This is a genomic window from Chryseobacterium lactis (assembly GCF_003815875.1).
GTDB lineage: Bacteria > Bacteroidota > Bacteroidia > Flavobacteriales > Weeksellaceae > Chryseobacterium > Chryseobacterium lactis.
This window is the reverse complement of record NZ_CP033924.1, coordinates 576,486-634,156: the sequence shown is the minus strand read 5'-3', so window position 1 is coordinate 634,156 and position 57,671 is coordinate 576,486. Positions and strand designations below refer to the sequence as shown.

Annotated in this window: 40 protein-coding genes (1 of these 40 only partly in view); 25 read left to right on the top strand and 15 right to left on the bottom strand. The window is 36.8% G+C overall.

Annotation, left to right across the window (positions count from 1 at the left end):
* Window positions 1–181 precede the first annotated feature (181 nt).
* On the top strand, window positions 182–616 hold the full coding sequence (locus tag EG342_RS02725) for a hypothetical protein (RefSeq protein WP_103291819.1): 435 nt from the start codon (window positions 182–184) through the stop codon (window positions 614–616).
* A gap of 26 nt (window positions 617–642) precedes the next feature.
* The gene (locus EG342_RS02720) at window positions 643–5,688 is read left to right on the top strand and encodes a DUF4132 domain-containing protein (protein WP_103291820.1); all 5,046 of its coding nucleotides are present in this window, start codon (window positions 643–645) and stop codon (window positions 5,686–5,688) included.
* Between the two features lie 141 nt (window positions 5,689–5,829).
* Here the strand turns inward: EG342_RS02720 and EG342_RS02715 are convergent, their stop codons facing one another.
* Window positions 5,830–6,165: a DUF3276 family protein gene (locus tag EG342_RS02715; protein ID WP_103291821.1), complete on the bottom strand. Its 336-nt coding sequence runs from the start codon at window positions 6,163–6,165 to the stop codon at window positions 5,830–5,832.
* 99 nt (window positions 6,166–6,264) lie between these two features.
* On the bottom strand, window positions 6,265–7,926 hold the full coding sequence (locus EG342_RS02710) for an ABC transporter ATP-binding protein (RefSeq protein WP_103291822.1): 1,662 nt from the start codon (window positions 7,924–7,926) through the stop codon (window positions 6,265–6,267).
* 91 nt (window positions 7,927–8,017) lie between these two features.
* Between EG342_RS02710 and EG342_RS02705 the strand changes: the two genes are divergently transcribed.
* The 5 genes from EG342_RS02705 to EG342_RS02685 all read left to right on the top strand — a co-directional run bounded on the left by EG342_RS02705 (window position 8,018) and on the right by EG342_RS02685 (window position 11,938).
* Window positions 8,018–8,923, top strand: a complete 906-nt coding sequence (locus tag EG342_RS02705; RefSeq protein ID WP_103291823.1) for a transcription antitermination protein NusB — start codon at window positions 8,018–8,020, stop codon at window positions 8,921–8,923.
* Between the two features lies 1 nt (window position 8,924).
* A complete protein-coding gene (locus EG342_RS02700) occupies window positions 8,925–9,434 on the top strand; it encodes a DUF1573 domain-containing protein (protein ID WP_103291824.1) in 510 nt (169 codons plus the stop codon).
* Between the two features lie 10 nt (window positions 9,435–9,444).
* Window positions 9,445–9,798, top strand: coding sequence for a preprotein translocase subunit YajC (gene yajC / locus EG342_RS02695; protein WP_103291825.1), 354 nt, complete (start codon window positions 9,445–9,447; stop codon window positions 9,796–9,798).
* 198 nt (window positions 9,799–9,996) lie between these two features.
* Complete coding sequence (locus tag EG342_RS02690) at window positions 9,997–10,731, top strand: SDR family NAD(P)-dependent oxidoreductase (protein ID WP_103291826.1); 735 nt, start codon at window positions 9,997–9,999, stop codon at window positions 10,729–10,731.
* A gap of 361 nt (window positions 10,732–11,092) precedes the next feature.
* Window positions 11,093–11,938 (top strand): mechanosensitive ion channel family protein, encoded by an 846-nt coding sequence (locus EG342_RS02685; protein ID WP_103292156.1) that lies wholly within the window; start codon window positions 11,093–11,095, stop codon window positions 11,936–11,938.
* Between the two features lie 95 nt (window positions 11,939–12,033).
* On the opposite strand, the gene EG342_RS02680 is transcribed toward EG342_RS02685, so the two are convergent.
* The 4 genes from EG342_RS02680 to ku all read right to left on the bottom strand — a co-directional run bounded on the left by EG342_RS02680 (window position 12,034) and on the right by ku (window position 15,957).
* Window positions 12,034–12,576: a hypothetical protein gene (locus tag EG342_RS02680; RefSeq protein ID WP_103291827.1), complete on the bottom strand. Its 543-nt coding sequence runs from the start codon at window positions 12,574–12,576 to the stop codon at window positions 12,034–12,036.
* Window positions 12,577–12,614: 38 nt separating this feature from the next.
* Entirely contained in the window at window positions 12,615–14,495 is a 1,881-nt protein-coding gene (gene ligD, locus EG342_RS02675) for a DNA ligase D (RefSeq protein ID WP_103291828.1), read from the bottom strand.
* A 71-nt stretch (window positions 14,496–14,566) separates the two neighbouring features.
* Window positions 14,567–15,172, bottom strand: a complete 606-nt coding sequence (locus tag EG342_RS02670) for a DNA polymerase ligase N-terminal domain-containing protein (RefSeq protein ID WP_103291829.1) — start codon at window positions 15,170–15,172, stop codon at window positions 14,567–14,569.
* Window positions 15,172–15,957, bottom strand: a complete 786-nt coding sequence (ku, locus tag EG342_RS02665; protein ID WP_103291830.1) for a non-homologous end joining protein Ku — start codon at window positions 15,955–15,957, stop codon at window positions 15,172–15,174. Before ku ends, EG342_RS02670 begins: the two co-directional genes overlap by 1 nt.
* Window positions 15,958–16,102: 145 nt before the next feature.
* On the opposite strand from ku, the gene EG342_RS02660 reads away from it, so the two are divergent.
* Entirely contained in the window at window positions 16,103–16,675 is a 573-nt protein-coding gene (locus tag EG342_RS02660) for a Crp/Fnr family transcriptional regulator (RefSeq protein WP_103291831.1), read from the top strand.
* Window positions 16,676–16,972: 297 nt separating this feature from the next.
* Window positions 16,973–18,241 carry an adenylosuccinate synthase gene (locus EG342_RS02655; protein ID WP_103291832.1) on the top strand — a complete coding sequence of 423 codons (1,269 nt, stop codon included), beginning with the start codon at window positions 16,973–16,975 and terminating at the stop codon, window positions 18,239–18,241.
* A gap of 12 nt (window positions 18,242–18,253) precedes the next feature.
* Here EG342_RS02655 and EG342_RS02650 read toward each other — a convergent pair whose 3' ends face one another.
* From EG342_RS02650 to EG342_RS02640, 3 genes are all read right to left on the bottom strand, one after another.
* Complete coding sequence (locus EG342_RS02650; protein WP_103291833.1) at window positions 18,254–18,790, bottom strand: hypothetical protein; 537 nt, start codon at window positions 18,788–18,790, stop codon at window positions 18,254–18,256.
* 39 nt (window positions 18,791–18,829) lie between these two features.
* Window positions 18,830–20,584, bottom strand: a complete 1,755-nt coding sequence (gene aspS, locus EG342_RS02645) for an aspartate--tRNA ligase (RefSeq protein ID WP_103291834.1) — start codon at window positions 20,582–20,584, stop codon at window positions 18,830–18,832.
* A gap of 137 nt (window positions 20,585–20,721) precedes the next feature.
* On the bottom strand, window positions 20,722–21,078 hold the full coding sequence (locus tag EG342_RS02640) for an ankyrin repeat domain-containing protein (RefSeq protein WP_103291835.1): 357 nt from the start codon (window positions 21,076–21,078) through the stop codon (window positions 20,722–20,724).
* A gap of 113 nt (window positions 21,079–21,191) precedes the next feature.
* Here EG342_RS02640 and EG342_RS02635 point away from each other — a divergent pair, with 113 nt between their 5' ends.
* A complete protein-coding gene (locus tag EG342_RS02635) occupies window positions 21,192–22,586 on the top strand; it encodes an MATE family efflux transporter (protein WP_103291836.1) in 1,395 nt (464 codons plus the stop codon).
* Between the two features lie 152 nt (window positions 22,587–22,738).
* A complete protein-coding gene (locus EG342_RS02630; RefSeq protein WP_103291837.1) occupies window positions 22,739–22,858 on the top strand; it encodes a 30S ribosomal protein THX in 120 nt (39 codons plus the stop codon).
* Between the two features lie 60 nt (window positions 22,859–22,918).
* Here EG342_RS02630 and EG342_RS02625 read toward each other — a convergent pair whose 3' ends face one another.
* Both EG342_RS02625 and EG342_RS02620 read right to left on the bottom strand, forming a co-directional pair.
* Window positions 22,919–23,587 (bottom strand): DUF937 domain-containing protein, encoded by a 669-nt coding sequence (locus EG342_RS02625; RefSeq protein ID WP_103291838.1) that lies wholly within the window; start codon window positions 23,585–23,587, stop codon window positions 22,919–22,921.
* A 108-nt stretch (window positions 23,588–23,695) separates the two neighbouring features.
* Window positions 23,696–24,205, bottom strand: a complete 510-nt coding sequence (locus EG342_RS02620; RefSeq protein ID WP_103291839.1) for a DUF2480 family protein — start codon at window positions 24,203–24,205, stop codon at window positions 23,696–23,698.
* A 78-nt stretch (window positions 24,206–24,283) separates the two neighbouring features.
* Between EG342_RS02620 and lpxB the strand changes: the two genes are divergently transcribed.
* The 14 genes from lpxB to EG342_RS02550 all read left to right on the top strand — a co-directional run bounded on the left by lpxB (window position 24,284) and on the right by EG342_RS02550 (window position 54,938).
* Window positions 24,284–25,387, top strand: coding sequence for a lipid-A-disaccharide synthase (gene lpxB, locus EG342_RS02615; protein ID WP_103292157.1), 1,104 nt, complete (start codon window positions 24,284–24,286; stop codon window positions 25,385–25,387).
* Window positions 25,388–26,002: 615 nt separating this feature from the next.
* Window positions 26,003–29,341 (top strand): SusC/RagA family TonB-linked outer membrane protein, encoded by a 3,339-nt coding sequence (locus EG342_RS02610; protein WP_103291840.1) that lies wholly within the window; start codon window positions 26,003–26,005, stop codon window positions 29,339–29,341.
* 7 nt (window positions 29,342–29,348) lie between these two features.
* Window positions 29,349–31,295, top strand: coding sequence for a RagB/SusD family nutrient uptake outer membrane protein (locus EG342_RS02605; RefSeq protein ID WP_246008724.1), 1,947 nt, complete (start codon window positions 29,349–29,351; stop codon window positions 31,293–31,295).
* Between the two features lie 123 nt (window positions 31,296–31,418).
* Window positions 31,419–33,188 (top strand): ComEC/Rec2 family competence protein, encoded by a 1,770-nt coding sequence (locus tag EG342_RS02600; RefSeq protein ID WP_103291842.1) that lies wholly within the window; start codon window positions 31,419–31,421, stop codon window positions 33,186–33,188.
* 144 nt (window positions 33,189–33,332) lie between these two features.
* On the top strand, window positions 33,333–33,995 hold the full coding sequence (locus EG342_RS02595) for a succinate dehydrogenase cytochrome b subunit (protein ID WP_103291843.1): 663 nt from the start codon (window positions 33,333–33,335) through the stop codon (window positions 33,993–33,995).
* 15 nt (window positions 33,996–34,010) lie between these two features.
* Window positions 34,011–36,023 (top strand): fumarate reductase/succinate dehydrogenase flavoprotein subunit, encoded by a 2,013-nt coding sequence (locus EG342_RS02590; RefSeq protein ID WP_103291844.1) that lies wholly within the window; start codon window positions 34,011–34,013, stop codon window positions 36,021–36,023.
* A gap of 24 nt (window positions 36,024–36,047) precedes the next feature.
* Window positions 36,048–36,815, top strand: a complete 768-nt coding sequence (locus tag EG342_RS02585; RefSeq protein ID WP_103291845.1) for a succinate dehydrogenase/fumarate reductase iron-sulfur subunit — start codon at window positions 36,048–36,050, stop codon at window positions 36,813–36,815.
* 309 nt (window positions 36,816–37,124) lie between these two features.
* On the top strand, window positions 37,125–38,666 hold the full coding sequence (locus EG342_RS02580; RefSeq protein WP_103291846.1) for a TlpA family protein disulfide reductase: 1,542 nt from the start codon (window positions 37,125–37,127) through the stop codon (window positions 38,664–38,666).
* A gap of 109 nt (window positions 38,667–38,775) precedes the next feature.
* Window positions 38,776–40,182 (top strand): 23S rRNA (uracil(1939)-C(5))-methyltransferase RlmD, encoded by a 1,407-nt coding sequence (gene rlmD / locus EG342_RS02575; protein ID WP_103292158.1) that lies wholly within the window; start codon window positions 38,776–38,778, stop codon window positions 40,180–40,182.
* Window positions 40,183–40,248: 66 nt separating this feature from the next.
* On the top strand, window positions 40,249–40,734 hold the full coding sequence (locus EG342_RS02570; protein ID WP_103291847.1) for a hypothetical protein: 486 nt from the start codon (window positions 40,249–40,251) through the stop codon (window positions 40,732–40,734).
* Entirely contained in the window at window positions 40,700–41,365 is a 666-nt protein-coding gene (locus tag EG342_RS02565) for a DUF6048 family protein (protein WP_103291848.1), read from the top strand. The genes EG342_RS02570 and EG342_RS02565 overlap by 35 nt, the downstream gene beginning before the upstream one ends.
* 179 nt (window positions 41,366–41,544) lie before the next feature.
* Window positions 41,545–44,577 (top strand): reprolysin-like metallopeptidase, encoded by a 3,033-nt coding sequence (locus EG342_RS02560; protein WP_103291849.1) that lies wholly within the window; start codon window positions 41,545–41,547, stop codon window positions 44,575–44,577.
* Window positions 44,578–44,864: 287 nt separating this feature from the next.
* Window positions 44,865–49,706 carry a fibronectin type III domain-containing protein gene (locus tag EG342_RS02555; RefSeq protein WP_103291850.1) on the top strand — a complete coding sequence of 1,614 codons (4,842 nt, stop codon included), beginning with the start codon at window positions 44,865–44,867 and terminating at the stop codon, window positions 49,704–49,706.
* 234 nt (window positions 49,707–49,940) lie between these two features.
* Window positions 49,941–54,938: a GEVED domain-containing protein gene (locus tag EG342_RS02550; RefSeq protein ID WP_103291851.1), complete on the top strand. Its 4,998-nt coding sequence runs from the start codon at window positions 49,941–49,943 to the stop codon at window positions 54,936–54,938.
* A gap of 68 nt (window positions 54,939–55,006) precedes the next feature.
* Here the strand turns inward: EG342_RS02550 and coaE are convergent, their stop codons facing one another.
* The 4 genes in view from coaE to ruvB are tightly spaced (at most 28 nt apart) and all read right to left on the bottom strand, a layout consistent with a single transcriptional unit that may run on beyond the window.
* Window positions 55,007–55,636, bottom strand: coding sequence for a dephospho-CoA kinase (gene coaE / locus EG342_RS02545; protein WP_103291852.1), 630 nt, complete (start codon window positions 55,634–55,636; stop codon window positions 55,007–55,009).
* A 9-nt stretch (window positions 55,637–55,645) separates the two neighbouring features.
* Window positions 55,646–56,512: an MBL fold metallo-hydrolase gene (locus EG342_RS02540; protein WP_103291853.1), complete on the bottom strand. Its 867-nt coding sequence runs from the start codon at window positions 56,510–56,512 to the stop codon at window positions 55,646–55,648.
* Between the two features lie 12 nt (window positions 56,513–56,524).
* On the bottom strand, window positions 56,525–57,136 hold the full coding sequence (locus EG342_RS02535; protein ID WP_103291854.1) for an FMN-binding negative transcriptional regulator: 612 nt from the start codon (window positions 57,134–57,136) through the stop codon (window positions 56,525–56,527).
* Window positions 57,137–57,164: 28 nt separating this feature from the next.
* Window positions 57,165–57,671 carry the final stretch of a Holliday junction branch migration DNA helicase RuvB gene (ruvB, locus tag EG342_RS02530; RefSeq protein ID WP_103291855.1) on the bottom strand. The gene runs 516 nt beyond the window's last position, so 507 of the gene's 1,023 nt are visible here — the last part of the coding sequence; the start codon falls outside the window, past its right edge — the gene reads right to left on this strand; it ends in the stop codon at window positions 57,165–57,167.

The window sequence follows — 57,671 nt, the reverse complement described above, 5'->3', positions numbered from 1 at the left end:
TAATTCCAATGGTTTTAGCCTAAATTCAAAAAGTTTTATCCATAACATTGTTCTTCTGAAGCAAATCTCAATAAGGATTCAGCTCATTACACTACACTCCTGTGATATTCATCATAAAAACTCAATTTGATTCAATAGACCTGCGAAATTTTATTATATTTAATGCACACTAACATCTAATATGGAAATAATTGTCACAGTAAAGCAATTGGGAAAGAAACACCCTGTTCTTTCGGAGCATAAAATTCAAATCGCATATGACAATGCGGGTATTTCACTGGAAAATCTATTGCAACTCATCGTTCAGCAGCAGGTAGCAGCTTTTAACGAAAAATCATTCGAACTGGAAGATGAAGATGAGACTAAAATTCCTCAACATAACTACCTCAACATTCTTACAGATACAGGGAAAGCAGGCTTTGGAAGCATTTATAATCTCAAAAAAGCTGATCTTCAAAAAGCGCAGGAAAATGCCATTCAAGCCTTTCAAGATGGAATGTTTGCCGTGTTTTACAATGATGAGCAATTAGAGGATCTTCATCAGACTATCGATCTGAGTGCACAACATACCTTTACGTTTATAAGACTTACATTTCTTGCGGGAAGCTATTGGTAATCAAAAAATACTAAGCAATACAATACATGGAAATCACAAAAAAATTAGAATCGAAAAAACTTGAAAAAAATTATTACGAAAAGTTGCGGAAAGATCTGTCGGAACATGCCGAACAGGGTACACCTTCTCTACTTTTCCCCGATCGGCCAATCATTAAAAAAGACGTTGCTGATTTAGGGCTTTTGCTGAAGGGCAAAGCCAACTATTACCAAGCGATGACACTGGGATCCAAAGAAGCTGAAAAATTCAAAGATCTTATTAAGCCCGATATTTGGGAAGATAAAGAGTATTATAACTTATTGATTTATTTCTTTGGTGAAAATGCTGACCTGGTAAAATATGCCTGGGACAGAATGCCTTATAAAATGTACCAGACAAGTTATTATCGCCGTTCTTTCCGTGCTCCTCATAATGAACGGTACATTCTGCTGAACCAGGTTAATCTGATGAGAGAACTGCTGGAACTTCCCAATGTGTATTCCTATGGAAGCAATAATCAATATTTTGATTTATCACTGGAAGAGCAGATTATATATGACAATGACCTCAGCAATAATGCCAGTCAGTTTTATATTTGGGCAGCAGCCATTGATACAGGAAATACAGCCATCTATCAATTGATTGAAGATATTATTTTCAATAAACATCCGGAAGGAAAAGTATCACGCAATATCATTAAAGCATTGCTCAACAGCGAACAACAGAAATGTTGGGAGTTGGTAGAAAAGCTTTTACTTGCAGCCCAGCGCCAGGAGGGTTTACGACAAACTATTCTGGAAGCTCTGGACGAAACAAGTATCGGTGCTTTGGAATATATGACGAATGTGATTGTAGAACATAAACTGACACGGTTCTCTTCAGTGGTTCGTGCTATTGATACTTGGACAGGTTTAGGCTGGGAGACAGAAAAAGAGTCTGTAGTAAAAGATATCGTATCGTTGGCCCATACTTATTTTAAAAACCCGGATCTCATTCCTGACGCTATAAAAAGTAAGAATAATAACGAAGTTTATATGGCTCTTTGGGTACAAGCTGTATGGGATGTAGAAAAAACAATCCCTTATTTACATCAGTTATTTGATAAAGGAAGTATAGAGAAGAAATGCCTGGCTATCAAGTTTGCAGGAGAAACCCAAGATCCCTATATTCAGATGCCATTGTATTATAAGGCTGTACTGGAAGGCGATCTGCAGGTTTTAGCATTTGCAGGAGAGCCTTTATCAACATTATTGAGTACTAATGTTACGTCAAAATTCTTTATCAACAATTCGGATTATCCTGATTTCTTCGAAAAACTGCATGAGCTTACCCAAAAGATAGAGGTGAAAGAAAAGAAATTTGAAGGTAAAATATTCTCATGGCTTAATGCCACTTTCAGTAAAAGCACATTATATTCTTCGATGTTCTATTTGGTAGGAGAGGATACTGAAAAACTGAATACAGTCCTTTCTTATTTTGAACAGTTTGAACTCTCTTTGCGTGAGCAGTTATCAAGAGCTATTTTGGGTGAGTTCTATTGTTATTCGTACTCCTATAATTTCGGAAAGAAAAAACTTGCTGTAACGCCATTCCAGAAAGAGTTTGCATTCAAAATCCTCAAAGATCGCAGTGAATCTTTGATAGCGTCAAGCATCAATGTATTACAGCAGCATCCTTTAAATAAGGAAGAAATAATGATCTTCTTTGATATGTTTAAAAGAAAAGGCGGTACACTTCGAAAGAAGCTTATAGAGCTTGTGATAGAGCAGGAGGATGGGGTAGTTGCTCCATTGATTGAGGAATTAATGACCAAAGGAGATATCGAACAGCGAACTGCCTCACTGGATATTATGCTTCAGCTTCAAAAAGAAAAAAGAGTGTCTACTCAAATCGGTAACTGGACCAGCCAGTTTGCTGAAAGATCAAAGGTATCCGAAAGAGAACAGGGTCTTTTAGATCAGCTTGATCCTTCCGGAGAGCAAAAAATACTCTCTGCAGAAAATGGTTTCGGATTCTATGATCCGTCTGTGATCTCAAGATATGAATTACCGACAGTAGAAACCGATTCTGTATATGCAAAGGCTGTTAAAAAGCATAAATATGGCTTCACTCAGTCTATAGATAATATCAAAGCGGAATTAAAAAAACTAAATGATTTATTTCTTAAAAATAAAGATTACGAATATGAAGCAGAAGAATGGAGTGGCTCCGTAGAAAAAGTATTAATAGGTAACAGTTTCCGTCAAATTAAAAATAAGACAGAAGGTTTTACTCCGGAACAGATGGCTGAAAACTTTCCCTTACACGAAGTCTGGGAACAATGGTATACAGATTCCGGTATGCAGCCCATAGACCTGTTTTTATTGACATTCATCGAAAATTGCGACAGAAAAGTATTCAGAGAATTCCTGGAGGGGTATGTATTTTACCACAAGAATATTATACCCAACCCTATAAAAGATGACTACTATTGGAATAATCCTATTTGCAGAATTCTCGAATCCCTAAAATATAAATTTGTATTTGAGGAAAAAACTGATTTTCTGATAGATGCCTGCAGTACACTCTTTGCTCATCTTCCGGATGATGTCATCAATTATAAAGGAAAAGATGATAAGGATTATTACTATACACAAAGAGGAAACGGATGGCAGCAACTGGGGTTTTTCGATGTGTTTTTGAGAGCAGTTCCTTTAAAGGATCTTACAAATGAACAATATATAAAGATTTGGAATTTATACCGATGGATGCAGTATAACGGTTTGCAGGATAATATAAAAGTTTCTGTGCCGCCATTGTATTTATTTTGTAAGGCTTATGAATTGGAAATCATTACCAAAGGTGAACTTTACGAAGGGGTTATCACCGCTGAATCAGCTATCAGAGAACTTACCAGAACCCAAACTTATCCCAACCAGGAAAATTATCCTGAAACATTTCCTTTTCTGAAACCGATGATTGATGAAGTACAGAATAAGTTTCTGGATATAGAGCTTATACGTGGTGATGCAGGAACTGCAGTTTCTCATTTTGTTCAGGAGTTTCAAAATATATATGGTGCCCATCGTCTCGTACAGCTTTTGAAAGGGTTGGGGAAAACTACACTGTACGCCAATTACATTTACAGTTACGGTGGCGAAAGTATGAACAAGCAGAAACTGTTTTCTTATCTGATCAAAAATTCTCATCCTTTAGCAGCTGATACTCAGGAATTGTTCAATGAAATGATGAAGAAAGAGAAGGTTTCAGAGCTTCGCTTAATACAGGCAGCTGTGTACGCCCCTCAATGGCAGAAGCTAATAAGTATTTATTTAGGCTGGAAAGGTTTGGATTCAGCGATATGGTGGATGCACGCTCATACCAAAACCAGCGCTTATCAGGCACAGAATTCAGAACTGGAAAGTGAAGTAGCCAGATATTCATCCGTAGATGTTCAGGATTTTCAGGACGGAGCAGTAGATAAGGATTGGTTTACGAAAGCCTTTAAAGAATTAGGTAAAGCCCGTTGGGAGATGCTATATGAATCTGCAAAATATATATCTGACGGAAATGGACACCGCAGGGCCAGACTTTATTCGGATACCCTTACAGGTGATTTGAAAATAAAAGAAGTAACAGCGAAAGTTAAAGATAAACGCGACCAGGACTATCTTCGTGTATATGGACTTGTTCCGTTGAGTAAAACGAATCCTGAGAAAGATGTCCTTAGCCGATACGAATATATTCAACAATTCAAAAAGGAAAGCAAGGAATTCGGTTCCATGAAGCAGTCTAGTGAAGCGCTGGCAATCCGTGTCGCTTTAGAAAATTTAGCAAGAAACGCCGGGTATCCTGATCCGATCCGACTGACCTGGGCAATGGAGACCAAACAAATTCAGGAGCTTTTATCAAAGGAAACTCAGGTAACAATTGACGGAGTTACGGTAGGTTTGATCATCGAAGACAGCGGAAAAGCAGAGCTTGCCGTATTTCGTGATGATAAACAGCTGAAGTCAATTCCGCCAAAGATTAAAAAAGATAAAGCAATTGTTGAATTGGGGAATTACCGTAAAATCATGCGTGAACAATGGACCCGTTCCCGAAAAGGTCTAGAGGAAGCAATGATCAGAGGGGATGAATTCCTTTTAAAAGAAATCAAAACCCTTTTTGAACATCCTGTGATCGTAAAACATCTGGAAAAACTTGTCTTTATCTCAAATGATCACAAAATAGGCTTTTTTCACGATGGAAACCTGGTCAATGCCCAGGGCGAGATTCTGGAATTGAAGGATGACCATTTGTTGCGAATTGCTCACTGTGTAGATCTCCATCAACATCATGTGTGGAGTGATTTTCAACACTATTGTTTCAAAGAAAAACTGGTTCAGCCGTTTAAGCAGATATTCAGGGAGCTGTATGTGCTTACTCCTGATGAGTTGAAGGAAAAATCTGTATCACGCCGCTACGCAGGACATCAGATTCAGCCGAAGCAGACCCTGGCACTCCTGAAAACAAGAGGCTGGAAAGTAGATTATGAAGAAGGCTTACAAAAGGTCTATCATAAAGAAGGGTTTCAGGTAAAATTGTATGCAATGGCTGATTGGTTTTCACCTGCCGATGTGGAAAGTCCAACCCTGGAAACGATAGAATTCCATTCATTAAAAGACTATAAAAACATTCCTTTTGAAGATATTAATCCCAGACTGTTTTCAGAAGTAATGAGGGATGTAGATCTGGTAGTGTCGGTAGCCCATGTAGGAGATGTAGATCCTGAAGCCAGTCATTCATCTATTGAGATGAGGGCTGTATTAATGAAAGAAACGGCTCGTTTATTCAAATTGGATAATGTAAGGATTGAAGGATCACATGCTTTTGTGAAAGGCCAGATGGCAGAATATAGTGTGCATTTGGGCAGTGCGGTAGTTCATCAGGTTCCGGGTAAATATTTGTCCATACTTCCTATTCATTCCCAGCATAGAGGCAGGCTGTTTTTACCTTTTGCCGATGATGATCCGAAGTCAGCAGAAGTGTTGTCTAAAGTATTGTTACTTGCGAAGGACAATGAAATACAGGATCCTACCATATTGTCGCAGATTAAACGGGAATATGTTTAAAATTAAAGAAGTACACTTTTCAAAAGTGTACTTTTTCTTTTATTAATTTTGCCATAAGCCATAAGCCATAAGCCATAAGCCACTCACAGGCATAAAAAAAAGCATCTTTTTCAGATGCTTGTGTTTTTAGATATTCTTTTTTTAAACTTCTTCGTCAGAATCAATCGTGAAAGATCTGCTTTTGAAGTCTTTGTCATGTTTTTCTGAAATTACATCCTCACCCTTTTCATTAATGATGAAATCTGTGGACTCATTAAACATCTCCTGAAAACTTTTAAAATCTTCCTTATAAAGGTAAATTTTATGCTTCTCGAATGTAGCTTCCCCATTCTCTCCGAAATTTTTCTTACTCTCTGTGATTGTAAGATAATAATCTCCTGCTTTCGTCTCGCGCACATCAAAGAAATAAGTTCTTCTCCCTGCTTTTAACACCTTCGTGAAAATCTCATTTTCATGGCGTTCCTTGTATTCACTCATTGTTAGATATTTTTTAATCTTGTTAAGAACAAATATAAAAGAATTCTTTTAATCACAAAATTTTTTTTATGATTTATTTAACAATTGGGAACGAAACGGCTAAGCGGTTACAGAATTGGCAATTTCCGTAAGGTTGATGATTTGGTCGGCTTTTTGAGCGCTAGACTCTCTGTGTGTGATAATTATGGATGTAGCGTTGCTGATTTTTTTATCAATATTTTCAAGAATATTCTGCTCTGTTTCGGTATCTAAAGCAGACAGCGAATCATCAAAAATAATGATATTTGGGTCTTTAATTAAGGCTCTGGCAATACAAATTCTTTGCTTCTGGCCTCCTGAAAGCATTACCCCCCGTTCACCAACAAGTGTTTTATATTGCTCTTTAAAGTCAACAATATTTTTGTGGACGTCTGCAATTTGTGCATATTCTACGACTCTTTCATGGGACGGATGATCGATGGCAAAACCGATGTTGTTTTCAATAGAATCAGAGAATAAATAGCTTTCCTGAGGAATATATCCGATGAAGTTTCTGTAATTGTATAAATTGTGTTCCTTCAGATTCTTACCATCAATCAAAATGTCTCCTTCCGTAGGATCGATGAGTCTGCATAAAAGCAGGGCTATAGTCGATTTTCCACTTCCTGTTTTACCCATTATGGCCAGCGATTCTCCTGCTTTAACCTTAAAGCTTAAATTCTCCAATGCTTTAATTCCGGTATTAGGATAAACGTAAGAAACATTTTTGAATTCAATTTCTCCTTTGATAGGATAATCTTCAAAGTTGGTATTCACGATCTCGGATTTCTTATCCATAAATTCATTAATCCTTTGCATGGAAGCTTCAGCTCTTTGATTAACAGAAGTTACCCAACCCACCATGGAAAATGGAAAAATCAATGTGTTGATGTACATAAAGAAATCTGCGATTTTACCAATGCTTAATTCTCCTGCAATATATTTTTGACCGCCAATTAAAATAACGGCGACATTTAATAATCCGATGACAAACAAAATAATAGTAAAGAAGTAGGCTTCTGTTTTTGCCAGATCCAGAGCTTTATTCTGATAATCAGTTACTTTTACTCCGTAATTCTTTTCGATATATTTTTCTCTTGCGAAAAATTTCACCACCCGGATTCCAGAGAAACTGTCCTGTACAAAAGTGGAAATAGCAGATTGACTTTTCTGCATGATTTTCGACTTTCTGTTAATGATCGAACTTACCTTATATATAGCATATGATAAAATAGGGAGTGGCAACAAGGTCCATAAGGTCATTGAAGCATCCGTTTTCACCATATAAATGGCCGTGATCACAACGAGAACAATAAGGTTGGCAACATACATTACCCCGGGACCAAGATACATTCTTACTGCAACCACATCCTCACTTAACCTGTTCATCAAATCACCAATGGTGGTCTGCTTATAATCGGTTAAAGATAAATCCTGATAATGTCTGTAGATTTTATTTTTCAGTTCATATTCAATTCTTCTGGAAGCTACAATGATCGTTTGTCGCATCATAAAAGTGAAGAATCCTGTCAATAGCGAGCATCCGACAATAATAGCGACATAAATAAGTACCTGGTGATTGAAGCCCAGATTTCCGCCTTTCGTAAGCTCATCAACGGATTTTCCTACAAACTGAACTTTATAAATATTAAAAAAGTTACTGGCAATGATAAATAGTACTCCCCAAAACAATAATATTTTGTGTTTCCAAAAATAAGGGTTTAAGGTTTTTAGCGCTTTCATAAAGTTTTGCAAAATTACAAAAATGTCATCACACTACGAATTTCATCAATTTTAAATTTTGTATCTTTGCAGGCATAAAAAAGCTCTTTGAATGTTAGGAAGACGACAAATCCGTGAAAAAGTAGTACAAACAGTGTATTCTTACTATCAGAATCCTGTAAAGTTTGATGTTTTAGAGAAAAACATGTTCTCTGGTATAGAGAAAATCTATTATCTATACATCTATCAGCTTAATTTTTTGGTAGGCCTGAAAGATCTGGCAGAAAACCAGATTGAAATCGGGAAAAATAAATACCTTAAAACCGATGCTGATATTAATCCTAACCAAAAATTCATCAATAACCAGGTATTACTTAAATTAGAGGAAAATCCGGAAAGATTGTTTTTCACAGGTCAGCATAAACAACTGAAATGGGATATGCATGATGACTTATTGGTGAAAACTTTCCAGAGAATCACTGCAGGAAAACGTTATCAGGATTTCATGAAAGAAGAAGGCTATTCTTTTGAAGAAGATCAGAAATTTATTGGTAAATTATTTTTAAGATATATTGCTGAAAACGAAGACTTCCATGATTACCTGGGTGATAAAGAACTTTCATGGTATGATGATATCCACATTGCCAACTCAATGGTACAAAAAACAATTGGTTTCCTGAGAGAAGATGAAGAAAGCAGAACTTTAATTAAAATGATTAAAGATGAAGAAGATAAAACTTTCGCGGGTAAATTATTGAGAGATACCTTAAACAATTGGGAAAACAACGAAAAGAAATTAGAAGAAAGACTGGAAAACTGGGATCTGGAAAGAATTTCTTTAATGGATAAAGTTATTTTGGCTACTGCGATTGCAGAACTGGATAATTTTGCCTTCACGCCTTCAAGAGTTATTATTAATGAATATATTGAAATTGCAAAAGTATTTGCTACAGACCGTTCAAATATCTTCATTAATGGTATTTTAGATAAATATTGTAAAGATCAAAATAGAATATAAAATGAAAAAGACGTTATCAATTATCGCCTTATCTATCATAGGCTTTGGTTTAGTTTCATGTAAAAAAGAAAACAAAGAAACTCAAAGCGCTGAAGTTGTAGCTACAGATTCTACAGCTGCAGGAGCTCCTGTAATGGCTGATTCTACAGCGACACCTGCTCCGGCTGAAACTGCTGCTGCACCAACTTCTAACGAACCATCTACTTCTATTGCTTTATCTGAAAGCAACTTCGATTTTGGAAAAATCAAAAAAGGAGATAAAGTACAACACGTTTATGAAGTAACGAACACCGGAAAAAATCCATTGGTGATTTCTGAAGTTAAGCCAGGATGCGGATGTACGGCTCCTGATTTTACAAAAGAGCCAATCATGCCGGGTAAAAAAGGAAAAATTACGCTACACTTTGACTCAAGCAACTTCGATGGAAACGTTCAGAAGTATGCTGATGTTTTTGCAAACGTAGAGAAAGCTCCAATTAAATTAACGTTCACGGCGAACATTCAACCATAATTTTAAAAATATGTTGACACTATTTTTACAGGCACAACCAGGAGGATCTTCATCCATGATGCTGATCATGATGGGAGTAATGTTTGTAGGTTTTTATTTCCTGATGATAAGACCTCAGATGAGAAAACAAAAGCAGGAAAAGAATTTCCAGGAAAACCTTAAAGTAGGAACCAGAGTAGTTCTTACATCAGGTCTTCACGGAAGAATTGCTCAGGTTCAGGATGACGGTTTTGTAATTGAAACATTATCAGGAAAACTGAAGTTCGAAAAAGCAGCGATTTCCAGAGAAATGACAGAATCGCGTTTTGGAGATAAAGCAAAAACTGCTGATAAAAAAGAAACAGAAACTGAAGAAAAAAAATAATTCAGTCTGAAAATATTGAGTTGCGGCGGGTGAACGAAGTTCACCCGCCGCAACTTTTTTATACCTTTTTTCTAAAAAGAATATTTTTAGAAAATGATTCCAGGCTTGAACTTTTGCATACTTTGCTTCAAGGCAAAAGTATAATGAACTCTGAAAATATTCAGGTAATGAGTCCTTAATAAAAATTATCTTTGTCCCATGAATCAAAACACAAGTAAAACTGTTCTCATTTTAGGAGCTAATTCTGATGTCGCAAAACAGTGCATAATCCAATACCTTGAAAAAGGCTTTTCTGTAATGGCTGCATCCAGAAATACAAAATCCCTACAAGATTTTATCACAGCTCAGCATTTAAATCCAGAAAAAGTAAACGTTTTGTATTTTGATGCTGCAGATTTTGGCTCTCATCAGAAATTTTACTATGATCTTCCCGTAAAACCTCATATTGTAGTCTACGCTGCCGGTTTTTTGGTGGATAATCAAAAAGCACTAACTGATTTCAAAGGAGCTAAACAAATGATGGAAGTGAATTATATGGGAGGTGTTTCCATTCTTAATATTATTGCAATGGATGAAAGCAATAAAAACCTGGAAAGAATTATTGGTCTTTCTTCCTTATCAGGTGTCAGAGGAAGGAAAAGTAATTTTGTCTATGGAAGTACCAAAGCTGCTTTTACCCAATATCTTGCAGGATTAAGACAAGAGTTATCGTCAAGAAAAATAATTGTAAATGCTCTGGTCATCGGATATATCAGAACAAAAATCAATGAAGGATTAGAACTTAATGAATCATTGATTATGGAACCGGACTACGTTGCGAAATATATCGTAAACGCCGGAAATTCTTTTACTATCGTTCCCGATTTTAAATGGAAAATAATTTACCATATTCTGAGACTTTTACCTGAAAGTCTGGCGGCGAAGCTTCCGTAATATTTTTCGTTGAATTAAGATTTTTTGCAAAATTATTTCTGTTTTAAATATCTAATTGTCCGTTTTATGGAAAGATAAATCCTATCGAAATTAAAGTTCGGTACCTTTTTTGTAATAAGAAGAACCGAATTTATTTCTTCCGGTAAGAGGTAATTCTGAAATGATCATTGAGTAAAGCAGAATCATTCCGTTCTGTTATCCATCTTTTTCATGTATAAAACATTTACTTTACCTCTACAATGGGTAAGGCTTTGTTTATTTTGTCTGCAGATCTTATTTCTACTCAATTTCAGTATTTCGCTTACCATTCATGAAGAACGATAAATATTTAATATATAAACATTTAAATAGTAGAAAAAAAATGGACAATCTGGAATTGAACAACATTCAACAACATTGGGATACTTTAATATCTTCAGCAATAGCATGGGCTCCGAGAATTTTTACGGCAGTTATTTCGGCGGTATTGATCTATCTGATAGGTTCATGGATGATAAGAATGATTAAAAAGCTTGTTGCAAAAGCCTTTAAGAAACGTAATATGGAAGCTTCGTTACAGCTTTTCCTTTTAAATATTATCAACTGGGGGCTTAATATTCTGCTTTTTATTGTGGTAGTTACTCAGTTGGGAGTGCAAACGTCAGCATTTGTTGCGATGATTGGTGCAGCAGGTCTTGCCGTAGGTTTGGCATTACAGGGGTCACTAACGAATTTTGCCGGTGGAATCCTTATTTTACTACTAAAACCATTTAAAATCGGAGACTTTATCTCTACCAATTCCGGAGTATCAGGAACAGTGCAGGCGATTGATATCTTTCATACCAAATTAATTACTCCTCAAAATCAATTAGTAGTTATTCCGAATGGAGTCGTTTCAAACAATAGTATTACGAATTTCACCCAATTAGGTACCAGAAGAACAGCGTTGGATATCGGAGTTGCTTACGATGCTGACCTTAGACAAACCAAAGATCTTTTGATGGATGTGATTAAAAATAATCAATATGCCCTTACAGTGCCGGCTCCACAAGTCGTCGTGACTGAGCTTGGGGACAGCGCTGTAAATCTGTCAATAAGAGTAAGCTCTTCTACAGAAAACTACTGGGCAATGAATGAAGAGTTGATCATCAGCTGTAAAGAAGCGTTGGATAAAGCAGGAATCGGAATTCCGTTTCCACAAAGAGATATTCATGTCTACAATCAATAATTGTATTTGAAAATGATAATAAAAAACCTCCTGCAACAGAATAATGCAGGAGGTTTTTCATTTTGAGATTCTACTGTACAACGAAAGAAATATCATTAATTTCCTTTTTTAGAATATTGTTGTAGAAAGTCAAGTAAAGTTTCATAATTACTCTCTTTAAACTCGGCTTTAGTAAAGATAAAATTTAAGTTGTTTGAAATTTCTAAAATGAGATACTTCTCAACTATTCTATAATTGGTTCTATCCCAAATAGAGCCAATGGTACTAAACGGAGTCTGAACTGTAATATCCTCTTTATTGAGAAATATTAGGTTATGAATTTCACTTTTCTGTTTAAAATCACTAATGAGATTTTCAATTAACTGATCGTTTTGTTTCTTAGATTTAATATATTGATTTATAAGTAAGTATACATATCCGAGATACAGAAATCCAATATATCTAAAGATATAGGGAATTGGGCTTTCATCAAATCCTTTAAGTGGTATAAATCCTATAATTAGTATTAATAGTCCAAAAAAAAGAGATTTTTTTAATTGAGTGAAATGCTTTTTCCAAACATAATGAAAGAAGAATTTTTGATTTTCCCGCTCTAAATTTTCATCAAAGAGTACTTCTAATTTGATTGTTTCATCCATGGGTTAATAGTGGTAGTTTTCCTGCTAAAATATAAAAATTAATCAATATTCTGCAGGAATTCCAGTGCCTTCATCATATCTATTCCCTTACCCAGAACCGGTTTAAACAAATCTCCTTTCTCTTTAATCCTTTCCAGACTGTTATGAATATTAAAATCTGTTGGTTTTATTCCCGGTTTAAGTTCATTCCAATCCAAAGGCATGGATACTGAAGCACCTTCTTTTGGTCTTAGACTATAAGCACTGGCTAAAGTCTGTCCCGTTCTGTTTTGAAGGTAGTCCAGGTAGATTTTATTAGAATCTCTCTTTTGTAAACTTCTTTCCAGTGTAGTAATCTTTGGAAGCTTTTCATTCACCTGTTTCATGAGGATATGTGCAAAATCTTTCACCTGGTCAAAATCATATTTTCCACCCATCGGAATGTAAATGTGGATTCCTGTACTTCCGGAAGTCTTGCAATATCCTTTTATTTTAATTGAGGTTAAAATCTCATTTACCTGAAGAGCCGTTTCAATAACGTCGTCAAAACTATTTTTTTTCGACGGATCCAGATCTAAAACCAAATAATCTGGATGATCCAGATCTGGTAACGAACTGTTCCAGGGATTAAGGTCAATACATCCCAGATTGTTCAGATATGCTAACGTTGCTTTATCATTGCAGTAAATATAGTCGATGTATTTATCATTAGATTCAGAATACACCTGTGTTGTTTTGATCCATTCCGGAATATGCTCTCCCGCATCTTTCTGGTAAAAACCTTGTTCTTCAATACCATTAGGGAAACGATTGAGAGATAGCGGCCGATTTTTCAGATAGGGTAGGATATAGGTTGCAACCGATTGATAGTAGTCTATCACATCACCCTTGCTAATACCGTCTTTCGGAAAATAGATTTTATCCTGATTGGTGAGTTTTACCTTATGTTGGTTTAATGTGATCTCATTTTCTTTTTCATGAGTTTCTGTTTTTTTTGATGAAGTTTTGGCTTTCATATCTTTAGATTTTTCGGTGAGTGTATTGTGGCCGGAATCCTTTATTTCATCAGGTTCTTTATCTTCCCGAATAGCAACAAAGACAGGGTGTCTGTAGATGCCATCTTTGGTAATCTCTGAATATTTGATTTCACAAACCAGTTCCGGTTTAATCCAGGTTACAGGCATATTGGTTTTGGGAATTGTTTCAAAAGGGGAAGTTTTCACAATGAGCTTATGAAATTTTTCATAAAGTTCCTTCAATGAGCTGTTATTGAATCCAGTTCCGGTATGTCCGCAATAAGTTAGTTGCCCATCAATATATTTCCCTAAAATTAAGGCTCCGAAACTTTGTCGTGAACCTCGTGGTTCGGTGAATCCACAGATAATGGCTTCGTCGGTGTTGTTGAATTTAATTTTAAGCCAGTCACTGGTTCTGTGGTTTTCTACATATACACTGTCGGCTCGCTTGGCAATCATTCCTTCCAGCTTCATTTTTTTCATTTGTTTAAAAAAATCAATGCCTTTTTCAGAAATATGGTCGCAATATTTGATAACATCAGTTTCAACCAATGCCTCTTTTAAAAGTTCTTTTCGTTGAATTAAAGGAAGTTCTTCCGTAGAATGGCCATTCAGCCATAAAATATCAAAAACCTGATAAACAAGAGCTGGATTGGGGTTATCCCCGATTTGTTGCAACTGCTGGAAATTAGGTCTTCCCTCGTGGTCGTACGCTACAACTTCACCGTCCAGGATCATTTGATACTTCTGCCGTTCAAAATCTGTTGCGATAGTATCAAATTTAGATAAGAATGAAATCCCGTTTCGGGAATAGAAGAGCGGATCATTATGACTCAGATCCGCAATGGCACGATATCCATCCCATTTTATTTCAAAAACCCAGTCTTTATCGTCAAATGCTTCCTCTGAAAGCTTTGCCAGCATAGGTTTGATAAATGTTTTTAATTTTTTTTCGTTGTTTAACGAGTTGAAATTTCTGAATCTTTTTTCAGACGTTATGATTTCTTTTTGGGGCTTATTTTTAGGCTTTTTTTTTCCTCTAAAAATTTCGTTACCAAAGATTTTGGAGATGTATTTTCTTCAGCATCATAAGGACTTTCTGCAAAATCATCTTTATGCTTAATAAGCAGCCAGGCGTTGTTTTCGCCGTTTTTCATTTTAACCAAAGCAAATTCACCTTTCAGTTTTTTACCGTGTAAAACAAATTTTAATGAACCGGCATGAAGTTCCTTTAATAATTCCTTTTCATCAGAAAGTTTAGAATTTTCATCTAAGGGTTCATAAGTGCCGCTGTCCCATACTTCTACCTGTCCCGCTCCATAGTTTCCTTCCGGGATATTTCCTTCGAAATCTTTGTAATCATAAGGATGATCTTCCACCATCATGGCGAGGCGCTTATCTTGCGGATCTAAAGACGGTCCTTTCGGAACAGCCCAACTTTTCAGCACTCCTTCCATTTCCAACCTGAAATCGTAGTGAAGCCGGCTTGCCGCATGTCGCTGAATAACAAAAATCAATTTGTTTTTGCTCTTTTTGGCTTTTCCTTTCGGTTCGGTAGTTTCATCGAACTTCCGTTTTTCCTGATAATCTTTCAGAGCCATTATGATGCGGATTTAGATTTGGTATTGCTTAAACTAGCCTTTAACTGAGCCATAAGGTCAATCACCTTACCCTCTTTTGCAGGTTCGGCTTTTTTGGCTTTTATATTTTTACCTTTTGCTTTCTGTTTAATGATTTTCATCAATTCATCAGAATAGGTGTCTTTATACATCGTCGGATCAAAATCCTGGGAAAGCTGCTTGATGAGGCTTACTGCCATCTTAAGCTCTGCCGGTTTAGGAGATTTTTTGGCAGGTATTTTTAAATCTGCATATTCTCTTATTTCCTGATCAAACCTCAAACGGTTCAGAACCAATATATCATCATTGTAGGGACGGATCATTCCAATCGTTTCACTTTCACGAAGAACGAAAGTTCCGATACCAACCATTTTTGTTTCTTCAAGAGCTTTAAGTAAAAGTCTGTAGGCATTTTCACCGTTTTTCTGGGGCTCGAGATAATAAGGGGTTTCAAAATAAACACTGTCTACTTCAACTTCTTTTACAAACTGGTTAATGGATAAAATTTTTGTCTTTTCGGGACTTGCTGCTGCATAATCGTCTTCATCCAGAACGATATATCGGTCGTCCATGAGATAACCCTTGACTATATTTTCCCATTTTACTTCCTTTCCCGTACTTTCATTGACTCTTTTAAATTTGATATTAGAAAAATCAGATTTATCAAGCATATCAAGATCCAGTTTACTTGTTTCTGTAGCGGAATAAATCTTAACGGGAATGTTTACTAAGCCGAAGCCAATGGCGCCGTTCCAAATTGCTTTCATTGTCTTACGTTTTTAAAAATCAAGCAATTAATATGCCGTGCAAACCTTTTGTGGTATCTTTAAAAACCTTTGTTGCCAAATGACAATTGTTTTTATCAACGAGTTTTATACCTTTATATTTCTGATTCATGGGTAAAAAAATAATATGGAAGAACTTTTTAACTACATCAAAAAATTCGGTACTTTGAATGAGCAGGATGAGCTTCTGATTGCAGAGGGTATCCGGAAAATCAATATAAAGAAAGGAAAAAGTTTTGTTGAGGCAGGAAAGGTGAGCCAGAGGATTGCTTTTGTAAAAGAAGGTGTTTTCCGGTCTTTGTATTATAATAAGCAGGGAGATGATTTTACCCGTTATTTTATCTATGAAGGAAGATTTATAGGAGACTTTCAGGGCTTTACCGAGCAGTTGCCAGCCCACGAAGATATTGAGGCCATTACTGATTCTGTATTACTGGTAATAGATCTTAATCACTTTAAAATACTGGAAGAGAAAATCACGATCTGGCCTGTTCTCTTTGCCAGAATTCATGGTTTTGTAGCAGAAAATAAACTTAAAGTAGCGAGCATCATGTTGAATCAGGACGCAAAATCAAGATATATTCACTTTCTAAATCATTATCCCGGATTGGCTAACAGAGTTCCACAGTCTATGCTGGCTTCTTATCTCGGCGTTACCCCTTCGTCACTGAGCCGTATCAGGAGGAATATCAATGAATAAATTTTAGAGGGAGAGCTTGAGAGTCATAGTGTTTGAGTATTGTTGGTGAAATTGTAATTTTATCTAAATTATGATTTCTGGCTTTTTGTTTTATTAAAGTAGAAAACGGTTAAAAGATTATACTCAATAGGGGACGGGCTTTAGCCCGTTCAATCATTTTTAAGAATCTTCCATTGGCTTTAGCCGAAACCTAATAAATTCATTCCTGTACTATATATTGTCAGGAAATACGTTTTTGCCAAATGGCAATGGCTTCTCTTTCAAACGGTCATAGCTTTGTCCCATAAAATTTAAAGTATGGATATTGTATTAGGATTGCAGTGGGGTGATGAAGGAAAGGGAAAGTTTATTGACCTGATCAGTGAATATTATGACATTACAGCCCGTTTTAATGGCGGATCTAACGCCGGGCATAGTATAGAGCGAAATGGGAAAAGAATTACGCTGAAAATGATTCCTTCCGGTATTTTCATGAAGGAAGTTCAAAACCTTATTGGTACAGGAACGGTGCTGGATCCTGTAAGCTTTAAGAAAGAAATTCTGAATCTTCAGATTTTCGATGGCATCATTCAGCCGGAACAAAATATTATTATTTCCAGAAAGGCTCATTTGGTGATGCCTACGCATAAGCTCCTTGATGTTTTTATGGAGGAAAATCCTGATTATACAACGATAGGAACTACAAAAAATGGTATTGCACAAGCCTATTCGAATAAAATTTTACGACAGAATCTAAGGGTTGGAGATATCTATACTCAGGATTTCGAGAGTAGAGCGAAGCATATTTTACAGAGAGATTACAAAATGCTGGCAGCCGGAGATATGGTTTTACCACCTTTAGAGGAAATCACTAAAGAATTTTTTGATGCCATAGAATTCCTGAAAAAATTCAATTGTACCGAAACGGAAATTTATCTGAATCATGCTTTAGCAGAAGGTAAAAAAATATTGGCGGAAGGCTCGCAGGCAGCGATGTTGGATATTGATCACGGGACATATCCTTATGTGACCTCTTCTTCTACCACGGCTGCGGGTGCTTGTAGTGGATTAGGAATTTCTCCGAAAAAAATGGGGGAAATCTACGGCATTGCAAAGGCTTATTGTACAAGAGTAGGAAACGGGGCATTTCCAACCGAACTCTTTGATGAGCTTGGAGAAGAAATCAGAATCAAAGGAAATGAATTCGGTTCTAATACTGGCCGCCCAAGAAGAACAGGATGGCTGGATCTTCCTGCGTTAAAATATGCTGTAATGATCAATGGAGTGACTCAATTGGTACTAACCAAAGCAGATGTCTTAAGTGGTCTGGAATCTGTCGCTATTTGCACACATTATGAACTTGAAGACGGAACTGTTGAAACTGTTTCCGGAACACTATCCGACAATACCCGTCCGGTACTGAAATGGATGCAAGGCTGGAATGCAGATTTTACAAATATGAAAGATCATTCGGAATTACCAAAAGAATTAAAAGATTTTCTTTCTTTTCTGGAAGCAGAATTAAAAATTCCTGTAGGGTATCTTTCTATCGGTCCTGGAAGAGAAGAGATTTTAAAAATGAAATAAATTTCGTGAGGATTATTGTTGATCTGTTGGAAGAGGTTTATTTTTTATATAATCGAATTTTGAAGTCGTTATGATTCCAATTGTAGCATCTGTTGAATATTTCTTAGAAACAATAATGTATTTGTTTTCTTCATAACAATGTTGAATAACTTCAATAGGAATTGACTCATCATTTTCAAAGGTAATATATCCTAAATAAGATTCACAATGGAAACGTCCGGGATCACCTTCAAATTTTGTAAAAAGGTCGGCGGCATCTTCCTGAGCAAATGAAAATCCGTTGACTTCTACTAGAATAATCTTATTTTCTTTCAGCGTTTTTTGGAAATCACTTTTTATAAGTGCTTTGCTGCCAAAAGTACAAGCAGTGCTTAATGAAAGACATAACCCGAATACGGATAGGTATTTTGAAGATTTTTCTTTAGCGTCATTGATGGCATTAGGAGGATAGTAAATTACTTTTTTTATTAATATCAGTAATAAAGATATTGCAATTCCCAAGACTGATAAAAAGTTAATTAAAGAAAGTATCTGAATGAAAGTTTTCATAGTATATAAAAAAAGCGGGGCAAATACCCCGCTTCAAATTTATGCTTTTAAATCTAGTTTTAATTCCAGCTCATCGAGTTGTGCATCAGCAATGGAAGCTGGTGCGTCGATCATCACATCACGCCCTGAATTGTTCTTAGGGAATGCAATATAATCTCTGATCACTTCATTTCCATCAAGAATAGCAACCAAACGGTCAAACCCGAATGCTAAACCACCGTGTGGTGGTGCTCCGTATTTGAAAGCGTTCATTAAGAATCCAAACTGGGCTTCCGCTTCTTCTTTGGTAAATCCTAATAAGTCGAACATTTTTGATTGAAGATCTCTGTCAAAAATTCTGATCGACCCGCCTCCGATTTCATTTCCGTTCAACACCATATCATAAGCGTTAGCTCTTGCTTTCCCCGGATCTGTTTCCAATAAATGAATATCTTCAGATTTTGGAGAGGTGAAAGGGTGGTGCATGGCATGGTAACGTCCACTTTCTTCGTCAAATTCCAGTAATGGGAAGTCCACTACCCAAAGTGGGGCAAACACATTTCCTTTTCTTAATCCCAAACGGTTTCCAAGCTCCATTCTTAAAGCAGAAAGCTGAGCTCTTACCTTATTTTCATTCCCGGAAAGAATTAACATTAAGTCACCTTCTTTTGCTCCGAATTTTTCGATGATTTTTGCCAGATCTTCTTCGTTGTAGAATTTATTCACTGACGAGGTTTTCACACCATCATTCTGGAATTTAACCCAAACCATTCCTGAAGCACCAACCTGAGGACGTTTTACCCAGTCTACAAGCTCATCAATCTGTTTTCTTGTATACTCTGCACATCCTTCTACATTAATTCCTACAACCAGTTCTGCATCATCAAATATTTTGAAATCCTTCCCTTTTACAAGTTCATTCAATTCTACGAATTCCATTCCGAAACGGATATCCGGTTTGTCATTCCCATATTTTTTCATCGCATCTGCGAAAGTCATTCTTGGGAAGTTTCCGAATTCCTGACCGGTAATATCTTTTATAAGAGTCTTGGTCATTCCTTCAAAAACATTCATCACATCTTCCTGGTCTACAAAGGCCATCTCGCAGTCGATTTGTGTAAATTCCGGCTGTCTGTCGGCTCTTAAATCTTCATCACGGAAACATTTTACAATCTGGAAGTATTTATCCATTCCACCAACCATTAGCAATTGCTTGAAGGTTTGTGGAGACTGAGGCAATGCATAAAACTGCCCCGGGTTCATTCTGCTGGGAACAACAAAGTCTCTGGCTCCTTCAGGAGTAGATTTAATTAAAACCGGAGTTTCCACTTCGATAAATCCTTCATCAGATAAGTAATTTCTTACCTTTTGTGCCATTTTGTGACGGAAGATCAATTTATCTTTTACCGGATTTCTTCTGATATCCAGGTAACGGTATTTCATTCTTAATTCCTCTCCACCGTCTGTTTCATCTTCAATAGTGAAAGGAGGAAGTTGTGAATCATTCAGAATCGTTAATTTTTCAACTAAAATTTCAATTTCTCCTGTTGGAATATTAGGGTTTTTGCTGACTCTTTCAATAACTTTTCCAGTGGCCTGAATCACAAACTCACGGCCCAGTTTTTTAGCCTCTTCCATCAGCTGTGCGGAAGAACGGTCCTGATCTAAAACCAGCTGGGTAATTCCGTAACGATCCCGAAGATCTACCCAAATCATAAATCCTTTATCACGGATAGTTTGTACCCATCCTGATAGTGTAACTTCTTCATTCAGATTCTTTAGAGATAACTCTCCGTTGGTGTGCGATCGAAACATAATTATTTGTTTAAAGTTCAATGTTTAAGGTTCAATTCAGAACCTTGAATTTTTCGTTGGCAAAGATAAGATTTTTACAGGTTTTTTAAACAAAAAAACTTCCGAAAGGAAGTTTAAAAGTTATATTTTATGAGTTTTTAATTGCTGGTAGCACCTCTTTCAGTAAGTAGCTGGGCAACCTCAACTCTTTTTGCATCTTTTGCAATCTGAAGAGGAGTTCCTGTACATTTTTTGTTAATGTTGGCCTTATTATCCAATAAAAAATTGATAATCTTAGTTTTTCCACCTAATACACTGAATCCAAGTGGAGAGAACTGTTCAGTTCCAAGAGTAAAACATTTATTGTAATCTCCGGGCGCAAAATGTTTTTTAAATGTTGCGATATCATCGGTATAAATGGCCTTCATCTTCTCCTGAGTAAGCTTCTGAGCAGAAAGCATATTGGCAGATGCTAAAATTCCAAATAGAAAAATTGTAGAAGTTATTTTTTTCATAAGAATTATTTTTTAAGAATATACAAAGCTAAATTAAATTTTATTACCAATTGCTAAGTTTTACTAATAATTGGATTTGTATTTTTGGGATTACATAAATTATTAATTGGAAAATGATACGATATATTGATTTTTTAAAAAAAGCATTTAGCGGAGAAGAAACCGATTTTACCAAAGTAAATATAAGAAGTGCCGTTCTTCTTTTGGCAATTCCAATGATGCTGGAGATGGCGATGGAGTCTGTATTTGCCTTAGTAGATCTCTATTTCGTGGGGCACTTGAAAGAAAGTGGTTTTGCTATTCAGACTGTAGGTCTCACGGAGTCTGTGCTTTCTGTGATGTATTCTATTGCCATTGGGATGAGTATGGCTGCTACTGCTTTGGTAGCAAGAAGAATTGGTGAGAAGAACCCGGAACAGGCTTCCAGAAGTGCCGCCCAGGTATTGTTGGTGTCTTTTGCAATAACTTTAATACTGAGTTTATTGGGAGTAATCTATGCCGAAGAAATTTTAATTCTAATGGGATCAAAGCCTGAAGCTGCTGCGTATGGAAAAGATTTTACGAGAATCATGATGGGAAGCAGTACGATCATTATGCTTTTATTTTTAATCAATGGGATTTTCAGAGGTGCAGGAAATGCGATGATTGCCATGAAAAGTTTGTGGATTGCCAATATTGCCAACATTATTCTGTGTCCCGTTTTGATAAAAGGATTTGGACCGGTTCCTGCTATGGGACTTACAGGAGCGGCACTGGCAACCACGATAGGACGGAGTATTGGAGTTATTTATCAGCTGTATCACCTTTTGATTGCGGATACACAGATTCGTATTAAGCTCAGTTATTTTAAACCACAGTTTAGTTTAATTAAATCCATTGTAAAAATTGCAACTCCTGGAATTTTTCAGTTTGTCATTGCTTCATGCAGCTGGATTTTTCTTGCGGAACTCGTTGCCACTACAGGTGGTGAGAATGCATCTGCCGGATACCAGACCGCATTAAGACTCATGATGTTTTTTATGCTTCCTGCCTGGGGACTCAGCAATGCAGCATCAACACTGGTTGGACAAAATATGGGAGCTAATGAGATGCTGAGAGCAGAACAATCGGTAATGAAAACAGTGAAGTATAATGTGATTTTCATGTTAATAGTCAGCTTGATATTTATTTTCCTTGGAAATTTTCTGGTAAGCTTTTTTACTCAGGAAATTGAGATTAAAAATTTCGCTAAAAGCGCTCTGTTCATTATGAGTACCGGATTTATTTTTTATGGAATAGGAATGGTGATGATCAATGCCTTCAATGGAGCGGGAGATACCTGGACTCCAACGTGGGTCAATCTTTTTGGATTCTGGTTGTTCCAGATTCCTCTGGCTTATTTCCTGTCAAAGCATTTGGAAATGGGTCCAAAAGGAGTATTTATTTCAATTCCGGCAGCAGAGACGTTAATTACCATTGTTGCCTTTATTTTATTTAAAAAAGGAAAATGGAAAACGATTAAGGTATAAGAAAACGGGGAAGCTGGAAGCAGGATTTTACTGAAGTAATCGATCATTAACTTCGAACTTTTGCTCTTTTTTATAAAACTTTAACAGCTTCATTTATTGGATTTTAAAATCATATTTTCTAAATTCGTAAGAATAACAAAATACATATTACTATGGGAAAAGGAGATAAAAAGTCAAGAAGAGGAAAAATCAATGCCGGAAGCTATGGAAAAAGAAGACCTAGAAAAGCTTCAAAATCCTTTGTGGCAGCAGAAGAAAAATCCAAAAAGTAAAAGAAATAAAAAAGACCGGAGAACTACTCTCCGGTCTTTTTTTATGACAAATTAAATTAATTATTTCCCTCCGCCTAAAATATTTCCAAGGATACTTCCTAAGCCTCCGCCTCCTTGTTGTTGCTGATTTCCACTACCACCGCCAAGAACGCTGCCCAGAATGTCATTTAAAGGATTTCCTGATGACTGAGACTGACCTCCGTTACCTAAAACACTCCCCAAAATATCATTCAAAGGGTTGGATTGTTGTGTCTGAGCCTGGTTGGATGCATTTCCAAGGATTCCTCCCAAAAGATCTCCTAAACCACCGGCACCAACATTGTTTTGTTGTTTTTGCTGACCGATATATCCCATAACAACTGGGGCTAGCATCGCAAGAATGGGTCCGATTTTATCAATTGAAATTCCTGTATTTTGTGACAGCTGATTTTCAACAGTACTTTTTTGTCCGCCAAAAACATGATCAAGAATAGAACCTCCTTCAGCCTGTCTTGCCTCAATTTGTGAAGCGTCATTTAAAATACTTCCATTGTGGTCTTTATCTAAAGCACTGTTTAAAGCTTCTGCTTCTTTAGAGTCCTGAGATTTATTCCTAAGATAAGAAATAATAAGAGGTGTAGCTACTGCCAATAAGGCAATTACCTGATTTCTGCTGATTCCGAATTTATTTTCAGCCTGTTCAGCAACCTGGTTGCTTGTGTTCCCCGTAAGTAGGTCAATTAAACTCATTGTTTGTGTTTGTTTAGTATTAAGTGAATCAAAGTTATCAAAAAATATGCCTCCCAAAATATCTAAACTTCACAATTATTGTTAAAGTTTGAGGAACACTTTTTAATCTTAGTTTTTTATAATCGGAACATTAGAACACGCTTCCCCGAACATCAGAGACTTTACAAGCGGTTTCAGCTGTTCTACCAATTCTATATAGGCATTTTCAGGGATTTCTTTATCCGAACACCCTTTTACCAAAACTCTTTTACCACGCATATCCTCAAAATCGTAAGTCTGAATGGCATTATGCATCAAAATAACTTCGAGATCCTCACGGTTTCCAAAAACTATTTTTTTAGCCACATCAGTAAGCTTCGCCGTTATGACGAAATAAGCCCAGAGTGGAATAATCGTGTCTACAGAATTGTAGATGTATATATAGCTGTCCTGATATTCTTCTGTGTTAATAGTGTCTACCTTTTCACGAAAATCTTTTTCCTTCAGGATCATTTCCTGGAAAAGAAAATCTTTAAGGTCAATCCCCTTTCTTACCCCTTTTGGAAGTAAAGTGGCAAGGTCAAAATTGATAAGGCCGCTTTCTGCAACTTTATTCCGGATTTCAAATTCTTCTGACATTTTTTATCATTATCTTTGAACAAATTTACGAATTAAGATCATATGTATTTTAATTTGTTCTCTATCCTTACTATAGAAATGAAATATTATATTATTGCGGGAGAAGCTTCCGGTGATTTGCATGGAAGCAACTTGATGAAAGCTTTAAAACAAAAAGATCCACAGGCGGAATTTAGGTTTTGGGGCGGAGATCTGATGAAAGCTCAGGGTGGAACACTGGTAAAACATTACCGTGATCTGGCTTTTATGGGGTTTCTGGAAGTAGTGATGAATTTAAGAACGATTTTAAACAATATTAAAGTCTGTAAAGACGATATTCAAAACCATAAGCCGGACGTTTTAATTTTGGTAGATTATCCTGGTTTTAACTTAAGAATTGCCAGGTTCGCTAAAGAATTAGGAATTAAAGTAGTTTATTACATCTCTCCACAATTATGGGCATGGAAAGAAGGCAGAGTAGAAATCATCAAAAAGTATGTAGACGAAATGATGGTAATACTTCCCTTTGAAGAAGATTTTTATAAAAAACACGGCGTTCATTCTCATTTTGTAGGACATCCGTTATTGGATGCTATTTCAGATCTGCAGGAGATCAGCATTGATCAGTTTAAAGCAGAAAACGGATTGAATGAAAAAGAGATTATCGCACTTCTGCCGGGTTCCAGAAAACAGGAAGTAGAGAAAATGCTTGAAATAATGCTTTCCGTGAGACCTCATTTTAAAAATTATCAGTTCGTTATCGCAGGTGCACCAAGCCTTCCAAAAGAATTCTATCAAACATATGTGGATGACAATGTACACTTTGTTTCCAATAAAACATATGATTTGCTGAGGTGTTCAAAAGCAGCGCTTGTTACCTCCGGAACGGCTACCTTGGAGACCGCGTTATTGAATATTCCTGAGGTGGTTTGCTACCGTGGAAGTAAGATTTCTTATGCTATTGCTAAAAGGCTGGTGAAGAATATCAACTATATTTCTCTGGTCAATCTGATTATGGACAGAGAAGTGGTAAAAGAATTAATTCAGAATGATTTGAATACGAAGAATCTTGTGGAGGAACTTACTAAAATATTGAATGGTGAAAAAAGAGAACAGGTTCTGAATGACTATAAGCTATTAAGGGAAAAACTAGGCGGAAAAGGGGCTAGTGACCATGCTGCAGAAGTCATTTTAAAAGTTTAATTCATTTTTGATTTTGTAGCAAAAGATTCAATTCTTCTTTAATTCTTTTTATAGTAAAATAGATCTTTATCATTATAAAGACATTAAATGCCTCTGTGGTGATTTAATTTAAATAACATCCTGACAATTTTTTTGTTGGGATTTTTTATATATAAGATTCATGTTCCTCTTATCATTTGTGTGTTTTTTTGAATAATATAAACCTCTTTTAAGAATCAATTTATATGTAAAAGACAGTAAAATTGATTATACATACACCCTACGGATATCTTATATAAAAATAAATAAGGCTACGTAATGGTTCATATAATGCAAAATTCTCATACATGCATCCTACTTGACGGATATTGCTTTTATTAATATGTTTTTCGTTTCTTTTTCTTTCTACTTTTAAAATCTTTCCCTTTAAAAAATTATATCTGAATTGAATTATGGTACTGATTGTATCATGTCTTTGGATCTAAATCATGATGTTACCCTCAACAAATACCGTGATTTTTTGTTCCAATGATCTTTGATGCTCGTGACTAGGGCTAGATAGCTTTTTTAATTTTAGAAACACCTAAATAACATTTAACTCTCTTGTTTAGTGTTGTTTAAAAAAATAAAAACCTTATGAAACGAAAATTTATTTTATGGAGGCAGCAGTTTTATAGTAATAAAGCTTTGCCGGCAGTTTTCTTTCTTACTTTATGTCCCATTTATGGTAAAACATATTATGGAATAGTAAATGACAATAAAGTAGACAATTTTTATACCAAAGAATCTTTCAGTACAGTTAGGCGATTTTCTTTTCCTATTTTAAAAGAAATCTCCGGGGTAGTTGTTGATGAAACAGGAAAGCCTGTATCCAACGCAAAAATTGTAGTAAAAGGAACAAATATTAAAACAATTACTAATGAGAAAGGGGCTTTTACAATTGATGCTGATGTATTGGATACCCTTATTGTCACAGCTTCCGGATATTCTGACAAAGAAATACTTGTTAAAGCAAATACAACGGCATTTCAAATAGAATTAAGCTCTGTGAGTTCTAAGAATATTGGAGATAAGACCAACGATATCGATGAAGTGGTAGTCGTTGGTTTTGGAAAGCAGAAGAAGGAAAATATTACCGGTTCTATTTCAACAGTATCTGAAAAAGCCATTGAAGGACGCCCCATAAATAATGCAATACAGGCATTACAGGGTACCGCTTCAGGGCTAAATTTTAACCTTGGAAACGGAGGTGGACAGTTAGATAATGCTTTGAGTTTTACCATCCGGGGATCGGGAATTATAGGTGATAAGATGTCATCTTCTCCACTGGTATTGATTGATGGAGTAGAAGGGGATTTGAAGAGTTTAAATCCAAGGGATATTGCCAGTATATCTGTACTGAAAGACGCCTCATCGGCCTCTATATATGGTTCCAGAGCACCATTTGGAGTCGTGTTGGTTACTACGAAAACAGGGAGGCCAGGTAAGCCAACAATTACTTATGACCTGATGACGCGCTTCAGCTCACCACTTTTACAGCCCAGTATGATGGATTCTGAGTCATTTGCATATTACTTTAATGACGCTGCGAAAAATGCCGGACAAAATCCTGTTTTTACTCCGGAGGTTATTCAAAAAATAAAAGATTACAAAGCTGGTAAAAATTATGGTACAGAATGGAATCCGGAAGGTCAGTACTGGCGAACATATGACCAGGGATTTGCCAATGTAAACTGGTTTAAAGAATTTTACAAAAGATGGGTTCCCTCTACGGAAAACAATCTTAGTATAAGAGGAGGCGCTGAAAAAATAAACTACTATTTTTCTGCTAATTGGCTAGGTACTGATGGGTTAATGCGGTACAATCCTGATAGAATGGATCGATATACCTTGAACGGTAAAATTAATGCTCAGCTTCTACCTTTTCTTCGTTTGAATTATAGTACTCGTTTTACCCGTACAGATTATAAAAGTCCTGCCTACATGAGTGGGCTCTTTTATCATAATGTGGCTAGAAGATGGCCTACAAATCCGGTGAAAGATCCTTTTGGGAACTATATGTCGGGAAATGAAATCCAGGAATTACAAAACAGTAATCGGAAAAATCAGGAGGATATCCTTACTCAGCAGGTTGCATTTATTTTTAATCCTGTAAAAAACTGGGAAACCAGAGCCGAATTTAATTATATCACAACAAATACTTTTACAAATAGCTCTTATCTGCCGATTTACCGATATGATGGTAATGGAACTGCTATTCCTGCAGGATATGATGCAGGGGTAGGGGATGGGCTCAATAAGCCTGGCTCTTCTTTGGTAAAAGAAAATGCACTTAGAAGAAATTTTTTCAATACTAATATTTATTCAACCTATGAGACACAGTTAAATAATCATTATTTCAAGGCTATGCTTGGAATGCAGTCTGAACTTAATAAGGTTCAGGAGTTTAGGGCTTCAAGAGATATGTTGTATTCTCCAAATGTTATTGCTATTGATGCCACCTACGGAAATACGCCTGGTGTTGGAGGCTCACGTGGGCACTGGTCTACCTTTGGAGCTTTTGGAAGGCTTAATTATAATTATAAACAACGCTATCTGGTAGAAGTTAATGGAAGGTATGATGGAACAAGCCGTTTTCTGAGAGATCAGAGATGGAATTTTTATCCCTCTTTTTCAGTCGGTTGGAATATGGCTAAGGAAGATTTTTGGGGAAAAATGGGTCGTTTTGCTCAGGCTGTTAATGATTTAAAATTTAGATTTTCTTATGGATCTCTAGGAAATCAAAACACTGATAAAATTGGTTGGTATCCATTTTTCCAAACCATGCCGGTGGGGGCTAATGATGGGTATTGGCTTATTAACGGGCAGCGGACAAATACTGCATATGCTCCGGGAATGGTTAGTAGGTCATTAACCTGGGAACGGGTTACCACATGGAATTATGGTCTTGATTTTACAGCATTCAACAACAGACTTAATTTTAAATTCGATTATTTTAAACGTAAAACTTTTGATATGGTTGCTCCTGCTCCGGCGCTGCCGGCTACTCTTGGTACAACAGTTCCGGATATGAATAACGCAGATATGGAATCCAAAGGCTTTGAACTAGAAGTGGGATGGAAAGGTAAGATAGGACAGGATTTTAATTATAGTATAAACGGAATGCTGAGCGATAACAGACAAAAAGTGACTCGATACAATAATGAAACAGGCAACTTGGATTACTACTATGCAGGAAGATATTTCGGCGAAATATGGGGGTATACAACAAGAGGAATAGCTAAAACCGATGAAGAAATGAAGGAATGGCTTAAAAATCATAATCAGGACAGGCTGGGAAGTAACTGGGGAGCTGGTGATATTATGTATGAAGATACTAATGGAGACGGAAAGATTGATAATGGTAAAAATACATTGAGTGATCCCGGAGATAGACGTATTATAGGAAATAGTACTCCACGTTATAATTTCGGTCTGAATATCAATATGGATTATAAAGGGTTTGATTTAAATATTTTCTTTCAGGGAGTCGGGAAAAGAGATATAAATATTGGAGCTGAGCCTTATTTTATTGGGGCAAATGTAGGGCTGTGGCAATCAACGGCTTTTACAGAGCATATGAATTATTTCCGACCTGCCAATACCGATAGCCCTTTTGGACCCAATGTAGATTCATATTATCCACGTCCCATATTTGATTATGGAACAAAAAACTTTGAACCACAAACCCGCTGGATACAAAATGCGGCTTATATCCGGTTAAAAAATATTCAGTTAGGGTATAGTCTGCCGGCGGAAATGCTGAAATCTCTGGGGATCAATCATCTGAGAATTTATCTCTCTGCTGAAAATGTATTTACAATTACCAAAATGTCTAAAATATTTGATCCTGAAACGATCAATGGAGCATGGGGAAAGGGTAAAGTGTATCCATTATCAAGAGTGATTTCTACGGGAATTACATTAATCTTTTAAACAATTTATGATGACAATAAAAATTATAAAAAGAACAATATTGTTACTGGCTATTTTAACTATTGTATCCTGTAATGATTTTTTAGATAGAGAACCTTTAGATAAGGTTACTCCTGAAGTATACTTTAGATCTGAACAGGATCTGTCTACCTATACCATTTCACTATATGATTTTCCGTCTCATGGATCCTGGAATATAGGTACTTTTGGATATGATAATGGGACAGATAATCAAGCCTCACCGACTGCTTCAGAGAAGTGGGGCACTGGACTGTGGCGTGTCGAAACTAATGAAGGAGCCTGGGACTTTAATAGGATAAGAAATATTAACTATTTTATTATCAATGCAGAACAACGTTATGGAAAAAAAGAGATTAGCGGGAATGATGCGAATATCAGACATTATATTGGCGAAGGATACTTTCTCAGAGCCTATGAATACTTTAATAAACTAAAGGACCTAGGGGATTTTCCTATTATAAAAGAAGTATTCCCTGACGATAAAAAAATATTGATGGAGGCTTCAAAAAGACGTCCCCGAAATGAAGTGGCAAGATTTATCATTGAGGATTTAAATAAGTCTATTCAATTATTGAAGTCCGGCCCGGTGGAAAATAAAAATCGAATCAGCAAAGAAATTGCTCAACTTCTCAAATCCAGGGTGGCGCTTTATGAAGGAACATGGGAGAAATATCATAATAATACAGCATTTGTACCCGGTGGTCCAGGCTGGCCCGGAGCCGGAAAAGATTATCTCGCTGGTTATTCTGTTAATTTGGATTCCGAAATTAATTATTTTTTAAGTGAGGCAATGGATGCTTCTAAAGCTGTTGCAGAAGCATTCCCTCTGGTAACCAATACTCATGAGACTGCTGGGAAAGCGGTATTTAATAATACGTATTTTAAGATGTTTTCAGATCAAATGATGTCTCAATATAGCGAAGTATTATTTTGGAGACAATATAGCAGCCAGTTTATAACGAATTCTACCCAAAATTACTTAAATACCGGAGGAGGAACCGGCTATACCAGATCTCTGATGGAATCTTTTTTAATGAAAAACGGGCTTCCAATTTATGCTGCGGGATCCGGTTATAAAGGAGATCAGGAGCTTACTGATCTGAGAGCTGACAGAGACGAACGTCTTCAGCTTTTTTTACAGGTGCCGGGTGATGACTTAGATGCATCCCCAACAGGAAGTAAAATAGTAGATTATCCTAATATTTTGGATATCAATGAATCAAAGTCTGTAACAGGATACAAAATAAAGAAAGGATTGTATGGAGATCCTTCCTATTATGGTGGAAATACAAGTATTTCAGGGAGTTTGATTTTCAGGGCATCGGAAGCGTATCTCAATTATATTGAAGCCTGTTATGTGAAAAATCAAAATCTGGATGGTAATGCGTCATCATATTGGCAGCAATTGAGAAAAAGAAGTGGTTTGATGGCAGACTATAATATAACCATTAATGCAACTGATCTGTCACAAGAGAATGATTGGGCAAAATATTCACGTGGTCAGTTAATTGATAAAACACTCTATAATATCCGCAGAGAGCGAAGAAATGAATTAATAGCTGAAGGAATGCGCTGGGAAGATCTGAAACGATGGCGAGCTCTTGATCAGATTAATAATTATCAGATTGAAGGCTTCAATCTCTGGAGTTCTATGTATAAAAATTATACAAAAAACGGAGTGAGTCGTCTTAGAGCAGAACCTGATGCGGACCCTAATGTTTCTCCAAAATCGAATAGTATCTATTTGCGACCTTACCAGATAATCTCGCAAAATAATAATTACTATAACGGTTATAATTTTGCACAGGCTCATTATCTTAAGCCAATAGCTTACCAGCATTTTTTATTGGCGTCAGATGGAGATCCGGCCAAATCTACCATTTACCAGAATCCTTACTGGCCTATTCAAGCTGGGGGAACTGCTATAAAATAAACTGATGAGTATATAAATAATATTCTCGGAATGATATTGAGCTTTGTTTAGCTTATCTGGCAAAAGTCTAAACGATGGTTTTAGACTTTTGTTTTTTACACACGGTATTTAAACTTTAATTAATTGAACAAACAACCACTTCTTATTTTAGCCCTATGTTTTATCCTTGGAATTCTTTTTCAGGATAGCATTCTTTTGGGAAGAACTTCAGTTTGTATTATTTCTCTGATCGGGGTTGGGATTTTGGCTTCAATGTTTTTTCAATCCTATTTTTTACATAAAATCCGGGTAGTTCTGCTAGGTCTTTTATTTTTTGGAATAGGAATTATACTTCATTTTTATAATACATTTCCATCTCAGACCACGATATTCACAGGAAAAGGAACTGTTGTTTTTACAATTTCTCAGAAATTGAATTCCAGCGAAAAATATAAAAAATATGTAGGGACGGCGCAGGTGAGGAATCATAGTTTTTCATCAGTTTTCTATGTTTCCAGAGATCATAAAGAACTTGATTTTAATCATTATTATAAAGCTAAAGCCTACATCACAGCACCTCAGGCTCCCCAATATGATTTTCAATTTGACTATGCTCATTATTTGAAACGGAAAGGGATAGGATATCAAAGTTTCCTTATCAATGAAATTACCTCTGCAGAAAAGGATGACGTAAGTTTTGTTGATAAAGTCAGACAAAATAGACTTGAGGTTTTGCTTACGATTAATCAAACGGGAATGTCTACAGAAGCTAAAGAGTTTTTAAAAGGAATTATTCTCGCAGACAGAACGGAGATGAATTCTAATACAGTTCAGGACTTTAACAGATCAGGATTGGTTCATTTATTGGCGATTTCAGGAAGCCATATTGTCATTATTTTTGGAATGTTTTATTTCTTAATGACTCGCATTATTCCGGTACGCTTGCGAAAATATGTGATTGTGGCAAGTCTTGGATTCATTTGGTTATTTGCGATGTTCATAGGATTCGGTAATTCGGTATTAAGAGCATGCCTGATGTTGAGTATCTATTTTATATTTATTCTGTTGCAACGGAAACCTGATCTCCTTCATTCCATGGCATTATCAGCATTTGTTATTTTGATGTTGGATACTCAGCAGCTGTTTGATGTTGGATTTCAGTTGAGTTTTTTGGCCGTTCTTGGAATTTTTTGGTTGAATCAGCCTCTTTTGAGATATTTTCCAAACCAGGATTCTTATTTTAAAAAATTGATATTCAATACTATTACAATATCATTATCCGCACAACTGGCAACACTTCCTTTGGTTTTATATTATTTCCATCAGTTTTCATTGATTTCAATTATTGCGAATTTTATCATTGTACCTTTTTCAGAAGTCATCATTGTATTCTCTTTTTTAATGACTGTGTTTATTAGCTTTAATATTGATTTTGAATGGATTAATATAATCTATGATTTTGTGATTCAGGTTCTGTTGAAAATAATTCATTGGTTTGCTGAAAGAGATATGTTGTTTTTTGAGAACATACCAATGAGCTTAATAGAAGTGTTTTCAGCTTTAGTAATGGTATATTTATTACGATTTGTCATTTTAAAATTAAATTTTAAAAATTATATGAGATTAACCATCGCTTTTTTACTATTTCTTACCATTAGAATGGGATGCAATACTTTCAGTAATCAAAGGGAAGAATCGCTGTCTATTAACTTTCAAAAAAGTAAAATATTTGCCATAAAAAAAGGCGATGAGGTTTGTTTCTGGATTCCCGATATTGCCGATAACGGTAAGGTATTACAGTTTTTAATCAATCCCTATTGTTCCTCCCGAAGGATCCGTCATTTTGAGATAAAAACAATTCCGTCATCGGCTCAAAAAATTGTTTTTATGAACCGGATTTATGATCTGAAATAATAGATGCAATTTTTATGTTTTTCCTGTATTTATAAAGTGTCAATTCTTATTTAGAAACATTACAAACTGTCTATTTGTGAGATTTCTCACTTTTCGATATTGTTAACATTTCTTAATTTTGTGGAAATTCAAATTTAAACTTATATGGCAGGTTTAACGAGTTCTACGATAGGTAGAAAATACGCTATGGCATTATCAGCTATGTTTTTGCTGATTTTTCTTATACTGCATTTGACAACCAATTTGTTATCAGTCCTTAACAAGGATGCTTTCAACACAGCATCTGACTTTATGGGCTATAATCCTTTTGTGCAGTTCTTAATGCAGCCTATTCTTGGCTTTGCAGTAATTTTCCATTTTGCGATGGGATTTGTACTTGAAATCAAGAATAATAAAGCACGTCCGGTAAAGTATGCAGCAAACAATGCATCTGTGAATTCTTCATGGATGTCCAGAAATATGATTATTTCCGGAGCTGTTATATTGGCTTTCCTGGCGCTTCACTTATATGATTTCTGGCTACATGAAATCAATTACAAGTATGTAGAGGGATTAGCTCCTGATGCAGAACGTTTCTGGCCGGAACTTCATGAGAAGTTTGCTGATCTTTGGAGAGTGGCTTTATACGTGATCTCTTTTGTACTATTGGGATTACACTTAGCTCACGGATTCCAGTCTTCGTTCCAGTCTATCGGAGCAAGACATCCAAAATATACGCCTGTGATTAAGGCTTTCGGAACATGGTATTCTATCCTTATTCCGGCAGGTTTTATCATCGTGGCAGTTTATCATTTTATAACTCAATAATATCAATACACTAGTATGAGTAAATTAGATTCAAAAATTCCAGCAGGTCCTTTAAAGGATAAGTGGAAAAATCATAAAGACCATATGAACCTTGTTGCACCAAACAACAGAGATAAGATTGATATTATTGTTGTAGGTACAGGTTTGGCAGGAGGTTCTGCAGCAGCTACATTAGCTGAGCAAGGATACAACGTAAAAGCGTTCTGTTACCAGGATTCTCCAAGAAGAGCTCACTCTATTGCAGCTCAGGGAGGTATCAACGCCGCTAAGAATTACCAGGGAGACGGTGACTCTACTTACAGATTATTCTATGATACCATTAAAGGTGGTGACTATAGAGCAAGAGAGGCCAACGTTTACAGATTAGCTGAAGTTTCTGCAAATATTATTGACCAGTGTGTTTCTCAGGGAGTTCCTTTTGGTAGAGATTACGGCGGTCAGTTGGATAACCGTTCATTTGGTGGAGTTCAGGTAAAAAGAACTTTCTATGCGAAAGGACAAACCGGACAACAGCTACTGCTAGGTGCATATTCTTCAATGAGCCGTCAGATCGGTAAAGGAAGAATCAAGATGTATAACCGTCATGAAATGCTTGACCTTGTAATTGTTGACGGAAAAGCAAGAGGGATTATCGCAAGAAACCTTGTAACAGGTGAAATTGAAAGACACTCTGCTCACGCGGTTGTGATTGCTTCAGGAGGATACGGAAACGTGTATTTCCTTTCTACCAACGCAATGGGATCAAACGTTTCTGCAGCTTGGAAAATCCACAAAAAAGGAGCGTACTTTGCAAACCCTTGCTACGTACAGATTCACCCGACTTGTATTCCGGTTCACGGAACTCAGCAGTCTAAATTAACCCTGATGTCTGAATCATTAAGAAACTCCGGAAGAATCTGGGTTCCTAAAAAGATTGAAGATTCAGTAGCCATCAGAGAAGGTAAATTAAGACCTGAAAATATTAAAGAAGAAGATAGAGATTATTATTTAGAAAGAAGATATCCTGCATTTGGTAACCTTGTACCTAGAGACGTTGCTTCAAGAGCAGCTAAGGAAAGATGTGATGCCGGATACGGAATCGAAAATAATGATACTCAGGAAGGGGTATACCTTGATTTCTCTACAGAGATCATGAAAAAAGGTAAAGAAGCCGCTATTGAAAAACATATTCATAATCCAACAGATCAGCAGTTGTATGACTTAGGGAAGAGCTGGGTTGAGGAGAAATACGGTAACTTATTCGTAATGTACGAGAAAATTACTGCTGATGATCCTTACAAAACTCCAATGAAGATCTATCCTGCAGTTCACTATACAATGGGTGGTGTATGGGTTGATTATAACCTTCAGTCTACAATCCCTGGATGTTTCGTAATCGGAGAAGCTAACTTCTCTGACCACGGAGCCAACAGATTGGGAGCTTCTGCATTGATGCAAGGTCTTGCTGACGGGTATTTCGTACTTCCTTACACGATTGCAGATTACCTTTCTTCAGATATCAGAACAGGAGAAATTCCTACTAATTCAACTGCGTTTGACGAAGCTGAAAAAGGAATTAAAGATAAAGTTGATTTCTTCTTAAATAATAAAGGAACGCATTCCGTAGATCATTTCCACAAGCAATTAGGACACATTATGTGGAATAAGGTGGGAATGGGAAGAACTCCTGAAGGATTAAAAGAAGCGATCAAAGAAATTGAAGAAGTAAGAAACAATTTCTGGAAAAATGTAAAAGTACCTGGTGAAGGAGACGGGATGAACACTGAGCTTGAAAAAGCATTCAGAGTAGCAGACTTCCTTGAATTAGGACAATTAATGGCTATCGATGCACTCAACAGAGAAGAATCTTGTGGTGGGCATTTTCGTTGGGATCATGCAACTCCGGATGGAGAGGCGGAAAGAGACGACGTAAACTTCAAATACGTCGGAGCTTGGGAATATCAGGGAGAAAATATCAATGCGGAAGTATTGCATAAAGAAGAACTGATATATGACAACATCGAGGTTAAAACTAGAAGTTATAAATAATCTCCAACCTATAAATATAACATTATGAGTGCAAAAAAAGGCTTACATCTTACGCTGAAAATTTGGAGACAAAAAAATAGTAAAACTAAAGGTCAGTTTGAGACCTATAAAATATCAGATGTTTCTACAGACTCTTCATTTTTGGAGATGTTGGACATCCTGAACGAAAATTTAATTAACGAAGGAAAAGAACCAATTGCTTTCGACCACGACTGTCGTGAAGGAATCTGCGGAATGTGTTCTCTTTACATCAATGGTAGAGCTCACGGTCCGGATACTGGTATTACAACTTGCCAGCTTCACATGAGAATGTTCAAAGACGGTGAAACAATCGTTATTGAACCTTGGAGAAGTGCTGCTTTCCCTGTTATTAAAGACTTAATGGTAGACAGAAGCGCATTCGACAGAGTAATGGCTGCAGGTGGTTTCATTTCTGTGAATACTTCAGGAAATACATTGGATGCTAACGCAATTCCGGTTCCTAAAGAAGATGCAGACAAAGCAATGGATGCTGCTGCTTGTATCGGATGTGGAGCTTGTGTAGCAACTTGTAAAAACGGATCTGCAATGTTATTCGTTGGAGCTAAAGTTTCTCAGTTTGCTCTGTTACCTCAAGGTAGAGTAGAAGCGAAAAGAAGAGTACTGAATATGGTGAAGGCAATGGACGAAGAAGGATTCGGAAACTGTTCAAATACCGGAGCTTGTGAAATTGAGTGTCCTAAAGGTATTTCTCTTGAGAATATCGCAAGAATGAACAGAGAATACATGGCTGCTCTTGTAGATCAAGGATAGAATTGATTCAAATACATAAAAAATCGCCTCCATTTCGGGGGCGATTTTTTTTATACATAAGATTTCCTGTTAAAGTTTGTTAACTTATTCGTCTTTTTTAGGCATTCTTTATTTAATAAGTATATATTTGGAGGGCGGTTGAATCATCGTGGAAAATACATTTCAGCTATTTTTAGCAGATAAAAAATTGGATGATAAAGTATTTGGAATGTCCCTTTTGATCGGCTGTAATAAATTTTTTAAAAAAAATAACCAGTGTGAATTAAGAAGCCCTAAAAAGCTTATTTTTGTGTAATATTAAAAATTGAAATGAAAAAATATCTTTTATTGTTTATCATCGCGATTTTCGTGATGTCTTGTTCAAAAAAAGTAGAAGTAAAAGGAAAAATTACTGGAAGTTCCCCATTAGAAAGAATTGAGTTTGTAGAAGCTTCAGGAGTGGGAACCTTACCTTTAATTAATATTGGTTTAGATAAAGACGGTAATTTTTCAGGTAGTTTTGATGCACCTAAAGATGGGATGTATGTCATCAACTATGCAAGCAAACAAAACCTGATCTATCTTGAAAAAGGACAAAAGGTTAATATCTCAGGAAATGGAGCTACTTTCCCTAACGAATATGTTATTACCGGTGATGCCAAGAAAAACAATGATTTTCTTTCTGCGAGCCAAAAGTTTTTAGCAACATATGCTGGTAAAGTTAACCTGGGTGCATTGATGGGTGGAGACGAAGCTGCGTTTTTGAAAGGAATGCATAAAGTTGAAGCAGATATCAACAAAAATGTTGATGAGCTGGCACAAAAGAATAACCCTAGCAAAGGACTTTTAGCATGGAAGAAAAATGATGTTAAGGTAACTATCCTTAACTTACTTGCCAATTACGAAATGTCGCACGGGCCAATGTCTGGAAACCCTTCTTACAAAGCTTCTAAGGCTTTTAAAGATTATGAAACAAAATTGGATGATGATAAAGATGCGATGGTAAAATCAATTCCGCTTTACAGACAATATTTGCTTGTAAAAATGACTCCTGATTTTCAAAAATATGCAGAAGCAAACAGTAAAGGAAAAACTGATGTTACAACTTCAGAGATGTTTGCTCAATATTTGAAAACTAAAAAAGACCTTTCACAAACAGCTAAAGATTATCTTTTGGCTTTTGTAATGGCTCAGGCAGATATCCATCCTACAAGCCCTGCTAAAAATATCGATAAAATCAAAAAAATTATTGATACAGATATTAAGGATGCTACGATTAAAAGTGATCTTTTAAAAATGCAGGTAGCTATTACAGGTCTTAAGATTGGAGAGGATGCTCCGGAAGCACCTCTGGTAAAACAAGATGGAAAAGCGTACAAGCTTTCAGAAAACAAAGGAAAACCTTACATGATATTTTTCTACGCTTCATGGAATCCTTACATCGGAGAAGCTACAGTACCGGTTTTAAAAGAAGTTGTAAATTTCTACAAGTCTAAAATGAACTTTGTATTCGTGAATGTAGATGATACAAAAGATCAGTTTGTAAAAACAAGCAATTCTTTATTAAAAGGTATCCAGGGAGTGAATGTTTACGGAGAAAAAGGTATGGAATCTGAAATTGCTAAAAAATACGGAGTATATGGGTTTAAATTACCTTGCTTTGTAGTGGTAGATAAAAATGGTAAAATTGCCAGCAGATCTTTTGTAAATCTTGGCGAAATGGAAGTGGTAACTACTTTGGATCAATTAACAGGGCTTTCAGCTCCAAAAGTAAATCCAAATGAACAAATGCAGCCTCAGATGCAGATAGATCCTTCTGCACAACAACAGGCTCCACAGCCAACTGCTCCTCAGCCGGCTCAAACAAAATAATAAACTTTAATATAGTTGGAAACCTTATCTTCGGATAAGGTTTTTTTTATTGTATTTTTGCAAAATGGAACTGAAAGGTTCCATATTTAGAAAAAATAGAAATTGTAGAATGAGAAAGAAGAAAAATATTACTCTTGAAAATATTAAGCTGTTAACGGCAGGAGCAAAAGGAGTAGCCATAGGAAAGACAGAAGATGGTAAAACGGTGCTGGTTTCGGGTGCTATTCCGGGGGATGTGGTAAATGTCAGAGTGAAAAAAGCGAAATCAAAATATTTTGAAGGAGAAGCAACAGAGGTGTTGGTAAGGTCTCCCTTCAGAGTGGAACCCAGATGTGTGCATTTCGGAACTTGTGGTGGATGCAAATGGCAAAATATGAGCTACGAAAAGCAGCTTGATTTTAAACAGGAAGAAGTATATAATAATATTAAAAGAATTGGAGGAATTGAGGATTTTGAAACCGTTTCTATCCTGGGTTCTGAAGAACAATATTTTTATAGAAATAAAATGGAGTTTTCATTCTCTAATGCAAGATGGCTGACTCAATATGAAATCAGTTCCGAAGAAAATTTTGGCAGCAAAGATGCCTTAGGGTTTCATATTCCCGGAATGTGGAGTAAAATTCTTGACCTTAAAGAATGTTTCCTTCAGGAAGATCCGTCTAACGCAATAAGACTTGCCGTAAAAGAATATGCCGTTAAAAATGGCCTTGATTTCTTTGATGTAAGAAATCATGAAGGTTTCTTAAGAACCTTAATGATGAGACAAAACTCTATGGGTGAATGGATGGTTCTTTTTCAATTGTACAGAGAAGAAAAAGAAAACAGAGAAAAGCTTTTTGAGTATTTATTAGAGAAGTTTCCTCAGATTAAAACTTTAGTATACGCCATCAATCCGAAATCTAATGATTCTATTTATGATCTCGACATTGAGATATACTTCGGCGAAGGTTACCTGATGGAAGAAATGGATGGACTGAAGTTTAAAATAGGACCGAAATCGTTCTTCCAAACCAATTATAAGCAAGCTTTAGAGTTATATAGAAAAACATTGGAATTTGCAGATCTGAAAGGTGATGAAGTTGTTTATGACCTATATACCGGCACAGGAACAATTGCTCAATATGTAGCCAGAAATGCCAAGCAGGTAATCGGTATTGAATCTGTACAGGAAGCTATTGATGCGGCTATTGAACATGCAGAATTAAACGGACTTACGAATACAACTTTCTATTGTGGAGATATGAAAAATGTCTTTAACGATGAATTTATGGAAAACCATCCAAAAGCAGATGTATTGATTACCGATCCGCCAAGAGACGGAATGCATCAGAAAGTAGTAGAGCAAATCCTAAAACTTGCTCCGGAAAAAGTGGTATATGTAAGCTGTAATTCAGCAACACAGGCAAGGGATCTTGCTTTAATGAAAGATCATTATACTTTGGTGAAAATATTACCGGTAGATATGTTCCCGCAAACTCACCATGTGGAAAATATTGCCTTGCTGGTTAAAAAATAATTTATTTACATTTGAAGATCCAAAATATTAATATGAAATGTTGGTTTCACATGACAAAATAAAAATATGAACGTAAAGAAATATTTTAAATTCCTCATACTGACTTGTTTTTTAGGAGTGCTTTCTTCATGTGGAGGAGATGACGATATCTGTGAAAGCGGGGAAGGTACTCCCAGACTGGGAATTGCCTTTAAAGATGCTGACGGTAAGGTAATGACGTTAGATTCACTATATGTGAGTGTAGATTACGGTACGGGTGCCCTTGTAGATTTAGGAGTGACTGCCAATAATACATCAAGATTGATCCCTTTGCGTGTTGATGATGCCCCTTATACTGATATTTATTTTAAAAACAGAATTAAAGGGCCACAATCAAAGGTAAGGGTGAGTTATACAACAAAAGCTATTTATGTTTCGCCTGGATGTGGTATTAAAAAAAATTACGAAAATTTAAGTTCAGAATTATTAACTCCTAATCCGGTAAAAAAACTGGAAAACGGATTAAATCAGATAGAGAATGAAAACAAGACTAATCTTTTCCTTTTTTTTTAGTGTCTTAGGAATACTAAGTTGGGCACAGGAAAAAAAAGAAGTGAAAAAGGAAAAGGCGCATTGGAAATATGAACCCAATTTTATGGTTGGTTTCGATGCCCTTAATGCCGGTGTTTCTTTTTTCTCTGACAGAAAAGTGTACCAGGGGTTTATTTCCTCAAAGCTTAAAGAAAATGTTCACGTCATTGCAGAAGCCGGTTTTGAAAAAAATGTATATCAGAAGAACGGCTATGATGCTAAAGCGAATGGTCCTTTTGTTAAATTAGGAGCTTTCTATATGCTGGCAAAAGATGCAGAGAATGAATTTAACGGATTTTATGCAGGTGGAAAAGTAGCCGGATCATTTTATAATCAGGAATACATGTCAATTCCGGTGCGTGGATTTGGTGGGAGTAATTCTTCTGTGGCTTTTCCATCGTCCTCGCAATCTTCCTTTTGGTTAGAAGGTACTTTAGGCGGAAGAGTTCAGCTATTCAGTTCCAATTTTTATATTGATGTAAATCTTCAGCCTCGGTATATGGTATATACTTCTAAGCAGGATGATATCACCCCTATGATTGTTCCCGGGTTTGGAAGAAGTTCTTCGAAGTTCAATATGGGATTTGCATGGAATATTGCTTATAAATTTTAGAAATATAAATTATTGCCTTTGGCGATATGTAAAATACAAACTTCAGAATATTCTAAAGTTTGTATTTTTTTTAATAAATATGTTTATTTGGTGTAAGTTTTTGAAAAATATAACATTATTTCATTTATATAATTCGTAAAATAGTTATATTTGGCGGAATTATAATTATGTTTTAATTTATGAAAAGACTATTTACTGCCTTACTGGTAACTTTTGTAGGGGGAGCAGCGTTCGGACAATGGACGCCCACTTCCTTTAAAGGAGACAGTAACAAAAGAAGCACAGGATTAAAAGTAGATGGATCTAGCGTAAGAGGTAACGGGTACTATAAGTTAGACCTGGACTTACTAAGATCTCAATTGAAGAATGCACAGGAAATGGGACCAAATGCCAAACCTGTAGTGATCTCTCTTCCTTCAATGAATGGGAAGATTGAAAGATTTAATGTATACAGTTTTCCGGTTGTTGTAAAAGAACTGGCAGATAAGTATGATTTGGGATCGTACGTGGGAGCAAGTATTGATGATCCTACAAAGTATTTGAGATTCAGTTTAGCTCCAAATGATTTCCAGTCTATGGTTATTAATGGTGATAAATATGAATTTATTGAACCTGCTTCTGCTGATAAAACAGTATATGCTATTCACCCAAAAACAAGAAAGAATCGTGACTCTTTCTTATGTTCTACAGAAGAATCTCCTGCTGCGAAAAAGCAAATAGATGATTTGTTGCAAAAAGGACAGTCATTTTCAAATCAGCCAACGACCTTTGCTAAGAGTTCTGATAAGAAATTCAGAACAATGAGATTGGCGCTTTCGGTTACAGGAGAATATACTCAGTATTTTATGACGCTGGCGGGTGTGCCTGCTACGGCTACGGATGATGAGAAAAGAGCTCCTGCATTGGTTGCAATGAATGCTACTTTAAGTAGAGTAAACGGAGTTTTTGAAAAAGATTTTGCATTACACTTGAATTTACAGAATTTTCCGGCGGTAATCTACACCAATTCTGCTACAGATCCATATTCAGGTCCGCAAGCTGGGGTTGCCGGAGCATGGAATACAGAATTACAAGGTGCTTTAACTGCTAATGTTGGGAATACCAATTATGATATCGGCCATTTATTCGGGAGATCCGGAGGTGGAGGAAATGCAGGATGTATCGGATGTGTGTGTGTTAATCCAACAACCAATGTTCCTAAAGGAAAAGGTTCAGGATTTACTTCTCCGGCAAACGGAATACCACAAGGTGATACTTTTGATATAGATTATGTTGCCCATGAAATGGGACATCAGTTAGGAGGTAATCATACTTTCTCTCATAATATTGAGGGAAGCGGAGTGAATATGGAACCAGGTTCGGGATCTACTATTATGGGATATGCTGGTATTACAGGACCTAATACAGATGTTCAGGCTAATTCTAACCCATATTTCCATAAAGCAAGTATTAGCCAGGTTCAGGCTAACCTGATTGCTAAAACTTGTGATGTAGAAACTGCAATTACAAATAATCCGCCATCAATTGCTGAGCTTCCGACGTATAATATACCTAAGGGAACGGCTTTTGTTTTAACGGCTTCTGCTACAGATCCTGAAAACGATCCGCTAACTTATACTTGGGAAGAGGTTGATGATGCGGCACTTTCTATTGATAAGTTTAACTTAGGAAATACAACATCAGGGGCTTCATTCAGATCTCTTTCTCCGACTACAAGTCCAACAAGATACTTCCCGAAATTTGAATCTGTAATGAATGGAGTATTAAATAATGCAAACAATACATGGGAAGCAGTATCAACTAAAGCAAGAACTACAAACTTTGCTGTTACGGTAAGAGATAATAATGCAAACATTCAACAACAACAATCAGCTTTTAAAGTTCAGACAATTGTTGTAGGAGATAACGGACCTTTCAGATTAGCTAATCAATATGCTGATGTGAATACGCCAACTCCAATTCAGTGGATTGTAGCGAATACAAATGCAGCACCTTATAATGTTGCCAATGTAAAGATTGAGTATACTACCGATAATGGAGTTAACTGGACTTTACTATCCGCTTCAACACCTAACGATGGATCTGAAAACTTTACTTTCCCTTCTTCATTGAACGGACAGACTATTAAAGTAAGAATTTCTTCAATAGGAAATGTTTTCTACGCAGTGGGACCGGTTACAATAGCGCCTCTTTCTGCATGTAGTAGTGCTGCTCCTACCAATGTAGCGGTAAGTAATATCACTGTTTCTACAGCAAGTATATCATGGATGTCTTATACTGGCGCAACTTATAAAGTACGTTATAGAAAAGTAGGAACCACTTCATGGACAGAAGTTGATACAACAGTTCCTTCAATTAACGTAAGCAACTTAATAGATGATACAACGTATGAAGTTCAGGTTGCGTTGGTTTGTGGTACAACAATTGGCACTTACTCTGCATCAGTAAATTTTGCTACACCGATAATGCCTTATTGTACGGCTTCTACAGGTTCTGCAAGTTTTGAATATATCGCAAATGTAACGCTTGCCAACATAAACAACAATTCAGCAAGTAGTACTTATACAAACTATACAACCAATACAGCGCTTCAGGTTAATTTAACAAAAGGAACTTCATATCCTATCTCTGTAACAGTTGGTAACCCTGATGTTGCTGATTATGATGCTGTGGTTGCATTTATCGACTTTAACAAAGATGGTGTTTTCAGCGAATCAGAAAGAGTATTGGATTATCCTATAACACAAACACAACCATCAACTGTAGTGAGCGGAACAGTTACAATTCCAGCTAATGCAGTAGAAGGACAGCCTCTAAGAATGAGAGTAGTTGCAGTATTTGTTGGTGCAGGTACTAATAACGTAAACGTAGGGTTATCATTGCCTGCTGATTATGTGTGTGGAGATCTTTTCGATTACGGAGAAATTGAAGATTACAATGTAGTGATTTCACAGAATCTCGCAACATCTGATATTACCAAGTCTAACAATGGTATCCAGTTATATCCAAACCCGGCTACTGATGTATTAAACATAACAAAGGTTTCGGATAAAGCAACCTACAAGATTTATGGAGCTACAGGTCAGCTGATCAATAGCGGAAATATTAACAATGGAAAGGTTAATGTTTCAGCCTTAGTGAAAGGTGGATATATAATTACTATTGAAGAAAAAGGACAAGAACTGTTCAAGTCTAAATTTATCAAAAAGTAACCTATTTGTTCATAAAGTTAAATCCCCGAAGTTTTTCGGGGATTTTTTATTTTTAATCATATATAAGATTATCGTGAATTTTTTTAAAAAAAATCATTTTAACAAATGTATTACAATGAAAAAATGATTAGATTTGTGTAAATATTAAAATATTAGCGTATGAGATAAAATTATTCTTTTTAATGCAGATTATCTGTAAAGGTGATGTTTCAAGAATTATATTCGAACATCAAAAATTAGGAAATACTAGAATTACTTATTGTTATCAACATTAAATTTTTTAAAATATGAGTGGACTTTTACTCTGTAAAATGGGCCGACCTATAAGGGGGCTCATAACATTGCTATGTATGGTCTTCGGGCTGTTCCTACAAGCACAAACAGTTTCAATTGGTACAGGAACAAGTACTCAAAGATACCCGTTGACTCCTTACTACGGATTTCAACGTTCTGCATCGCTTTATACTGCTGCAGAAATAAATACTCCTGGTGGTGGAAGCATCTTATCCGTAGGGTGGGAAGCTACAGCGACCATGAATATTACCTTTCCTGTTAAAATTTATTTAAAATCCGTACCAGCTGCAACCACAACTATTACAGCACAGAATTGGGCCACAGTGACAACTGGGGCTACTTTAGTATATAGTGCTAACGTAACAAGTTTAGCAGTGGGTTGGAATACCTTCCAGTTACAACTTCCTTACAACTATAACGGAACGGATAACCTTATGGTTTTAGTCGAAACCAATTATGGTGGCGGTGGCGGTGGATCCGGACTTAACGGAGCTGCTTTTAAATATTCTACAGCGGCATCAAGCCATATGTATTATGAGACAGATACCACAGCTCCTACAGGAAATGGTACGGTAAACGGTAACAGACCAAATGTTCAGTTAACTTTTGGTACTCCTCCAACATGTTTAGCGATGCCTCCTGGTGGAACAATATCTACCGGAGCAATAACAGCAACAAGTGCAGTACTTAACTGGACTGCTTATACTCCTGTACCAGCAGGAGGTTATGATATATATTACAGTACGACAAACACTGCGCCTACAGCAGCAACAGTACCTTCTCAATCAGGTGTGACAGGTACTACGGCTAATTTATCTCCTTTAACTCCCAACTCAACTTATTATGTTTGGGTAAGAGCGAGATGTAGTGCAACGGACCAAAGTCCATGGACAGGACCAATTACATTTACTACACCACCTACCTGTATGCCTATGGCAGGCGGTGCAGCTTTAACTGTAGGTACAGTAACTTTAACGAGTGCGGTAGTCAATTGGACTGCTCCTACACCTGCACCTGCACAAGGATATGAGGTGTATTACAGTGCTACAAATACTGCTCCGACGGCTGCTACCGTAGGAACTCCGGTTACAGGTACTTCTACAACTTTGTCTCCTCTTACTGCAGGAACTACCTACTACTGGTGGGTAAGAGCAGTGTGTAGTCCTACTGATAAAACACCTTGGGTAGCTGGGTCTTCATTTACTCCGGGACAGATTGGTACAGGTACAGGGACAACAAGTAACCTTCCTGTATATTCTTATTATGGTTTTAACTATTCTCAACAGCTTTATACAGCTGCTGAAGTAGGTGCCGTATTAGGAACTTCTCTATTGATTACAGCAGTGAAATTTTATGTTGCTGCCCCTCAGACCCCTCAGACATCATATAATGAATGGGTTGTTTATTTAGGAAATACACCTAAAACCAGCTTTACAACTACAACAGACTGGGTGCCTGCAGGGAATTTAACCCAGGTTTACAGTGGGACACTTCCTACAATGACTGCCGGTACCTGGATTACCATCCCTCTGGCAACACCTTTCGTATGGGACGGTGTAAGTAATCTTGTCGTTGCAGTGGATGAAAACTCGCCAGGATATAGCACAAGTGCTGCAACATGGGGATCTTATAATGCAGGGTCAAACAGAGGAATATTGTATTATAACGATACAACTAACCCTGATCCTACTTCCCCTCCAACATCATCAAGCAGATATTCTGATATCCCAAGGCTGATGCTTACAGGGGTTGATTTACTACCTTGTTCTACTGCGCCTCCTACAAACATTGCCGTGAGTAATATCACATCAAGTTCAGCTATTGTAAGCTGGATGCCTGCAGTGGGAGCTACGTATGTTTTACAATATAGAGTGGTAGGTTCAGGTGCTGCGGGATGGCAAACGATCAATATCACCACTCCGCTTACCGGTAGTGCTACGATTAATAACTTAACAGATGGAACTCAGTATGAGTATCAGATAGCAACTAAATGTAATGGAACGCAAGGTGCTTTTTCACCTATCGGTACCTTTACAACTCCAACGTTGACTTATTGTAATAATACTCCGGTAAATACCACATCAAGTGGATATATCAGCAAAGTAGTAGTGGCTCCTACAAATGGTCCGCTAATGGTAAGCGATTCCGGATATGATGTTTATAAAGATTATTCGGCTGATCCTACCAGAGTAGTTACATTGTTGAGAAACTCTACAGGAAATAAAATTACAATCACCAAATTCTGGCCAGGTTCTACCTCTTCTTACGGAGTAGTTGCTTGGATTGATTTTAACAGAAACGGTGTTTTTGAAGTGTCAGAAAAAGTATTGGATACTTCAAGTAGTACAACAACTCCTGTGACAGCAACATTTATAATGCCTACTGCGGCTGGAGCTGTTTATAGTGGAACTCTTCCTACACGTATGCGTGTTGTAATGAAACAAAGTGGTGTTCCTACGGCTTGTGGAACATTCGGTCAGTTTGATTATGGTGAAGTGGAAGACTATGCTGTGAAATTTATTAATCAACCTGCATGTTCAACTGCTCCTCCAACGAATATCACTGTAACAAATATTACAGATACAAGTGCTACATTCTCATGGATAGGTGCTACGAATGCAACGTACAAACTTCAATATAGAAAATTAGGTTCTGGTGCAGCTGGCTGGGTTGTGGTAAATGTTGTTCCTGCTCCAGGGAACGTTTATACAACTACAGTTCCTTTAACAGAACAAACAGATTATGAAGTTCAGGTTGCAACAATATGTAATGGTAGTACAGGGGCATACTCTGGTCTGGTTCCATTTAGAACATTACCTCTGCAGTATTGTCCTATGGTAGGAAGTGGAGATAATGACCATATTTCAAATGTGACGGTTACCTCTTCTAACCTGGGAGTACTTCCAATGAGTAATACTTCTGTTCAGACGAACTATATCAGTTACACAACGCCGGCAACGCTTATTACTTTAGATGATAATTCTCAAAATAATAAAATTTCGGTATCAAAAGGATGGACTGGTTCTACAGGAAATGATGCGGTAAGTGTGTGGATTGACTTCAACAGAAATGGTCAGTTTGAAACAACTGAAAGAATTCTTAACTCAGCAGCAAGCACAACGACACCGGTCACAGCCAACTTTAATGTTCCATCAGGATCTTATACCGGAGCTCTGGGAACAACAATGAGAGTAGTACTGAAACGTACAACTGCTCCGGTAATGTGTCAGAATGCAATCGATGGAGAGGTTGAAGATTATAAAGTAATGATCAGACCATGTAGCAACGCTGTTCCGAATCCACCTACCTTTACTCGTACTCATAACTCAGCGGTTATTACCTGGACAGGTGTAACAAGTAATGTGAGTTATATAGTAAGATACAGAGTACAGGGAACTACAACATGGACGGAAGTATATGCTTCGACATTATTAGGAAATATGCCATTGACAGTTAACGGATTGATTCCGGCAACAACTTATGAAGTTGAAATTGCTGCAATCTGTGGAACTTCTATAGGAACAGCGACACCTATTAGAACGTTTACAACAAAATGTGATCCTACTCCTCCAACTGTTTCTATCAGTAATATTACTCCAACAACAGCATTGGTAACATGGGCTCCTCTTGCTGCGAGCTCTACCTATACAATGAGATGGAGAAAAGTAGGAACTACAGGATGGCCAAATGCTGATATCCTTCTTCCTGCTGCACCGGCAAATACTTATGTATTGGGTAGTGTGATTCCTTTGGAGCCTTTCACAACTTATGAAGTTCAGATTGCCAATATGTGTAATGGAGAAACTACTCTGAATCCATATTCAAATCCTAAAGTATTTACTACAGAAAGAATATGCGAAATTCCACCTCCAGGATTGACAATTACACAGTTATTGCCAACTTCAGCAGAGGTTAAATGGGATCCTTTCCCAGGAGCAACATATGTTCTTAGATATAGAAAAGTAGGTATTCCAAGCTGGACTGAAGTTCCGACAATAGTTAATAATGTGGTGCTAAACGGGCTTGTTGAACTTACTAAATATGAAATGCAGGTAGTCAACATCTGTAACGGTACCCCTGGAAATTATACCCCACCTTACTACTTTACAACACCAACTGTAATCTATTGTAAGATGGCTTCAGCAAGCTCAACGGGTGAGCATATTTCTAAAGTAACAGTGATCCCAACAGGAAAACTTAAAATGGAAAATGCATCAGGTGCTTCCACTTATACAGATTATACTGGAGTACCTAAAACATTCATTGAGATGATTCAGGGATCTAAAGACAATGAGATCATTATTGAGAAAAAATGGACAGGTAATACTTATAATGAAGGAATTGCAGTTTGGATCGATTTCAACAGAAACGGAGAATTCGATATCAATGAAAGAGTATTTACTTCATCACCAAATACTACATCTCCTGTATCAGGGAAATTTGATGTACCGGTTGATGCTTTCGTAAGCATGACGGATTACAAATATGTAGTAATGAGAGTTGCAATGTCAAGGGATGGTATTCCTGTAAGCTGTGCCAACTTTAATAACGGTGAAGTTGAAGATTATACGGTAAGAATTTCTAAACAAGGAGTTCCTAATCCATTAAATCAAACTGATATCATGATTTATCCTAACCCTGTAACTACAATATTATTTGTAAAGAATATTAGCAAAAAAGCAAAATATAAAATTTACAATGCAGCAGGACAGGTGATCGCAGATGGTATCTTACTAAACAACCAGGTCAATGTAAGCAGATTGATTAACGGCGTTTACGTAATTGATATTGATGATAACGGAAATACTGCACAGAAGAAATTTATCAAAGAATAATCACTTCGATTTAAAATAGAATAAGCCTCCAGAAATGGAGGCTTATTTTTTTTGCTATTTTAATTAATAGTTCAATACTTGTTTAAAATTTCAGTTAAACTATACTTTTGTATTTAAATTATTAATTAATTGTTTGTTTTGTTGTTAAGTATTCAGTGATTTTTTAATTTTAATTGTTTTATCTTAGATAAATAGCTAGATTTGTGAGATTAATACAAAATTAAGAGAAAAATTATGAAGAAAATCTTTACTTCTTTCTTTTTCCTTTATTTGTTGGCAATTGTTCATGCACAATGGGCACCGGCAACATTCACTGGGAAAGAAGGCTCACAAGCTAAGAGCTATTATTCTTTAGATATTTCATTGTTAAAGTCTCAATTGGAAAAAGCACAGGAAACGGGAAGGAATGCAAAACCTGTTACCATATCTTTACCGACTTTAAATGGAAAAATAGAAAAATTCGCAGTGTATAGTTTTCCGGTTGTGGTCAAAGAACTGGCAGATCAATATCAGTTGGGATCATATGTAGGGGTAGGGATTGATAATCCTTCAAGATATTTACGTTTTAGCCTAGCCCCTAATTATTTCCAGTCTATGATTTTTAGTGATCAGGGCTATGAATTCATAGAACCTGCTAATACTAGTAAGACAGTTTATGAAGTTCACCCTATGACAGAAGGAGGTATGGCCGGTTTTGTTTGCTCCACCGAAGAAAGTATCAGCAGTAAAAAAGACCTTGAAAAGCTTTATCAGGAAGGGAAATCATTTAAAAATCGACCCACCGATTTTGCCAGATCATCAGACCGGAAATACAGAACATTGAGATTAGCGATATCTGTTACCGGAGAGTATACCCAGTTTTTTGGTGGTACAGTTGCAGGTTCTTTAGCTGCAATTAACGCTACCCTTACAAGAGTTAATGGGATTTTTGAAAAAGATTTTGCTGTACATTTAAATTTACAGAATTATCCAAATGTAATTTATACGAATCCGAACACTGATCCATACTCTCCACCAACCTCCAGTAATAGCTGGAATGCTGAATTAAGAAATACTCTTACCGCTAATGTAGGTAATGCTAACTATGATATAGGTCATTTATTTGGAACACCAAGTCCTACTAGTGGAGGAGGGTCTGCAGGTTGTATAGGTTGTGTATGCTTAGATTATGGAAACCCTGATCCGGCTACACGTGGAGGAAAGGGTTCTGGCTATACATCTCCATTTCCTAATGTTCCTCCGCAAGGGGACAGATTTGATATTATTGTAGCTCATGAAATGGGACACCAATTAGGCGGGTATCATACCTTTACTTATCAAAATCAGGGGAACCAGGCACAGATGGAACCGGCTTCAGGATCAACAATTATGAGTTATCCGGGTGTGGCGGATAATCAAGGTGTTACGCCTCCTGCTGGGACTACTTTTAATGTTCAGCAACAGCATGATGCTTATTTTTTTAAAAAGAGCATTGATGATATCCAAACAGTTTTAGCACAAAGAACATGTGATGTAGAAACTCCTGTAACAAATAATCCGCCGATCATTGGTCCGCTTCCCACTTATACCATTCCTAAAGGGACTGCTTTTGTTTTAACGGCTTCAGTTACAGATGCTGAAAATGATCCCATGACTTATACTTGGGAAGAGGTTGATCTTATGTCGACACCGATTAATGCACTGAATTTAGGAACTACAGTAGAAGGACCTTCATTTAGGTCTGTAATGCCTACTACGAACCCAACCCGTTATTTCCCCAGGTTATCTTCTGTCCTTGCAGGAGTCTTAAATAATTCTAATAATCTTTGGGAAGCCGTATCCACAGTGGCCAGAACTTCCAAGTTTGGTATTACAGTACGGGATAATAATCCGGTAGCGAGCCAACAACAGACTCAGACTGCTGTTCAAACTATTACTGTTGGTGATAAAGGGCCTTTCAAAGTGAATCCTACTACTATTTATAATAATGGACCGACTACTGTAACCTGGGATGTTGTAAATACCAATGCAGCTCCTTATAGTGCTGCCAATGTTAAAATAGATTTTACAACCGACAATGGCGCAACCTGGAATGTAGTCTCGGCCTCCACTCCCAATGATGGAAGCGAATCTCTGGATTTCAGTTCCTTTCCTCTTACGGTAGGTGGAACAGCGAAAATCAGAGTAAGTGCTATTAATAATGTTTTTTATGCTGTGGGAACGGCTTCTATCGATACGCTGCCAGTATGCTCAGCTAATCCTCCTGGGGGTGTTCAGGTTACAGCAACGACGCAGACTTCTGCAACAATTACCTGGAACGCGTCATATAATGCAACTTACGTTGTACAATATCGTTTGGCAGGAACAACGAACTGGACAACCGTTACCCCTGCTCCAGCTACAAATACTGTGACAATTACCGGCTTAACACCAGGAACGCACTATGAAGTTCAGGTAGCCAATGTATGCTCAGGAGTGACAGGGAATTTTTCTGCCCCAGTAGTATTTATGACTCCGTATTGTGCAGCTACTTCTACCAGTACTGATAATGGATATATCTCAAATGTAACTGTAGCAGCTACCAATTCCTACACAATGAGTAATAATTCCGGCGCTAATAATTATACAGATTATTCTGCAGATGCAGCAAAACTTATCACCGTAATCAGAGGAACAAATAATAACAATATCTCTGTTGCAAAATCATGGCCTGCTACTACAAGCAGTAAGGGAGTAAGTGTCTGGATCGATTTTGATAAGAATGGAACCTTTGATGCTTCCGAAAGAGTTTTAAATGGACTTAATAATACAATTACTCCTGTAACAGGCACATTTACTGTGCCGGGGACTGCTTATGCAGGACCTCTTACAACCCGTATGCGTGTGGTATTGAGAGATACAAATAATCCCAACCAGTGTGGTAGTTTTACCAATGGAGAAGTAGAAGACTATGCCGTGAAAATTATTGATATGCCTGCATGCACCAACACTGCACCATCCAATATTACAATTAGTAACCTTACGCCTACATCAGCAAATGTGTCGTGGGCCGCAACAACCGGAGCAACCTATATTCTGAGATGGAAAAAAGCAGGTACCACAGCCTGGACAACCATAGATCCGGTACCGGCTCCTATAAATAATTATACCATTTCAGGTTTGATGGAGCAGACCCAATATGAAGTTCAGGTAGCTACAAAATGTAATGGCAGCCAGGGAACATTTTCTGCGACGCAACAATTTACTACTCCGATATTAGTATATTGTCCGATGACAGGTACAGGAACAAATGATCATATCGCAAACGTAACTGTTACATCGATAAATCCGGGATTACCTGCGATGAGTAATAATTCTGTTCAAACTAATTATATCAGCTATACTACTCCTGAAACACTTATCACACTAGAACTTGGTTCAGTCAATAATAAAATATCCGTAGGTAAAGGTTGGACAGGTGCAACAAGTAATACGGCAGTTGCAGCATGGATTGATTTTAACAGGGATGGTCAGTTTGATAATTCCGAAAAGATTATCAGTTCTTCCGCAAGTACAAGCACACCTGTTACTAATTTATTTGGAGTTCCTGCTGGTGCCTATTCTGGACCATTTACAACCACGATGAGGGTTGTTTTGCGACGTACAAATGACCCGGTCATGTGTCAGAATGCAATTAATGGTGAGGTTGAAGATTATGCGGTAAGATTAAAGCCATGTAGTACCACAACACCAACAAATCTGACATTTAGCACAATAACTCACAACTCAGTTATCATTAACTGGACAGGATCTACTAATAATCTTACCTATGTTTTACAATATAGAGTACAGGGAACCGCGACATGGACTAGTGTGCCAGTTGCTAATGTTCCGTATACATTAAATAATTTACTTCCGGCAACGACTTATGAAGTGCAGGTTGCTGCAAATTGTGGAATTTCTAATGGTACATTTACCCCGATTAGTGTATTTACAACGAGATGTGACCCAACACCGCCCACTATTACTGTAAGTGCTGTTACAGCAAACTCTGCTTTAGTTACCTGGAATCCTACCATAGCGGGTGTATCTTATACCATGAGATGGAGGAAAGTTGGTGTTACTACCTGGCCTAATCCTGATATTTCCCTGCCGTCTGCCCCAGCTAATACTTACACATTTAGCGGATTAGATCCTTACACAACTTATGAAGTACAAATCGCGAATCAGTGTAAAGGAGAAACAGCCTGGAATCCTTATTCAAATCCTGCGGTATTTACTACAGAAAGAACATGTGAAATACCTCCGCCGGGATTGACGATCACTCAGTTGCTTCCTACCTCTGCAGAAATCAAATGGGATCCTTTCCCGGGAGCCACCTATATTCTGAGATATAGAAAAGTGGGTATTCCAAGTTGGACCAATATTTCCGTGAATACCAATAATTATACATTGACAGGATTGATGGAGCTGACGAAATATGAAATGCAGGTTGCTAATGTTTGTAATGGCACTCCGGGTGCTTTCACTCCACTTTATTACTTTACAACTCCAACGGTAATTTATTGTACTATGGCTTCAGGAGGTTCAGCAAGTGAACATATTGCTAAAGTTACTGTAAAACCAAACGGAAAACCAATCATGGAAAATGCCTCAGGAGCTTCAACCTATACGGATTACTCAGGAATTCCAAAAGCATTGATAGAAGTTATTCAGGGATCTACCGATAATGAAATCGTCATTGAGAAAAAATGGACCGGAAGTACATATAATGAAGGAATCGCAGTCTGGATCGATTTCAACAGAAACGGAGAGTTTGATATTAATGAAAAGGTATTTTCCTCACCTCCAAATAAAACAACTCCTGTGTCTGGCAAATTTAATATCCCTGTGGATGCTGTTTTAAGCATGACAGCTCATAAATACGTCATCATGAGAGTGGCAATGGAAAGAGATGGCATTCCTGTAAGCTGTCTCAACTTTAAAAACGGAGAAGTAGAAGATTATGCCGTGAAAATTTCTGGTAGAGTAGTGCCTAATCCTATCAACCAGACAGATATATTGATTTATCCTAATCCGGTAAGTTCAATATTATATGTGAAAAATATCAGTAAGAAAGCCAGATACAAAATTTACAATGCAGTAGGACAAATAATTACTGATGGAATTCTTCTGAATAACCAGGTGAATGTAAGTAAATTGATAAACGGTGTATATGTAATAGATATTGATGATAACGGCAAAACTGCACAAAAGAAATTTATCAAAGAATAATACTTCGATTTTTAATAATAAAGTAAGCCCTCCGAAAAGAGGGCTTATTTGTATGTTGTGATAAGGAATTATTCAATATTAAAAATGACCTTTTCAGTCTGTTCCTTCAGCTCTTCCAGATTGGTGTTGTTATAAATGATACAATCTGCCATTTTAATCTTATCTCTTTCCGGCATTTGTTTTTCCATAACAGCTTCCACTTCACGATAGGTTTTGTGGTCTCTGTCCATCACTCTTTTGATTCTGATGTTATCTTCAGCAGTGACCAAAAGAGATTTATAACATTGTCTGTTAAGTTTTAATTCAAATAATAATGCTGTTTCTTTAAAAACCAGGTATTTGGTTTGCCCTTTCAACCAGTTTTCAAAATCTATCCGTACTGCGGGATGGATAATTTCATTAAGTTGATGAAGTAAATCTCTGTTGTTGAAAACTTTATCGGCTACAAATTTTCTGTTGTATAGACCATTTTCATCATAAGATGCTTCACCCAATAATTCTTTAATCTTTAATTTTAGCTCTTCATTTTCGTTGACAATCGTTTTTGATCTGTCATCAGAATAATAGACAGGGAATCCAAACTCTTCAATAAAACGCGCTACAGTCGTTTTTCCTGAACCTATTCCTCCTGTTAAACCTATGATCTTGGGCGCCGGCTCAGGTTCCGGCTGTTGTACTTCTGAATGTAACTCTTCCATAATTAATAATTAATATCCAAATACATCGTTAAAACTAAACGTCTCATCCAGTCTTACTCCTTTTTCCGTCATCTTAAGACTTGCCAGCTCATGATGAGCATCATGTTCGAAAAACAACAGATATTCATTATCAATACATTGCTTCAGGAATTTTCCTTTTTCTTCCATTGTTAAAAGAGGTCTCGTGTCATATCCCATTACATAGACAGGGTTAATATGTCCTGCCGTTGGAATAAGGTCTGCTGCAAAAACAATCGTTTTTTCCTGATATTGGATAACAGGAAGCATTTGTTTTTCTGTATGCCCATCCACAAAGATGACGTCCATTTTCAAATCAGGGGCGAATCCGTAATTTCCGGTGGTAGGAAGAGGCAAATAGTTTAATTGTCCGCTTTCCTGCATAGGAAGAATGTTTTCCTTCAGGAAGCTTGCTTTCTCTCTTGCATTAGGCTCTGTTGCCCACTGCCAGTGATTTTCATTTGTCCAGAAATGTGCATTCTTAAAGGCCGGTCTATAACCTGTTTTGTCATCATTCCATTCAATAGCGCCACCACAGTGGTCAAAGTGTAGATGAGTAAGGAATACATCGGTGATATCCTCCTTTACAAAACCATATTTTTTTAAATTCTTATCCAGGTTATCATCTCCCCAAAGAGAGTAGTGGCCAAAGAATTTATCATCTTGTTTGTTGCCAAGACCACAATCAACTAGAATTAGTTTTTTGCCGTCTTCAATGAGAAGGGAACGGGTTCCCAATTCGATTAGATTTTTTTCGTCTGCCGGGTTCGTTTTTTCCCACAGACTCTTTGGGACGACTCCGAACATTGCGCCGCCGTCCAGCTTAAATTTTCCACATTGTATTGGATATAACTTCATATATATTTTTGATTATTTCTTTATTAATTTCATTTTTTCAGCAATTTTTCTGGCATCATCATCCGATTGTTCCAGATGCGAAATAATGTTTTGAAAATCATTTTCTTTTCTGTTTTGAGAAAGCTTTTGCTTAATAAATATTTCTGTCGGAATTATCTTAAGACCGAAAGCCCCTTTCATTTCCTTTTCTACAAACTCATTTCCCATATCTTTCACCATCATGGGGCATTGCTGGAAATTTTCGTATTTGGATGTTAATTTGTCCAAATGACGATACAGTTCATCATGATTCATTAACTCAACCTTTCCGTAGATCTGAACCGCCTCATAATTCCATGTGGAAACATTGATGTGGTTGTACCAGCTGCTTGAAATATAAGTATGGGCTCCCAGAAAATCACAAAGAACTTCATCGCCGTTTTTCAAACTTTTCGCCTGTGGATTTGCTCTTGAAATATGAGTTTCAATATAAGCATTTTCCGGGTCATCTTCATTCAATATCATCATAGAATGTGTGGCCCGAATCTTATCCACAGAAGAAATCAACAGAGCAAAAGAATTTTCTGTGATAATTTCTTTCATCACATGTATGTCTTCACTCCTGTATAATTTAGGTACAAACATCAATTTTTATTTAACATTAAACTTTGAATCAGAAAAGTTCTCCCGGGTTTTTAGGTCTGGTAATATTCAAATGTTTATAAGCTTTGTCTGTCACTTCTCTTCCTCTCGGGGTTCTGATAATAAATCCTTCCTGGATCAGAAATGGTTCATATACTTCTTCCAGTGTTTCCGGATTTTCGGCAATGGATGTGGCAAGAGCAGAAATACCAACCGGCTTTCCTTTGAAGTTTTCAATCATGACACGCATAATCTTGTTATCCATTTCATCCAGTCCGAATTCATCTACATTAAGAGAATTTAAAGCATATTTGGTAATGTTGATTTCAATCTCACCATTTCCCTTGATTTCTGCGAAATCGCGTACCCTTCTTAGTAATGCATTAGCAATCCTTGGTGTTCCACGGCTTCTTCTTGCAATTTCAATGGCTGCATCTTCATAAATGACCACTCCCAAAACCCTTGCACTTCTCTGAATGATCACAGATAAAAGTTCAATAGAATAGTATTCCAGTCTGCTTTGAATACCAAATCTCGC

Bases quoted from the DNA above. Each gene is read 5' to 3' on its own strand.
- EG342_RS02725 (WP_103291819.1), top strand. From the start codon at position 182: ATGGAAATAATTGTCACAGTAAAGCAATTGGGAAAGAAACACCCTGTT.
- EG342_RS02720 (WP_103291820.1), top strand. From the start codon at position 643: ATGGAAATCACAAAAAAATTAGAATCGAAAAAACTTGAAAAAAATTAT.
- EG342_RS02715 (WP_103291821.1), bottom strand. From the start codon at position 6,165: ATGAGTGAATACAAGGAACGCCATGAAAATGAGATTTTCACGAAGGTG.
- EG342_RS02710 (WP_103291822.1), bottom strand. From the start codon at position 7,926: ATGAAAGCGCTAAAAACCTTAAACCCTTATTTTTGGAAACACAAAATA.
- EG342_RS02705 (WP_103291823.1), top strand. From the start codon at position 8,018: ATGTTAGGAAGACGACAAATCCGTGAAAAAGTAGTACAAACAGTGTAT.
- EG342_RS02700 (WP_103291824.1), top strand. From the start codon at position 8,925: ATGAAAAAGACGTTATCAATTATCGCCTTATCTATCATAGGCTTTGGT.
- yajC (WP_103291825.1), top strand. From the start codon at position 9,445: ATGTTGACACTATTTTTACAGGCACAACCAGGAGGATCTTCATCCATG.
- EG342_RS02690 (WP_103291826.1), top strand. From the start codon at position 9,997: ATGAATCAAAACACAAGTAAAACTGTTCTCATTTTAGGAGCTAATTCT.
- EG342_RS02685 (WP_103292156.1), top strand. From the start codon at position 11,093: ATGGACAATCTGGAATTGAACAACATTCAACAACATTGGGATACTTTA.
- EG342_RS02680 (WP_103291827.1), bottom strand. From the start codon at position 12,576: ATGGATGAAACAATCAAATTAGAAGTACTCTTTGATGAAAATTTAGAG.
- ligD (WP_103291828.1), bottom strand. From the start codon at position 14,495: ATGCTGGCAAAGCTTTCAGAGGAAGCATTTGACGATAAAGACTGGGTT.
- EG342_RS02670 (WP_103291829.1), bottom strand. From the start codon at position 15,172: ATGGCTCTGAAAGATTATCAGGAAAAACGGAAGTTCGATGAAACTACC.
- ku (WP_103291830.1), bottom strand. From the start codon at position 15,957: ATGAAAGCAATTTGGAACGGCGCCATTGGCTTCGGCTTAGTAAACATT.
- EG342_RS02660 (WP_103291831.1), top strand. From the start codon at position 16,103: ATGGAAGAACTTTTTAACTACATCAAAAAATTCGGTACTTTGAATGAG.
- EG342_RS02655 (WP_103291832.1), top strand. From the start codon at position 16,973: ATGGATATTGTATTAGGATTGCAGTGGGGTGATGAAGGAAAGGGAAAG.
- EG342_RS02650 (WP_103291833.1), bottom strand. From the start codon at position 18,790: ATGAAAACTTTCATTCAGATACTTTCTTTAATTAACTTTTTATCAGTC.
- aspS (WP_103291834.1), bottom strand. From the start codon at position 20,584: ATGTTTCGATCGCACACCAACGGAGAGTTATCTCTAAAGAATCTGAAT.
- EG342_RS02640 (WP_103291835.1), bottom strand. From the start codon at position 21,078: ATGAAAAAAATAACTTCTACAATTTTTCTATTTGGAATTTTAGCATCT.
- EG342_RS02635 (WP_103291836.1), top strand. From the start codon at position 21,192: ATGATACGATATATTGATTTTTTAAAAAAAGCATTTAGCGGAGAAGAA.
- EG342_RS02630 (WP_103291837.1), top strand. From the start codon at position 22,739: ATGGGAAAAGGAGATAAAAAGTCAAGAAGAGGAAAAATCAATGCCGGA.
- EG342_RS02625 (WP_103291838.1), bottom strand. From the start codon at position 23,587: ATGAGTTTAATTGACCTACTTACGGGGAACACAAGCAACCAGGTTGCT.
- EG342_RS02620 (WP_103291839.1), bottom strand. From the start codon at position 24,205: ATGTCAGAAGAATTTGAAATCCGGAATAAAGTTGCAGAAAGCGGCCTT.
- lpxB (WP_103292157.1), top strand. From the start codon at position 24,284: ATGAAATATTATATTATTGCGGGAGAAGCTTCCGGTGATTTGCATGGA.
- EG342_RS02610 (WP_103291840.1), top strand. From the start codon at position 26,003: ATGAAACGAAAATTTATTTTATGGAGGCAGCAGTTTTATAGTAATAAA.
- EG342_RS02605 (WP_246008724.1), top strand. From the start codon at position 29,349: ATGATGACAATAAAAATTATAAAAAGAACAATATTGTTACTGGCTATT.
- EG342_RS02595 (WP_103291843.1), top strand. From the start codon at position 33,333: ATGGCAGGTTTAACGAGTTCTACGATAGGTAGAAAATACGCTATGGCA.
- EG342_RS02590 (WP_103291844.1), top strand. From the start codon at position 34,011: ATGAGTAAATTAGATTCAAAAATTCCAGCAGGTCCTTTAAAGGATAAG.
- EG342_RS02585 (WP_103291845.1), top strand. From the start codon at position 36,048: ATGAGTGCAAAAAAAGGCTTACATCTTACGCTGAAAATTTGGAGACAA.
- EG342_RS02580 (WP_103291846.1), top strand. From the start codon at position 37,125: ATGAAAAAATATCTTTTATTGTTTATCATCGCGATTTTCGTGATGTCT.
- rlmD (WP_103292158.1), top strand. From the start codon at position 38,776: ATGAGAAAGAAGAAAAATATTACTCTTGAAAATATTAAGCTGTTAACG.
- EG342_RS02570 (WP_103291847.1), top strand. From the start codon at position 40,249: ATGAACGTAAAGAAATATTTTAAATTCCTCATACTGACTTGTTTTTTA.
- EG342_RS02565 (WP_103291848.1), top strand. From the start codon at position 40,700: ATGAAAACAAGACTAATCTTTTCCTTTTTTTTTAGTGTCTTAGGAATA.
- EG342_RS02560 (WP_103291849.1), top strand. From the start codon at position 41,545: ATGAAAAGACTATTTACTGCCTTACTGGTAACTTTTGTAGGGGGAGCA.
- EG342_RS02555 (WP_103291850.1), top strand. From the start codon at position 44,865: ATGAGTGGACTTTTACTCTGTAAAATGGGCCGACCTATAAGGGGGCTC.
- EG342_RS02550 (WP_103291851.1), top strand. From the start codon at position 49,941: ATGAAGAAAATCTTTACTTCTTTCTTTTTCCTTTATTTGTTGGCAATT.
- coaE (WP_103291852.1), bottom strand. From the start codon at position 55,636: ATGGAAGAGTTACATTCAGAAGTACAACAGCCGGAACCTGAGCCGGCG.
- EG342_RS02540 (WP_103291853.1), bottom strand. From the start codon at position 56,512: ATGAAGTTATATCCAATACAATGTGGAAAATTTAAGCTGGACGGCGGC.
- EG342_RS02535 (WP_103291854.1), bottom strand. From the start codon at position 57,136: ATGTTTGTACCTAAATTATACAGGAGTGAAGACATACATGTGATGAAA.